The organism is uncultured Ruegeria sp. (assembly GCF_947497005.1).
Classification (GTDB): Bacteria; Pseudomonadota; Alphaproteobacteria; order Rhodobacterales; family Rhodobacteraceae; genus Ruegeria.
In genome coordinates this window covers 115344-170921 of the sequence record NZ_CANMFF010000012.1, presented here as the reverse complement: position 1 = coordinate 170921, position 55578 = coordinate 115344, and the positions used below count along the sequence as shown (strand labels likewise).

The 55578-nt window shown below is 55.8% G+C and carries 43 protein-coding genes and 6 pseudogenes (1 of these 49 cut by a window edge); 27 read left to right on the top strand and 22 right to left on the bottom strand.

Features of this window, described 5'->3' with window-relative positions; genetic code table 11:
* Window positions 1-1181: ISKra4 family transposase (locus Q0816_RS17425; protein WP_298852922.1), on the bottom strand; the 1181-nt coding region annotated here is incomplete at its 3' end.
* Between the two features lie 77 nt (window positions 1182-1258).
* On the opposite strand from Q0816_RS17425, the pseudogene Q0816_RS17420 reads away from it, so the two are divergent.
* A pseudogene (locus Q0816_RS17420) lies at window positions 1259-1390 on the top strand (aldehyde dehydrogenase family protein); the annotation flags it as partial.
* Window positions 1391-1444: 54 nt separating this feature from the next.
* Here the strand turns inward: Q0816_RS17420 and Q0816_RS17415 are convergent.
* The 6 genes from Q0816_RS17415 to Q0816_RS17390 form a co-directional block, all read right to left on the bottom strand.
* The gene (locus Q0816_RS17415; RefSeq protein WP_298852919.1) at window positions 1445-6265 is read right to left on the bottom strand and encodes an NAD-glutamate dehydrogenase; all 4821 of its coding nucleotides are present in this window, start codon (window positions 6263-6265) and stop codon (window positions 1445-1447) included.
* Window positions 6266-6374: 109 nt separating this feature from the next.
* Window positions 6375-7646 carry a diaminopimelate decarboxylase gene (locus Q0816_RS17410; protein ID WP_298852916.1) on the bottom strand — a complete coding sequence of 424 codons (1272 nt, stop codon included), beginning with the start codon at window positions 7644-7646 and terminating at the stop codon, window positions 6375-6377.
* Window positions 7647-7732: 86 nt separating this feature from the next.
* Entirely contained in the window at window positions 7733-9484 is a 1752-nt protein-coding gene (gene ggt / locus Q0816_RS17405) for a gamma-glutamyltransferase (protein WP_298852914.1), read from the bottom strand.
* Between the two features lie 78 nt (window positions 9485-9562).
* Entirely contained in the window at window positions 9563-10012 is a 450-nt protein-coding gene (locus tag Q0816_RS17400) for a universal stress protein (RefSeq protein WP_298852912.1), read from the bottom strand.
* Window positions 10009-12627, bottom strand: a complete 2619-nt coding sequence (locus Q0816_RS17395; RefSeq protein WP_298852910.1) for a TRAP transporter permease — start codon at window positions 12625-12627, stop codon at window positions 10009-10011. Before Q0816_RS17395 ends, Q0816_RS17400 begins: the two co-directional genes overlap by 4 nt.
* A gap of 120 nt (window positions 12628-12747) precedes the next feature.
* Window positions 12748-13710, bottom strand: a complete 963-nt coding sequence (locus Q0816_RS17390; protein WP_298852908.1) for a TAXI family TRAP transporter solute-binding subunit — start codon at window positions 13708-13710, stop codon at window positions 12748-12750.
* A 208-nt stretch (window positions 13711-13918) separates the two neighbouring features.
* Here Q0816_RS17390 and Q0816_RS17385 point away from each other — a divergent pair, with 208 nt between their 5' ends.
* Together Q0816_RS17385 and Q0816_RS17380 are read left to right on the top strand one after the other, a co-directional pair.
* A complete protein-coding gene (locus Q0816_RS17385) occupies window positions 13919-16306 on the top strand; it encodes an ATP-binding protein (RefSeq protein ID WP_298852906.1) in 2388 nt (795 codons plus the stop codon).
* Complete coding sequence (locus tag Q0816_RS17380) at window positions 16303-16917, top strand: response regulator (protein WP_298852904.1); 615 nt, start codon at window positions 16303-16305, stop codon at window positions 16915-16917. The genes Q0816_RS17385 and Q0816_RS17380 overlap by 4 nt, the downstream gene beginning before the upstream one ends.
* A gap of 145 nt (window positions 16918-17062) precedes the next feature.
* Here the strand turns inward: Q0816_RS17380 and Q0816_RS17375 are convergent, their stop codons facing one another.
* Entirely contained in the window at window positions 17063-17740 is a 678-nt protein-coding gene (locus tag Q0816_RS17375; RefSeq protein ID WP_298852943.1) for an IS6 family transposase, read from the bottom strand.
* Window positions 17741-17775: 35 nt separating this feature from the next.
* A protein-coding gene (locus Q0816_RS17370) for an IS3 family transposase (protein ID WP_298852902.1) occupies window positions 17776-18902 on the bottom strand; the annotation gives its coding sequence in 2 pieces (ribosomal slippage) (window positions 17776-18638 and window positions 18638-18902; 1128 coding nt in all).
* A gap of 2 nt (window positions 18903-18904) precedes the next feature.
* Here Q0816_RS17370 and Q0816_RS17365 point away from each other — a divergent pair.
* Window positions 18905-19744, top strand: coding sequence for an IS110 family transposase (locus Q0816_RS17365; protein ID WP_298852900.1), 840 nt, complete (start codon window positions 18905-18907; stop codon window positions 19742-19744).
* Between the two features lie 220 nt (window positions 19745-19964).
* Window positions 19965-20994 (top strand): annotated as a pseudogene (locus Q0816_RS17360) (IS110 family transposase).
* Between the two features lie 586 nt (window positions 20995-21580).
* On the opposite strand, the gene Q0816_RS17355 reads toward Q0816_RS17360, so the two are convergent.
* From Q0816_RS17355 to Q0816_RS26115, 4 genes and pseudogenes are all read right to left on the bottom strand, one after another.
* Complete coding sequence (locus tag Q0816_RS17355) at window positions 21581-24004, bottom strand: arylsulfatase (protein ID WP_298852898.1); 2424 nt, start codon at window positions 24002-24004, stop codon at window positions 21581-21583.
* 153 nt (window positions 24005-24157) lie between these two features.
* Window positions 24158-24820 (bottom strand): annotated as a pseudogene (locus Q0816_RS17350) (transposase).
* A 49-nt stretch (window positions 24821-24869) separates the two neighbouring features.
* Complete coding sequence (locus Q0816_RS17345; RefSeq protein ID WP_298852896.1) at window positions 24870-25850, bottom strand: LysR substrate-binding domain-containing protein; 981 nt, start codon at window positions 25848-25850, stop codon at window positions 24870-24872.
* Between the two features lie 103 nt (window positions 25851-25953).
* Window positions 25954-26244, bottom strand: a complete 291-nt coding sequence (locus Q0816_RS26115; RefSeq protein ID WP_367180528.1) for a class II D-tagatose-bisphosphate aldolase, non-catalytic subunit — start codon at window positions 26242-26244, stop codon at window positions 25954-25956.
* Window positions 26245-26413: 169 nt separating this feature from the next.
* Between Q0816_RS26115 and Q0816_RS17340 the strand changes: the two genes are divergently transcribed.
* Window positions 26414-27076, top strand: coding sequence for a DUF1194 domain-containing protein (locus tag Q0816_RS17340; protein WP_298852941.1), 663 nt, complete (start codon window positions 26414-26416; stop codon window positions 27074-27076).
* A 523-nt stretch (window positions 27077-27599) separates the two neighbouring features.
* Window positions 27600-28299, top strand: a pseudogene (locus Q0816_RS17335) (transposase).
* Window positions 28300-28419: 120 nt separating this feature from the next.
* Here the strand turns inward: Q0816_RS17335 and Q0816_RS17330 are convergent.
* Window positions 28420-29538, bottom strand: a complete 1119-nt coding sequence (locus Q0816_RS17330) for an S-(hydroxymethyl)glutathione dehydrogenase/class III alcohol dehydrogenase (protein WP_367180527.1) — start codon at window positions 29536-29538, stop codon at window positions 28420-28422.
* A 188-nt stretch (window positions 29539-29726) separates the two neighbouring features.
* Here Q0816_RS17330 and Q0816_RS17325 point away from each other — a divergent pair, with 188 nt between their 5' ends.
* Entirely contained in the window at window positions 29727-30632 is a 906-nt protein-coding gene (locus tag Q0816_RS17325; RefSeq protein WP_298852894.1) for a LysR substrate-binding domain-containing protein, read from the top strand.
* Here the strand turns inward: Q0816_RS17325 and Q0816_RS26110 are convergent.
* Complete coding sequence (locus Q0816_RS26110; RefSeq protein WP_367180526.1) at window positions 30577-30894, bottom strand: transposase; 318 nt, start codon at window positions 30892-30894, stop codon at window positions 30577-30579. The two genes, Q0816_RS17325 and Q0816_RS26110, sit on opposite strands and share 56 nt — an antisense overlap.
* Before the next feature lie 369 nt (window positions 30895-31263).
* Between Q0816_RS26110 and Q0816_RS17320 the strand changes: the two are divergent.
* Window positions 31264-32035, top strand: a pseudogene (locus Q0816_RS17320) (IS5 family transposase); the annotation flags it as partial.
* Between the two features lie 15 nt (window positions 32036-32050).
* Here Q0816_RS17320 and Q0816_RS17315 read toward each other — a convergent pair.
* Window positions 32051-33778, bottom strand: coding sequence for a phosphoenolpyruvate hydrolase family protein (locus Q0816_RS17315; RefSeq protein WP_298852891.1), 1728 nt, complete (start codon window positions 33776-33778; stop codon window positions 32051-32053).
* Window positions 33775-34308, bottom strand: a complete 534-nt coding sequence (locus tag Q0816_RS17310) for a phosphoenolpyruvate hydrolase family protein (protein WP_298852937.1) — start codon at window positions 34306-34308, stop codon at window positions 33775-33777. The genes Q0816_RS17315 and Q0816_RS17310 overlap by 4 nt, the downstream gene beginning before the upstream one ends.
* 296 nt (window positions 34309-34604) lie before the next feature.
* Here Q0816_RS17310 and Q0816_RS17305 point away from each other — a divergent pair, with 296 nt between their 5' ends.
* Genes Q0816_RS17305 through Q0816_RS17270 form a run of 8 tightly spaced genes read left to right on the top strand, consistent with a single transcriptional unit; the run spans window position 34605 to window position 41685 of the window.
* On the top strand, window positions 34605-35471 hold the full coding sequence (locus Q0816_RS17305; protein ID WP_298852889.1) for a branched-chain amino acid ABC transporter permease: 867 nt from the start codon (window positions 34605-34607) through the stop codon (window positions 35469-35471).
* Window positions 35468-36430 carry a branched-chain amino acid ABC transporter permease gene (locus Q0816_RS17300; protein ID WP_298852887.1) on the top strand — a complete coding sequence of 321 codons (963 nt, stop codon included), beginning with the start codon at window positions 35468-35470 and terminating at the stop codon, window positions 36428-36430. The genes Q0816_RS17305 and Q0816_RS17300 overlap by 4 nt, the downstream gene beginning before the upstream one ends.
* Before the next feature lie 14 nt (window positions 36431-36444).
* On the top strand, window positions 36445-37692 hold the full coding sequence (locus Q0816_RS17295) for an ABC transporter substrate-binding protein (RefSeq protein ID WP_298852885.1): 1248 nt from the start codon (window positions 36445-36447) through the stop codon (window positions 37690-37692).
* The gene (locus tag Q0816_RS17290; protein ID WP_298852883.1) at window positions 37683-38456 is read left to right on the top strand and encodes an ABC transporter ATP-binding protein; all 774 of its coding nucleotides are present in this window, start codon (window positions 37683-37685) and stop codon (window positions 38454-38456) included. The genes Q0816_RS17295 and Q0816_RS17290 overlap by 10 nt, the downstream gene beginning before the upstream one ends.
* Complete coding sequence (locus tag Q0816_RS17285) at window positions 38446-39183, top strand: ABC transporter ATP-binding protein (RefSeq protein ID WP_298852880.1); 738 nt, start codon at window positions 38446-38448, stop codon at window positions 39181-39183. The genes Q0816_RS17290 and Q0816_RS17285 overlap by 11 nt, the downstream gene beginning before the upstream one ends.
* Window positions 39180-40376, top strand: a complete 1197-nt coding sequence (locus Q0816_RS17280) for a Tm-1-like ATP-binding domain-containing protein (protein WP_298852878.1) — start codon at window positions 39180-39182, stop codon at window positions 40374-40376. Before Q0816_RS17285 ends, Q0816_RS17280 begins: the two co-directional genes overlap by 4 nt.
* A gap of 9 nt (window positions 40377-40385) precedes the next feature.
* Window positions 40386-41249 (top strand): phosphoenolpyruvate hydrolase family protein, encoded by an 864-nt coding sequence (locus tag Q0816_RS17275; protein ID WP_298852876.1) that lies wholly within the window; start codon window positions 40386-40388, stop codon window positions 41247-41249.
* On the top strand, window positions 41242-41685 hold the full coding sequence (locus tag Q0816_RS17270) for an SRPBCC family protein (protein WP_298852873.1): 444 nt from the start codon (window positions 41242-41244) through the stop codon (window positions 41683-41685). Before Q0816_RS17275 ends, Q0816_RS17270 begins: the two co-directional genes overlap by 8 nt.
* Before the next feature lie 137 nt (window positions 41686-41822).
* Here Q0816_RS17270 and Q0816_RS17265 read toward each other — a convergent pair.
* Window positions 41823-42579 (bottom strand): IS5 family transposase gene (locus Q0816_RS17265; protein WP_298852870.1). Its coding sequence is split into 2 segments (ribosomal slippage): window positions 41823-42249 and window positions 42248-42579, totalling 759 coding nucleotides; the frame shifts between segments, so codons are not numbered across the junction.
* 77 nt (window positions 42580-42656) lie between these two features.
* On the opposite strand from Q0816_RS17265, the gene Q0816_RS17260 reads away from it, so the two are divergent.
* The 4 genes from Q0816_RS17260 (at window position 42657) to istB (ending at window position 46781) form a co-directional block, all read left to right on the top strand.
* Complete coding sequence (locus tag Q0816_RS17260) at window positions 42657-43613, top strand: substrate-binding domain-containing protein (RefSeq protein WP_298852868.1); 957 nt, start codon at window positions 42657-42659, stop codon at window positions 43611-43613.
* A gap of 111 nt (window positions 43614-43724) precedes the next feature.
* Complete coding sequence (locus tag Q0816_RS17255) at window positions 43725-44429, top strand: helix-turn-helix domain-containing protein (protein ID WP_298852864.1); 705 nt, start codon at window positions 43725-43727, stop codon at window positions 44427-44429.
* 103 nt (window positions 44430-44532) lie between these two features.
* Window positions 44533-46032, top strand: coding sequence for an IS21 family transposase (gene istA, locus Q0816_RS17250; RefSeq protein ID WP_298852862.1), 1500 nt, complete (start codon window positions 44533-44535; stop codon window positions 46030-46032).
* Window positions 46029-46781, top strand: coding sequence for an IS21-like element helper ATPase IstB (gene istB / locus Q0816_RS17245; protein WP_298852860.1), 753 nt, complete (start codon window positions 46029-46031; stop codon window positions 46779-46781). Before istA ends, istB begins: the two co-directional genes overlap by 4 nt.
* Window positions 46782-47056: 275 nt before the next feature.
* Here the strand turns inward: istB and Q0816_RS17240 are convergent.
* Window positions 47057-47242: pseudogene (locus tag Q0816_RS17240) on the bottom strand (DDE-type integrase/transposase/recombinase); the annotation flags it as partial.
* A gap of 250 nt (window positions 47243-47492) precedes the next feature.
* On the opposite strand from Q0816_RS17240, the gene Q0816_RS17235 reads away from it, so the two are divergent.
* Both Q0816_RS17235 and Q0816_RS17230 read left to right on the top strand, forming a co-directional pair.
* Window positions 47493-48338, top strand: coding sequence for an IS110 family transposase (locus Q0816_RS17235; RefSeq protein WP_298852857.1), 846 nt, complete (start codon window positions 47493-47495; stop codon window positions 48336-48338).
* 102 nt (window positions 48339-48440) lie between these two features.
* On the top strand, window positions 48441-48710 hold the full coding sequence (locus Q0816_RS17230; RefSeq protein ID WP_298852856.1) for a hypothetical protein: 270 nt from the start codon (window positions 48441-48443) through the stop codon (window positions 48708-48710).
* A gap of 1 nt (window position 48711) precedes the next feature.
* Here the strand turns inward: Q0816_RS17230 and Q0816_RS17225 are convergent, their stop codons facing one another.
* From Q0816_RS17225 to Q0816_RS17220, 3 genes are read right to left on the bottom strand one after another with little or no spacing between them, the layout of a single operon-like run.
* On the bottom strand, window positions 48712-49239 hold the full coding sequence (locus tag Q0816_RS17225; protein ID WP_298852934.1) for an IS6 family transposase: 528 nt from the start codon (window positions 49237-49239) through the stop codon (window positions 48712-48714).
* 28 nt (window positions 49240-49267) lie between these two features.
* On the bottom strand, window positions 49268-49441 hold the full coding sequence (locus Q0816_RS26105) for an integrase core domain-containing protein (RefSeq protein ID WP_367180524.1): 174 nt from the start codon (window positions 49439-49441) through the stop codon (window positions 49268-49270).
* A gap of 53 nt (window positions 49442-49494) precedes the next feature.
* Window positions 49495-50424 (bottom strand): GlxA family transcriptional regulator, encoded by a 930-nt coding sequence (locus tag Q0816_RS17220; protein ID WP_298852854.1) that lies wholly within the window; start codon window positions 50422-50424, stop codon window positions 49495-49497.
* A gap of 126 nt (window positions 50425-50550) precedes the next feature.
* On the opposite strand from Q0816_RS17220, the gene Q0816_RS17215 reads away from it, so the two are divergent.
* The 4 genes from Q0816_RS17215 to Q0816_RS17200 all read left to right on the top strand — a co-directional run.
* Window positions 50551-52497 carry an acetoacetate--CoA ligase gene (locus Q0816_RS17215; RefSeq protein ID WP_298852851.1) on the top strand — a complete coding sequence of 649 codons (1947 nt, stop codon included), beginning with the start codon at window positions 50551-50553 and terminating at the stop codon, window positions 52495-52497.
* 16 nt (window positions 52498-52513) lie between these two features.
* Entirely contained in the window at window positions 52514-53443 is a 930-nt protein-coding gene (locus tag Q0816_RS17210; RefSeq protein ID WP_298852848.1) for a 3-keto-5-aminohexanoate cleavage protein, read from the top strand.
* 5 nt (window positions 53444-53448) lie between these two features.
* Complete coding sequence (locus tag Q0816_RS17205; protein WP_298852932.1) at window positions 53449-54870, top strand: carnitine 3-dehydrogenase; 1422 nt, start codon at window positions 53449-53451, stop codon at window positions 54868-54870.
* A 367-nt stretch (window positions 54871-55237) separates the two neighbouring features.
* Window positions 55238-55578 carry the beginning of an extracellular solute-binding protein gene (locus tag Q0816_RS17200; protein WP_298852846.1) on the top strand. It continues 799 nt past the right edge of the window, so only the first 341 of its 1140 coding nucleotides appear in the window; its start codon is at window positions 55238-55240; its stop codon lies off the right edge, out of view.

The following is a 55578-nucleotide window of genomic DNA, read 5'->3' as shown; positions in this document are numbered from 1 at the left end:
TGACGTCTTTGCCCGTAGTTCGTGATAGCTGACAGGTTGTGGCTCAAGTACGTTCTCAGATCCATAGCGCGTGAGGCGACCGAGAGCGCCGCATCGTTTGACTGACCATGGGTGTGTTCGCGCACGCGCATCGCGAAGCGGAACAAGACATCAAGCGTATCGCGCGCTCGGTCTGTCTGGCCATGCCATATGCGCCAGCGAAGTGTCTCAACAAGGGCAGCAATCTCTGCGCTACTTTCGGTTCCAGTGTGTGATGCCAGCGTTTGAAATGTTGTCTCCACATGTCGGTTGCGCGCCGATATATGCCACCAATCTAGTATGTGACGAACATCGGCACCCGTTGCGTTTCTGACCAAGCGAGGCAGCGCGGGATCCCCATCAGAAAGAACAGTGACTGCAACGCCATCCTCCCAACCAGCGGCTTTCAGGCTGGACCGCAGGTGTTCAATCGGGTGATCGGCACCCATCTGGCTCAATCCAAACCGCCGTTTTTCAGCTGTTTCGCTTTCAATCGACCCCACAATGACTTCGAAATTTCGCCTTTGATATTCGAGGCGTGAACGAACATATGCGCTGTCCAGAAAGACCGCCACCTCGGTAGGTTTTGCTTGAATGGCCGTATCCGTCGGTTCTTCGCAACAGCGATCTTCCAGGGCCTTGGCAACCGACGCAAGCCGGTTCCGGATCGTTGCATGGTTCTGGGTGGCGCAAGGTGTGAGCTCGTTCAACAGACGCGCGGCTTCCCGAAAACTATGCCGGGCACCCAGCTCGGCTTGAAGCCTCCTAAATTCGGGTGTGGCATTGTCTTTCAAAATCCGCGTGAGCGGAGAATACGCTGCCTTGAATGCAGGTAAGCCCGGGAAGCCGCACATACACATCCGGTCCCGAGGCGCTTCGACAGTCACACGACCGAAATGAGTATCGACACGTCGCTTACGACAATCATGCACAGGCAAATACGAATGGCAGTGACGGCATACCCGCGCGACTTTGCTGATTTCTTCCACTTGATCCTGGAGAACAGCGCGCTGGACTTCTTTCAAGATCGATTTGCCCTCAGCAAGGCTGATACCAAGGCCGTCTTCCGACGGATCGATAGAACACCGCTCAATGACGCCAATATCATGGGACCGGCACTCGCCCCACCCAAACTCCGTTTCAATCCTGATCCGAACTTTCACACCAAATCCTCCTGCGACAAAGCCATCAGGATAGACCAAGATCAATTTAGGCCCCCAAGGTTTTTCCACTCCCAAAGGCGGTCGACAAGGTCGAGGGACATATCTCGGACGCGGTGTCCAAGTGCGCAACCGTGACGCTGGGCGGCAAACGCTCTGGCCTCGGCGGCACGTTCTTTGAACCGACCGTCCTGACCGGCGTCACCAAGGACCGGGTTTCGCACAAGCCCGGTCCTTTTTTTGTCTGGTCTCGGGCAGGCCCGAACTCAGGTCGCCAGCAACGCGAAATGCGAGGACGCAACCGCCAGCTTGGACACGCTTAACGCGCCACCCGAGCGCAGTTCGGCAATCAGCCGGTCCGTGCGTTGCACCAAATCCCCGTTCTGATCCACCCAATGGGCAACACTTTCCTGGCCGGAATTCGCCCCGGACAGCACCAGCGCAGCGGCAGCAATGTTGGACTGATGCACCCGGATATCCGACATCAGACGGGCAAGCGCGACCCGTTCCCAATGATCGCCAACGGCAACACTTCTGGCACGCGACCGCAACCAGTCGAGGCTGAACCGGGCCCCAGTTGCGAAAAAGCTGGCAGCCACATCGCGTACCTCAAGCTGCAAGCGTTCCGAGACTTCAAAGATGTCCATCGCGCCGCCCAGCAGCTCAAGCGTCGCAACTTTCGAGGCCAGATCGTCCGGAGTGCCCTTTTTAAGCAATTCGTCCGTCCGCTGCTTGAGCCGTTCCAGTGAAAACGCGCTGACCGTCGCCTCGGCCACTGACGCGATTTCGGCGATCCCCGGCTGATAGACTGAGATCGCATCGCCAATCGAACGGGCATTGTTCTTGATCAGCCGCTGGCACTGAGCGGCGAGCATCTCTGACAGCGCGCGATGAATCTCGATCTGCACATCTGCCGCAAGCGTGTTATCCAGCGCATTAACTTCGGCTGCGGTTTCGGCAAGGCCAAAAATCTCGCGGTCAATGATAAAGGCTTTGACGATCTCACCCACGGTCGCGCCGGTATCTTCGCGCAGGCGCGCGCAGAATGTCGGGCCGATTTCGTTGACCAGCATGTTGACGACCACGGTGGCAATGATCTCGCGCCGCAGGCGGTGGTTGCGCAGAACCTCAAGATGCGCGGTACGCAAGGGGGTCGGCATATATTCGATCAGGAACCGTTCCATATACGGGTCGTCAAGAACATCCGACTTCACCAGATCCGAGAAGATGTCGTTCTTGGCATAGGCCACAAGCACGGCGATCTCTGGCCGGGTCAGGCCCCGACCGGCGGCGCGGCGATCGGCGATTTCTTCGTCATCGGGCAGATACTCGACCGCGCGGTCCAGTTTGCCTTCGACCTCCAGCCCCTCCATGAACCGGACATGGTTGTCCAGCAGCGCGGGGGCTGCGGCCTCGTCCAGCGAGATTGCGAGGGTCTGATGGTAATTGGTCTTAAGCACCAGTTCGCTGACCTCGTCGGTCATCTTGGCCAGCAGCGTATTGCGCTGTTTTTCCGTCATGTCGCCCGCATCGACGACTGCGCCAAAGGCAATCTTGATGTTGACCTCGTGGTCTGAACAATCGACCCCTGCCGAGTTGTCGACAGCATCGTTGTTAATTTTGACACCGCCCTGAGCCAGTTGAATACGGCCCATTTGGCTGACGCCAAGATTGGCACCCTCGCCGATCACCCGCACCCGTACTTCGTTGGCGTTGACCCGGATCTGGTCGTTGGCCCGATCGCCGGTATCGGCGTGGGATTCAGCGGCACTTTTGATATAGGTGCCGATCCCGCCGAACCACATCAGGTCGGCCTGCGATTTCAGCAAGGCACGGATCAGTTCAAACGGTGTGACAGTTTTGTCGTCCAGCCCAGTCAGCTTTCTGATCTCGGGCGTCAGCTTGATAGACTTGGACGACCGCGAGAATACACCGCCACCTTTTGAGATCAGCTTAGAATCATAGGATTCCCAGCTAGAACGCGGCAGTTCGAACAACCGCTTGCGCTCGGCAAAGCTGATCGCCGGATCAGGGGTGGGGTCGATGAAAATGTCACGGTGGTCGAATGCGGCAACCAGTTTGATCTGATCCGACAACAGCATCCCGTTGCCGAACACATCCCCCGACATGTCCCCGCAGCCGATGACCGTAAAGGGCTGCGTCTGGGTGTCGTGATCCAACTCGCGGAAATGGCGTTTCACGGCCTCCCACCCGCCCTTGGCGGTGATCCCCATGCCCTTGTGGTCATATCCGTTCGAGCCGCCCGAGGCGAAGGCGTCGCCCAGCCAGAACCCGTATTCCGTGGCCAAAGCGTTGGCATAGTCTGAAAAAGTCGCCGTTCCCTTGTCGGCGGCAACAACCAGATAAGGGTCGTCGGGATCGCGGCGCACAACGGCGTTGGGCGCGATGATATCGGAACCCAAAATATTGTCGGTGATGTCCAGCATGCCGGACAGGAAAATCCGGTAACAGCGCACCGCCTCGGCCATCACCTCTTCCCGGGTGCCACCGGCGGGCAGGGTTTTGGGCAGGAACCCACCTTTCGAGCCGACCGGCACAATAACCGCATTCTTGACCTGCTGCGCCTTTACCAGCCCCAGCACTTCGGTCCGGTAGTCTTCCTTGCGGTCGGACCAGCGCAGGCCACCGCGCGCAACCGAACCATAGCGCAAATGCACCCCTTCGACCGAGGTCGAGTAGACAAAAATCTCGCGCCACGGGCGCGGCAGCGGCAGTTCGTCCAGTTTGGAACAATCGAACTTGAACGACATGTAAGATTTGTCGCGACCATCAGCATCGGGTTGGAAATAGTTGGTGCGCAGCGTCGCCTGAATGGCATTACGGAACCGGCGCAGGATCTGGTCGAAGTCGAGGCTGGCGACTTTCTCCAGCATGGCTTCGATATCCGCCGAGATTTTTTCTGCTGCCTTCTGACGCGCGTCGGCATCCCCTGCGGTGGCCGGGTCGAACAAGGCCTTAAACAGGGCCGCCAGCTTACCCGAGATGCCGGGGTTTGCGATCAGGGAATCCTGCATATAGGGCACCGAATACGGAATTCGCGCCTGACGCAGGTAACCGCCATAGGCCCGCAACAGCGCCGTTTCGCGAATGGACAGGCCAGCAACCAGCACCAGCCGGTTCAGCGGGTCGTCATCCGCCTCTTGCGCCCAGAGGGCAGAAAAAGCGTCTTCAAGATTGCTGCGGACGGCAGTGACGTCGATACCCTGTCCGTCCGACGACTGCATGTGAAAGTCATGAATCCAAATGGTTTCCTCACCTCGGTCAATCCGGAACGGATGCTCGGCCAGAATGCGAAAACCCAGGTTTTCGAGAATTGGAAGACAATCGGACAGCGGCACGGACTGCCCGCGCTTGTACAGTTTGAAACGCACGCTGTGCTCAGGGTCTTCAAGCCTGCGGTAGAATATCAAGACAAGGTCGGTTTCTCTGTCCAACTGCTCCATCTTGTCAATGTCGGATACGGCGGTGACGGCCTGAAACTCGTCCCGATAGGACACGGCAAACCCATCGCTATAGAGCGCATGCAGCCTGTTGCCTTCGGATTCACCCTTGCGTTCAACCAGCGCGTCATGAAGGTGATCGCCCCAGCTGCGCACCGCGTCGATGATCCGCGCCTCCAGAGCGGCAGCCTCTTCCTTCGAGGCAACCTTGCCGCTGAGCGCGATGACATAATGCACCCGTGCCAGAACCTCATCAAAAGCGGGTTCCCATGTGGCCACACGGCCATCGAACTCTTCGGCGAGAATATCACCGATTTTAGTCCGCAACTCGGTATTGTAGCGTTCGCGCGGGACGTAGACGAGGCAGGACGCGAACCGCCCGAAGCGATCGGGGCGCAGCAACAGCCGGGACCTTGGCCGGATGGTCAGATGCAGAGCGTTGATGGCGTTCTCAAACATCTGATCATCAGAACTCTGGAACAGCTCGTCACGCGGATAGGTCCCCAACACATGCGTCAGGGCTTTGCCGTCGTGGCTGTCCGGGGTAAATCCGGAGCGTTCGATGACGCGCTCGACCTTTTGCCGCAAGAGGGGGATCGACTTGGGGCTGCGGTTATAGGCAGCGGCGGTAAAATGTCCGATGAACACATGCTCACCGGTCTGTTTTCCTTTCCCGTCAAACTGCTTGACCCCGATCAGATCAAAATGAGTCGCGCGGTGAACGGTCGAGCGGCGGTTCGCCTTGATGATCATCAGCGGGGAGATGTCGCTGGCAAAGGCATCCATCTCAGGCGAGCGGTCGGTGAAATCGCCCTTTAGGTCGCGCAGCACGGTGAATTCCGGATCGCGCATCAAGCCAAGCGCTGTTTCTTCGACCTGACGCATTGCGCCAGTTTTGCTGTCAGCGGCATATTCGCGGTATCCCAGAAACGTAAAGTGGTTTTGCGCCAGCCAATCAAGGAATTCGACAGCCTCAGCCGTGACCGCTTTTGATTTCTCGGGGGCATTACCCGTGAGCATCTCGGTCACGGTCCCCAGACGTTCCATTATGGGCTGCCAATCCTCGACCGAGACGCGCACATCTTTCATGATCTGGACGATCTCTGCCTCAAGCCGATCAATCTGCGCTTCGCCCCCGATCTGATCAATCTGAACTTGGATCATCGACTCGACCAGACACCCTTCATCGGAAGCGTCGGGTGCAACAATCCGGGTGCCGTCAGTGGCTCGTTTGACCCACAGTAGCGGGTGTATCAGAGAGTGTATCGACAAACCCTGCCCGGCCAGAAAAGACGTGACCGAGTCCACAAGGAACGGCATGTCGTCATTGACGATTTCCAGAACCGTATGGGCGCATTCCCATCCATGTTCCGCCATACGCGGGTTGTACATTCGCACCCGTGCCTCGCCCGACGGCTTGTGTGCCGTAAATTTCCAGAGCGCCAGAGATGCGCCATAAACGTCTTCCGCTGTCCGGCCCTGAAGATCTTCGAACGAGGATCGACCAAACAGTAAATCCAAGGCGGTTAGAAAACTGTTACAATCCGATTTGTCCAACCGCGCCGAAGCGACGGCACGGACATCGTCCATTAATTGATCGAAAGCGGGGTTTTCAGCCTTTGTCATTGCACTCTCCCAGCGGCAGTCGCCCGCCATTCAGTTTCTGTCGGCCGTCGATTCAAAATACAGATACGTCGGCTACCATAATCCTAGTGCGCACAGCCCATCAGGAGCGTTAAGACATATTCGAGACGACCTCGCTGAGCGTTTCCGCCCGGCGGATCAACTCGATCGACAGCTCGCCTGACTTGGTACTGACACCGTAAACGGCGATGCGCGGCAGGCTGTTATAGTCGAAATGGTTGCTGAAATAATACGCGCCCGTATCATAGATCGCTACATAATCATTAGGATCGAGTCGGGGGATCAAAACATCCTTGGCCACCAGATCAGCAGCGAAACAGCACGGTCCGGCCACATCTGTCTGCACTTTATCTTCGGTTTTTAACAATCCGTCAGGCGTATAACCTTCCACCCGGATCGGCCATGCCGCAGGCAGGAACGCTGTGCGCGTCATGATCTGCGCGCCTGCATGCGTGGTCACAATGTGGCGACCTCCGGCATTTTTGGTGTATTCCACGCGAGTTGCCATGAATCCGTTCTTGGCGGCAATCGCGCGGCCAAACTCAGTCTTCACCGAGTATTTCCCGGTGAACAGTAGTGGCACCTTGTCGCGCAGAATGTTCGAATACTCTTGAAAGGTCGGCTTGACTTCGGGCGAAGCGAAGTTGACCGGCAACCCGCCCCCGATATCCAACCGGGTGATCTGCTGTTCCCCCTTGCGGGTATTGATCTCTTCAGCGATTGCGACCAATTCGCCGATACCCTGCGCCATCAGTTCCAGCGGGCAGCCTTGCGATCCAGCATGGGTGTGGATCGAGGTCAGCCGCGGGTATTTCAGATAATACTCGATCAGCTTCTCGCGATTGCCCGCGTCCCCGATGGGATAGCCGAATTTCGACGTGTTGGTCGCGGTACTGGTCGATGAAATAGCACCCGAGCCGATCTGCGGATTGATGCGAAAGCCGATGATGGCCTCGGAATTGGGATAGTCCTCGATCAGCGTGGCGACACGTTCCAGTTCCTGTTCATTGTCCAGATTGAACGCGATGGAATGTTTCAGGCACTGGCGCAGATCATCCATCGTCTTGGCCGGAGAATCGAAGATGATCTTGCGGACATCGAACCCCGCCGCCTGCGCCATGGTCAGCTCTCCGGGGCTGGCCACTTCGGCGCCGATGCCGCAATGCGAGATTTTCATCAGCACATGGCGCAGTGAGTTCGCCTTGACCGCAAAGGTGTGCTGGAAGTTGTCGGGAAAGGCCGCGATCAGATCGTCGATGGATTTGGCCAGACCGTCCAGATCCATGAAACCTACAACCGTGGTCTCGGCCCCCAGAAGCCGGTCCTGAATGGCGCGTTGCAGAATTTGGTGCTCTCGGTTCATGGGGCGGGCTCCGGTTTGGATGAAATTGCTTGGCGTGAAATGAAAGCGGCGGCTCGGTTGAGCCGCCGCGATCTTGTTTGTTTGGGTTACTGACCCAGCGCCACACCTTCGCGGCGGGGATCGGCGGCCCCGATCAGTTGACCATCCTTGATCAGGATCGCATGCAGGCCTGAGTTCAAGTCGACAACCTTGACCTCATGACCCTTGCCAGTCAGCGCCTCGGTAAAGTCTGCCGCAGCAGTTTCCTGCTCTACGTCCATGCTGGACCCATTGCGGTGCACGAAGTGACCGGTTTCGATGGCATCCTGCGGGTCCATGTCCCAGTCTAGGATCGCGATGATGGTCTTGGCCACATAGTTGATGATGCGGCTGCCACCGGGCGAGCCGATCAACAGATAGGGCTCGCCATCCTTCATCACGATGGTCGGCGACATCGAGCTACGCGGACGCTTGCCGCCTTCGACCCGGTTGGCCACCAGACGATCGCCATCCTTGGGGGCGCGGTCAAAGTCGGTCAACTCGTTGTTCAGCAGGAAACCCCGCACGAAGACGCGGCTGCCAAAGAAGGTCTCGATGGTTGTGGTCATCGACAGCGCGTTGCCATACTGGTCGCGGATCACGATATGGCTGGTGCCGGGACGATCCGGGTTCTGCGACGGAGCAAACAGCGCGGTGTGATCACGCGGCGGCTCACCGGCTTTGCGCTTTTCACTTGCGGCGGCCGGGTCGATCATCTCGGACCGCAGTTTCAAGTAGTCCTTGTCCAGCAGGCCCTTGACCGGCACGTCAACGAAATCGCTGTCGGCCATGTAAAGCGCACGGTCGGCATAGGCCAGCTTGGCGGCTTCGGCGTACAGGTGTGCCAGTTCGGCGTTCCAGCCGGTGCCTTTAAGGTCAAAGTTGTTGAGGATACCCAGAATCTGACCGACGGTCAGACCACCCGAAGTCGGCGGACCCATACCGCAGACGTCATAACCGCGATAGTCGGCACAGACAGCGGGGCGGACCTTGACCCGATAGGCGGCCATGTCTTCCAGCGTGATGTTGTTTTCCACCTTGGACGTCGAGTCCACCGCAGCCACGATATCCTCAGCAATCGGGCCGTGATAGAACGCATTCGCACCCTGATCGGCCAGAATACGCAGGGTCTCGGCGAAGGCGGGGTTCTTCAGCAGGGTGCCTTCAGTCAGCGGGCTACCATCTTCATTGAAGAAATATTCCTTGGCACCGGGGAAGACGTTCAGATAACGTTCGCGGTCGATGGTCGACTGGATCGAGTTCGCCATGCGCGGCGAAACCTCAAACCCGTTCTCGGCCTGTTCGATGGTCGATTGGAACAGCGAGGCCCAGCTTTTCTTGCCATAAAGGTTATGGGTCACTTCCATCAGGCGCAGGATGCCGGGCACACCCACAGCCTGACCGCCCGAGATCGCCTCAGCAAACGGGATTTTCTCACCTTCGGCGTTCAGAAAGCGTTCCGGCGTGGCCTTGGCGGGTGCTTTCTCGCGCGCGTCAAAGGTGGTCAGGTTCCCGGATTCCGCGTCCCAGTACAGCATGAAAGCACCACCGCCGATGCCCGACGATTGCGGTTCGACCAGGTTCAGCATCAGCTGCACGGCGATCATCGCATCCGCAGCGGTGCCGCCCGCGGCCAGCACGTCATAGCCCGCCTTGGCCGCAATCGGGTTGGCAGCCGAAACCATGAACTCGGTACCGATGACCGAATTCTTGTCCTCCCACCCATAACCATATTCCGGCGCAGGATCCTGCGCGCTGGCTGCACCCGCGATGACCCCCAGGGCCAGTGCCGCGCTGGTTCTTAGAAATGTCCTCATCATTAAATCCTCCCGGTGATGATTGACGGTGTTCCAGTTTGTTCTGCTCTTGTGATTTTCTTTACCCTAGTCGGTCTTGGGCTAGGCCCCGGCTGTGACTGAGCGCACTACATAGACCGACACATCCGAGTGCCGGACCACGCGGGCCGCATTCGGACCCAGCAGATAGTCTTTGAGATCGGGCCGATGAGCGCCGATGACGATGAGGTCGCTACCGGCCTCTTTCGCGGTATGCAGGATTTCCTGATAGGCGGTGCCGGTGGCCACGACGTGGCGGATTTTGGCGTTGCGTTCTTCGCCCAGGACCGATTTTCCCAGTGCTTCAAGGGCTTCCTGGGCTTTGGCCACAGCCTGTTCGTGATGCCCGGGCTCGAAGAAGCTGCCGACAAAGGATTCGCCATAGTCAGGCAGCACCGTGACCACATCCAGCTGTGCGCCATCCAGATCGGCCAGCACCGCAGCCCGTTCAAGAACGCCCGAATCCAGATCATCATTGCTGATATCCACGGCACAGAGGACGGATTTGATCATGATGTCACCTCTTGTTCGTTGGTGCGGGCTGCGCGGCCCCTTTGCAGGAAGGCAATGAGGCCGAGGAACAGCAGCGCCGGGATGAAGATCAGCTCTTTCGGCGGCTGGCTCTGCGGGGCCTGAATGGCCGTGATGCGAACCGCCTCGTCGGCGTAATAGTCGAACATGTCCAGCTCATCCGCAACCGGCGTGCCAAACAGCGGCTCTTCCAGTTTCATCAGGCCGTCCTCGTCCAGCGGGATCAGGCCCAGAGCTTCGACACGGGTCGCGCCGTCGGCCTCATCCCCGATGGTCAGGACCACGGTGGTCTCGGTCATGTTGCCGGTATCAAAATCCGGCCCCGCCACTTCGATCCGCATGCTGCTGCCCGGCGCGGCCTCACCCACGGCCTGCTCCAGCTGCGCCGGTTCGATCTGCGCGAAGGGCGGCGCGATGCGGTTCATGAAGAAGTCCGGACGGAACAGCGCAAAGGCAATCAGGATCAGCGCCACGCTTTCATAGATGCGGTTCTTGGTCAGGAACCAGCCCATGGTACCGGCGGTGAAGATCAGGATTGCGATCGTCGCTGACACAGCCACCAGAATGCCCTGCACCCAGCCGACATCAATCAGCAGCAGATCGGTGTTGAAGATGAACACAAACGGCAGCGCCACGGTGCGCAAGCTGTAGAAGAAGGCGGTAAAGCCCGTCTTGATCGCATCCCCGCCCGACACGGCAGCAGCGGCAAAGCTGGCCAGACCCACCGGCGGCGTCACATCGGCCATGATGCCGAAGTAGAACACGAACAGATGCACCGCGATCAGCGGCACGATCAGACCGTCCTGCGCCCCCAGCTCGACAACCACACCGGCCATCAGCGAGCTGACGACGATATAGTTCGCCGTGGTCGGCAGGCCCATGCCTAGGATCAGGCTGAGCAAGCCCACCAGCGCCAGCATAGCGATCAGGTTGCCGCCCGACAGGAACTCGACCAGATCGGCCATGACCTGCCCCACACCGGTCAGCGTCACCGTGCCCACGATCACACCCGCGGTGGCGGTGGCCAGCGCGATACCGATCATGTTGCGGGCACCGTCGATCAACCCGTTCCACAGGTCGACAACACCGTCGCGGAACGCATTTGCGGTGTCACTTTCGCCGCGAAAGATCGACTTCATCGGCTTTTGCGTCAGCAGGATCACAAACAGCAGCGAGGTCGCCCAGAACGCCGACAGGCCCGGCGATTTCTGCTCGATCATCAGGAAGTAGACCAGCACGATAATCGGCAGCAGGTAATGCAGACCGGCCTTGTAGATCTCGGCGATCACCGGCAGCTCGACCTCTTTGGCGTTAGGATCATCAGGCACCAGATCCTCGACGCCCGCCGCCAGCTTCAGCAGGAACAGATAGGTAAGCACGATCAGGGACGACAGCACCAGCCCCGACGCATCCGGGATCAGCGCAATGATCGCCTTGATCGGGTACTGGATGCCATAACACAGCCCGGCAAAACCCACGAAGAAGATCGCCATGCCGCCGATCGTGCGCCCCATCGAGACAACGCGGTCGCCCAATGTCGGCATGTTCCGCTTCACCGCCTCCAGGTGCACGATATAGACCAGCGCGATATAGGAAATCGCCGCCGGCAGAAACGCGTGCGTGATCACCTCGACATAGGAAATGCCCACATATTCCACCATCAGGAAGGCCGCAGCCCCCATAACCGGCGGCATGATCTGACCGTTCACCGAACTGGCCACCTCGACCGAACCCGCCTGCTCGCTGGAAAAGCCCACCCGCTTCATCAGCGGAATGGTAAACGTGCCGGTGGTCACCACATTGGCAATCGACGAGCCCGAGATCAGGCCCGTCGCCGCAGACCCCACCACAGCCGCCTTGGCCGGGCCGCCGCGCAGGTGACCCAGCGCGCCAAAGGCCATCTTGATAAAGTAGTTCCCTGCCCCGGCCTTATCCAGCAACGCGCCGAACAGGACAAACAGGAACACGAACTTGGTCGACACACCCAAAGCGATGCCAAACACACCCTCGGACGTGATCCACATATGGCTCATCGCCTTTTTCAGGCTCGCACCCTTCCATTGGATCACCTCTGGCACCCAGTCGGAGGAGCCAAAGAACACATAAGCCAGGAAAATCGTCGCAATGATCGCCATTGCCGGGCCAAGCGCGCGGCGCGCGGCCTCGAACAGCAGCAGCAACCCGCCCAGGGCCACCCATTTGTCGACATCATCGGCCAGCAAGCCGTTATCGACCAGTTTCTCATAGAAAATATAGCCGTAAAGCGCGATGCCCGCACCCACCACGCCCATGATCCAGTCCTGAATGGGGATGTAATCACGCGGGCTGGATTTCAGCGCCGGATAGGCCGAAAAAGCCAGAAAGATCGCAAAGGCCAGATGAATCTGGCGCGAGTTGTTCACCACGCTGCCCGGCAGCAGCACATTCGACAAGGGCGAGGCCAGCACCACCTGGAACACCGACCACAGAACCGCCACAATGGCCAGAAACAGCCCCACATTCCCTGCCGGGTTGCGGGCCCCCGCATCGGACGAGGCCACCAGATCCTGCAGCTCTTCCTCGGATAGCGGGCGATTGGATTGTGTGTCGGAACTCATACAGCGTCTCCCCGTCGCTCTGCGATTAGTTGGGCCCTGTTCTTACGGCCTCTTTCACTCCGGGTTTTCCCGGATGTGCAAACGGGGCGCCCGTCACAGGCGCCCCGCATCAGGTCCGGCTTACTGCAGCCAGCCTTTTTCCTTGTAGTACTTCTCGGCACCCGGATGCAGCGGCGCCGACAGGCCATCCGCGATCATCTCTTCCGGCTGCAGATTGGCAAATGCCGGGTGCAGCTTCTTGAAGTCGTCGAAATTCTCGAAGACCGAGCTGACAACCGCATAAACCGCGTCATCCGACACATCCGCCGAGGTCACAAAGGTCGCGCCCACACCAAAGGTGGTGGTGTCACCGTCCGAGCCGCGGTACATGCCGCCCGGAATGGTCGCGGTGCGATAGTACGAGTTGTCATCGATCAGACCCTGGATCGCATCACCGGTCACATTGACCAGAACCGAGTCACACGCCGTGGTCGCCTCCTGAATCGAGCCCGACGGGTGACCCACGGTGTAGATCATCGCGTCCAGCTGGTTGTCGCACAGAGCCGACGACTGCTCGGCCGCTTTCAGCTCGGAGGCCAATTCGAAATCATCGATGGTCCAGCCCATAGCTTCCAGAACGACATCCATCGTGCCGCGCTGACCGGAACCGGGGTTGCCGATGTTCACACGCTTGCCCTTGAGATCCTCAAAGCTGGAAATGCCCGCATCCGCACGCGCCACAACCGTGAACGGCTCAGGATGCACCGAGAACACCGCGCGCAGGTTCTCGAACGCGCCCGCGTCCTCAAACTTCGACGTGCCGTTATACGCATGGTACTGCCAGTCAGACTGCGCCACACCAAACTCCAACTCACCCTCGCGGATCGTGTTGATGTTGTAAACCGAACCACCCGTCGATTCCACAGAACACCGAACTCCATGCTCCTTACGGCCCTTGTTAACCAAACGACAGATCGCACCACCCGTCGGATAATAAACACCCGTCACACCACCCGTCCCGATCGTAATAAACTCCTCCGCATACGCAGCAGGCGCAAGAAAGGCGGCGGTTACAGCCGCTGTGATTGAAGATTTATTGAGCACTTTGACACTCCTGTTGTCAGTCTTTTTTGATCCTTATGAGAATGCCTGATCGACCCAATACACGGTATTGGAATCAGCCACCCAGATGCAAAATATGAAAGCGAAACCAATCGGCGCGTGTCTATACGGTAGATTACGTATAGGCTTTTGGACCAAGGCGTGGGCATCATAACCCGAGCCTATCCGCAACCGCCATCTGGACAGAAGATTGGACACCACAGCGCAACAGGATTTCCGCCGGGATCAGGCCGAACCCGCCCGCAGGCGCAGGTCGCTGCGCGCGACGCTGGCCCTGTGTCTGGCGGGGCTGCAGTTTGTGGCGGTGCTGTCGGTGACATTATCGACCTTTGTCAGTTCGGAAAACGCGCTGTTGCGGCAATCCCGGATTTCGCTGAACGAGGTCAGCGTCAATGTCATCGGTCAGGTTAAGAACTTTCTGAACCCGGCGCGGCAGGTGCTGGATGCAACGCGGCGGCTGGCGGAAAACGATGTGCTGGACATCAACGATATCGCCGCGCTGGAAAGCCATTTCTTTCAGCAATTACAAGTGGCCCCGCAACTGGCGGGGATTTATCTGGCCGATGACACCGGGCGATTTGTTTATGTCATGCGCACTGAGGAACCCGGTCGTTACCGCACCAAGGTCATCCCACCCTTTGCGCCCGAGATCACCGAACACCCTGCGGATTTTCAGTGGCGCAACGACCGCTTCACCCTGCTGGACACCGCAGAGACACAGACAGACACCTACGAGGCCCGCACCCGTCCGTGGTTCAGACTGGTCGATGCCGCAAAGGCTCCAATCTGGACTCAGCCCTATATCTTCTACACCACCCGACAGCCGGGGATCACCTATGGCGTGCCGGTGTTGGACGACGCAGGCGAAATCCGCGCCATCCTAGGCGTCGACATTCAGATTGACGCGCTTTCGGGTTTTTTGCTGGATATCTGGTCGGAACAACGCGGTGCGGCACTGGTGTTGAACGAGGACGGTTCAGTTCTGGCGCATCCGACGCTGGTTCTGATCGAGAAAGACGCGGATTTCAATAATCCGGAACTGCCCATGGTGGACAAGATTGATGACCCTCTGGCCCAACAGGCCTTTGGTGCGCTTGCTCAAATCGGCAAGACCAAAGTCGAAGGCCCGGTTCATTCAGATTTTGAAGTGGATGGGCAGGACTATGTCGCCATGCTGATCGAAGTTACGGAACCCGGTCTGCGCTGGTTGATCGGGCTCTATGCTGCCGAGGATAATTTCATTGGCGAAATTAAGAAGAACCGGGTGCAAGGTATCTGGATCGCGCTTTCGATTGCCATTCTGACCGGCGCGATCGGCCTGGCGCTGGCCGACCGGATCTATGCCCCGGTGCGCACATTTGCCAGTCAGACGCAGCGCCTTTCCAGTGGCGAAATCACCGCACAGGAAGGTTTGCACAGCCCCTATCGCGAGCTTGAAGATACTGGCGCGGCACTGACGCAGGAAGTGCGTCAAAGGCAACGGTTCGAGACCGCATATGGCCGCACGTTCGATCTCGCTTCGCGCGGGATGGCACAAATCTCGCCGGAAACTGGACGGTTCCAGCGGGTGAACGAACAGCTTTGCGATATCATGGGCTATCAGCCCGGTGAATTGGAGAAGATGACGCTTGCCGATATACTACCCGATGACGGTCAGCAGATCGCGGTAAAGTTCCGCGAAACGCTGCTGCAGGATTCCGAGTTTATTGCGGAGAACCAGTTCAATCGCAAAGACAGATCATCCACCTGGCTGCGGGTGAATGCAATTTTAATCCGTGATGAAAACGGCGTGCCCGACCACGCCGTTGCCATTGTCGATGACGTCAGCGAACAGAAACAGGCCGAAGCCGAAGCCAGCCGCCTGAATCGCGATTTGTCCCATGTCGCACGGGTCAATCTGATGGGCGAGATGGCCTCGGGGCTTGCGCATGAGTTGAACCAGCCACTCAGCGCGATCTCCTACAATGTTGACGCGGCTAAGATCACACTGGAGGAGATCGGCAATCCCGAACCTGAATTGACCGAAATCCTTTCGGATATCGACCGGCAGTCGCGTCGAGCAGGTGATATCATCCGCGCATTGCGCGAAGTGGTGCGCAAGGATCGAGGGCGGCAGACTCCGTTCGAATTGGGTGGCCTTATCGGTCAGACTGTCAGTCTTATGGAATCCGAGGCCAAGGTGCATAACATCCGGCTGGTCTATAACGAGGCCACCCAGCCCCCCGTTATCGGCAACCGGACGCAGATCGCGCAGGTGCTGGTCAATCTACTGCGCAACGCCATTGACGCGCTTGCCCGCGATTCAGATGAGATTGGCCAGATCACAATCACAACGCAGGTCGCTGAAGGCCATATAGAGGTTCAGGTCAAAGACAATGGGCCGGGCGTCAGCGCGGATGTAACTTTGTTTAATACATTCGACACCCAGAAATCGGACGGGATGGGGCTGGGCCTGTCGATCTGCCGGACCATCGTCAAAGCCAATGGTGGCCGCATCTGGCATGACCCGACCGAAGCCATCGGCGCGTGTTTCTGCTTCACCTTGCGCCGCAGCGACCAAGCGGAGAACAATACATGACACCAGAGCCGCTGACCGTCTTCATCGTCGATGATGATGATGATGTGCGCGTCGCCTTGTCCCGATCGCTCAGCAAGCGCGGAATGCGGGTCGAACATTTCGCCGCTGCGCTGGCCTTTCTGGAACAAGTCGGTGAGGATGCCATTGGCTGTTTGATCCTCGACTATGGCATGCCCGTCATGGACGGGTTGGATTTACAGGATTACCTGGTCCGGCACGATTCGACCCTACCAATCATCTTTATCTCGGGTCACGGAGGCATCCCTGAGTCGGTGCGGGCGACCAAGGCCGGAGCCATCGACTTTCTGGAGAAACCATTTGACTTAACAGTGCTGATAGAGCGGATCGATGCCGCCATGCACGTAGGCGAGCAACTGCGCAATGAAAAGTCGCGGCGACAGAAACTGGCGGACAAGCGTGGCTTGCTGACCGAGCGCGAGGAGCAGGTATTGCAGTATATCCTGACCCATCCAGCCCGTACGTCGAGTAAGGAGATCGCCGCCCAGTTGGGGATCAGTCCCCGCACGGTTGAAATCCATCGTGGACGCATTCAACAGAAGGTCGGAGTAAAAACCACGATCGAACTTTTTGAACTATTTGCCCACCCATAGTGACTCTTGGTCGGCTTTGTTGCGAAGTTTTTGGCCGACCGTAGAGATCACTCCTGCCGCGCGTCTTCGGCGGCAACCGCTAGTCGTGGACGGTTCTGTTGCAGAGTTTAGAGGGCGACGAGCTATCTCAGTGATCGCTTCGAAGTTAGGTGGCCAACTCGGCGAATTGTTTGAAAGGACAGAGTCCGGGCGTGAGTTGACCCTTGCGGATCATGTGCGACACTTCGATCCCGTCGAGCGTTGCCGCCGCTGAAGCGAAGGCCTTGAACTCCAGCATTGGCCGAGTGCGTCTCTTGATGAACCGATGATCCTGTTCCACGATGTTGTTCAAGTATTTCCGCCTGACCATCTCTATTGGAATCGTACAACCAAAGCCCTTGAGCATCTTGTTGATGGCCTTGATACCAGCTGAGTTGGCGCCGCTTTTGTCGATCACAATCTTTCTCGGAAGGCCATTGGTCTCCAGCGTCAGGGCGAAGAACTCTGTCGCAGCGGGTTTGTTTCGGCGCTGCGAGAGCATAATATCAAGTGTCTTGCCGTGTTTGTCGACCGCTCGGTAGAGATAGACCCAATGGCCTTTCACTTTTATGTAAGTCTCATCCATTCGCCAGGAGCGGTCGCATGGTCCTTTGCGTCTGCGCGCTGCATCAACAATAGCGCCGCAATATCGTGTGACCCACCGGTTCAGCGTGGTGTGGTCCACTGAAACGCCACGCTCGAGCATGATTTCTTCAAGATCACGATATGAGACACCGTAGCGGACGTAAATGAACACTGCGAACAGGATTACATCCTTCGGATATTGCGCGCCTTTAAAGGAAATCTGATCAGCCCCACCTAAGTGGTCCAGTTTGAATGTTAGTGCATGATCGTCCTGGGTTCCATCGGGATGATGGTTTCAGGGGCCGGCGGACGGTAGCCCAAAGCACTGTGTGGTCGTTTGGTGTTGTAGTGTTTCCTCCACTTTTCGATCAAGATTTGTGCCTCTCTTAGCGAGTAGAAGACCTCGCCATTCAGCAGTTCATCCCGAAGCATTGCGTTGAAGCTTTCGCAGTATCCGTTTTCCCAAGGCGAGCCGGGCTCGATGTAAGCCGTCCTGGCTCCGACCGCCGCAATCCAATCCCGAACGGCCTGAGCTATGAACTCCGGGCCGTTGTCCGACCTGATGTAGGCTGGAACGCCGCGCAAGATGAACAGATCCGTCAAGGCATCGATGACCTCGGTCGAGTTCAGCTTGCGTTTCACCCGGATCGCAAGACACTCCCGGCTGTGTTCATCCAAGATGTTCAAGGTTCGGAATGCCCTTCCATCATCAGTTCTGTGATGAACGAAGTCATATGACCAGACGTGATCACGATACTCCGGCCGCAGTCGTACACACGAGCCATCGTTGAGCCAGAGCCGTCCTTTCTTCGGCTGTTTCATGGGCACTTTGAGCCCCTCACGTCGCCACAGGCGCTCGACACGCTTGTCGTTCACCAACCAACCTGCATCCCTCAGCATTGCTGCAATCCGGCGATACCCGTATCGACCATATCGGCGCGTCAGCTCGATCATGTCGGCAACCAGGCGGTCTTCGTCAGCACGTCCAACTGGCAACCGCCTCTGCGTGGATCGATGCTGACCCAGAACACGGCAGACCCGCCGCTCAGACACCCGCATCTCGTTGCGAATGTGAACAATGCAAGCCCGGCGACGTGACGGGCTTAGTAGTTTCCCCGTGCGGCCTCAGACAGGATCAACTTGTCCAACGTCAGGTCTGACACGGCTCGACGCAGCCGATCGTTCTCCTTCTGAAGCCGTTTGAGCTCCTTCAGTTGGTCGGTCCCCATGCCGCCATATTGTTTGCGCCAGCGGTAGAAGGTCTGTTCCGTGATCTGAACCTGTCTGATTGCATCCACACGCGGCATCCCTTGGCCGCATAGCACCTCAACCTGCCGTAACTTCGTGACAATCTCTTCTGGCTTGTGTCGTTTGATTCCCATGTTTGATCCTCCGTTTCCTAACTATAGGGGCGGACCACTTCAGTGGGGGAGGATCAGTTAAACCCTACGTGAAGCGCGGAAAGACGGACGCAGCCGACGCGGAAGCGATCTGCGAAGCAGTTCGGCGACCAACCATGCGCTTTGTCGAAATCAAGACCGAAGACCAACAGGCAGTACTGGCCATCCATCGAGCGCGGGATCTGGTCGTTAGGCAGCGAACCCAGGTCGTCAATATGATCCGCAGCATCCTCTGGGAATTTGGACACATCCTGCCGACGGGTATCGACGCTGTTTCTAAGTTCGCTCGGGAACACGGCACCGAAGATCAGTTGGAAATGCCCGAGATCGCGGACGGCATCCTCGGCGTGATGTGCCATCAACTGAATGGGCTCAATGCGCGGGTTGATGGGCTTACCAAACTGATCGAACAACACGCATGGCTGGATGCCGATGCGCTACGTCTGATGAGAATGCCGGGCGTGGGACCGATCACCGCTTCGGCCGTTGTCGCCACCATTGGCGATGCAAAACAGTTCGAGACCGGACGCGATTTGGCGGCTTGGCTGGGGCTGACACCGCTGAACAAATCCAGCGGCGGTCGAGAGCGCCTCGGGCGGATCACAAAGAAGGGTGACCGGTACATCCGAAAACTTCTGATCATCGGAATGACGTCGCGCGCGCTCATGGCCAGGAACAGCCCAGAGAAAGCCGACACCTGGACTGCGAAGCTTCTAGACGAAAAGCCTTTCCGACTGGCGACAGTCGCGATGGCGAATAAATCCGCCTGGATCATTTGGGCGTTATTGACGAAACAAGAGGAATACCGGCAGCCGATCTGTTGATCCTTCCCAGAGATGCAAGACGTTTGATGTGATGATGCGAACCGAAGTCACCCAAGAGTAAGGACACTCCGACCAATGTCGCGGCTTTCAGAGGTCGTATTCCCGATAGGAACCTTACTTGCGGAACTCATCAGATGGGGTGGTTGCCGCCCTCCCTCGACGGCATCGCAATGTGCCAAATTAGTGGTGTTACAGCCACTGAGACGAAAGGACGGCAACCATGACAAAAGATATGATGATTGGAGTGGACTTGGCAAAGAGTGTTTTTCAGCTCCATGGAGCATCTATGGACGGTACCGTGAAGTTCAGAAAAAGCTCAGCCGACCTCAGTTCCTGCAGTTCATGTCCAAACAAGCCCCTTCTGTCGTTGCAATGGAAGCGTGCGGCAGTGCCAATTTTGGGCCCGCGAGTTAACTCACCTTGGTCACGATGTGAAACTGATCTCGCCGCGATACGTTAAACCGTTCGTCAAACGGCAGAAGTATGATGCCGCTGATGCCGAAGCGATTGTCGAGGCAGCGCAGCGTCCGGAAATGCGTTTTGTTGACCCCAAAACAGAAGATCAGCAAGCTCGGGCCATGTTGTACAGAGTCCGGGAGAGATTGGTCTGTCAGCGGACAGAGCTGGTGAACGCACTCAGGTCTTATCTATACGAGTTCGGGCATGCATTCCCACAGGGCATTGCGCATCTGAAACGGATTGAAACCCTTGTCGATGATCCAAACAGCAAATTGCCCGAGCTCGTTTGCAATGAGTGTCGCGATCTTCTCATCCAAATATCTGAGATATCGGAACGCATCGACATCAAGACGCGGCGTATCCAGGACCTGGCGGCCGAAACCGACACCGCCCGGCGATTGCAAACAATGCCCGGGGTCGGCCCAATAACGGCGCTGGCAGTAGAGGCGTTTGCACCATGCATGACGAGCTTCAAACGCGGAAGAGACTTCGCAGCCTGGTTGGGGCTCGTTCCGCGCCAGCATTCGTCAGGTGGAAAAGAACGATTGGGACGTGTCTCAAAGGCCGGGCAGGCTGATATCCGCAAACTCTTAATCATGGGGGCAATGTCACGGCTGAACTGGCTGGGGCGGAAAGCTATCCCCGATGGGGTCTGGCTGGCGAAACTGATGGAAAGAAAGCCCAAGATGCTGGTCGCAATTGCTTTGGCCAACAAAATGGCACGCGCTATCTGGGCAATGTTGACAAGAAACGAAGACTACCGGGAACCGGCTTGCGCAGTCGCAGCGTAAATGGACTGCTGCGCACGCGACAAAAGCCGGTGAAAGGGAGGTGAGAAGTCGACGACTGCATGGGCAAAATGATCGTTTGGATCTGGGACAGGGAAACCAGCGCTGGCCTTCGAGCGAACAAGCTCGGTCATCAGATTTGGACCTGTTCCGCGGATCACCATACCGGCCAGCGGCTTCTGACAGACCGCACTGCAATGGCCTTACAGAAGACCGCGCTCGATCACCAGCACACGCGCCAGAAACTTCTTGCATAATCGGCGGCAACCACAGAAGGGCCAGTGGCAACTGCCACGCAAACAGGCCGGACACACATGCCGTTGGCGTACAATTGGTAATGTTGCGCTGCAGCCCCGTCGAACCTGCCGTTCGCTGCGGACGCGAATTCGAAAGCCAGCCGAAATCACAAGTAAGAGAATAGGCTGCCATTTCTTCAGTCATAGGGAATGATCGCTGGCCGCCGAATGTAATCATATGAAATGTTGTAACAATTCAATTGGCTGGGTACTTTCTTGTCAAGAATTTCGATTTCAGCATCCAGTGAGTAGGAGTGCGCCAGTAGCGCACTCCTTGCATTTGGTGGTCTCCGTTACTGCCGCTTCAGCATCCGCTTCGCAGCAGCTTCCATGCTTTCATAGCTGTCTCCGGACACAGACACGGCCACTTTCTGGATCGTGCCACCGGTAAACTCCCCCGGGGTGCTGTACAGCTGGCTGACGGCGTCACCGCTGTCATATCCGATACACAAACCATCCCCAGACAGCGTGAACTTGCCAGATTGCGTGCGCATATCGCCTGAAGCCACCTCCTGATCATCGATGTAAAGCTTCATCGAGCCTAGAACCTCGCCATTGTCACCTGTGCCAGTGGCATCGAATTCCATTCCCAACGTATACACGCCCGGTTCCAGCTCAACGTTTGATTCAAATGTCTGCTCCGGTTGGATGCCCAGGAAGTTGTAGACGTAGTAAAGCTTCTTGTCCTTGACCAATAGCGAATGGCCACCGAACCGCGAGCCATGGGCGAATATGACGCCATTGGTGTCTTCATCCTGAATCTCAACATTGGCAAGGATCTTATAATCCCGTCCACGTACATTGACGGCTACACCTTCCGGCACACAGGTCGTGTTCGGATAGTAGACATAGGTATCACGCGAAGGCTCGGCAGTCGGACGCTCGATTCCAAGGATTTCAACTGCGCTTCGGTCATCAAGGGGCAGTACATTGTTCTTTGCGGCCTCATCAAACCAAACCTGGATCAGCTCTTGCAGCTTTTCAGACTCCTGTTCGGCGAGGTTGTTTGCTTCAGAACGGTCCACATCGACGTGGTAAAGTTCCCAAGCATCCTTGTCGAAATTGCTTGCCCCGGTCAGTGGCGCATGAACGGCGACGGCTTTCCAGCCATCTTTCCAGATGCCGCGCGTACCAAGCATCGTGTAGTATTGGACCTCTTTCTGGGTGGGATCGTCCGGTTCCGCGTCAAAGGTGTATGCCATCGACACTCCGGATAGTGGGTATTGTTCGACGCCATTGTTTGTCGTGGGCATCTCCAGTCCGGTGATCTCCAGAATGGTCGGAACGATGTCCACCGAATGGTGATACTGGTGCCGGATTTCACCTCCCTCGCTGATGCCGTTTGGCCATGACATGACAAGCGGATCATTGGTTCCACCTGCATAATTCGAATAGCGCTTGAACATCTTGAACGGAGCCGAGAAGGCAGCGGCCCAACCTGTTGGATAGTGGTTGTAGGTTTCAGGGCCACCCAGCGTGTCGAGATATTTCATATTCTCCGCGAGCTCATCCGGGAAGCCGTTGAAAAACTTATTCTCGTTCACGGACCCGTTCGGTGACCCTTCGCCAGAGGCTCCGTTGTCAGCAGCATAGATGATCAGAGTGTTCTCATACTGCCCAGTTTCTTTCAGGTAATCGACAATTCGTCCAACCTGGCTGTCAGTATATTCCGAGAAACCCGCATAAACCTCGGCCATGCGAGCAAACAGTTTCTTTTCGTCGTCATTAAGACTGTCCCAAGGGCGAATGGTATCATCGGGGTTGGCGATCCCTTCAGGCAGAAAGTTCAATTCCGTATTGACCGTGCCCTCAGGTACAATTCCCCGTTCGATCATGGCTTTGGTGATTTCCTCACGATAGACGTCATAACCCTCATCAAAGACGCCTTTGTATTTGTCCGACCATTCCGTCGATGCGTGGTGAGGGGCGTGATTGGCCCCGGGATTGAACCACATGTACCAGGGTTTTGACGGGTTGGTTGCTTTCTGGTCGCGCAGAATCGAGATGGCTTTGTCTGCCAAATCCTTGGACAGGTGATAGCCTTCTTCCGGACCATAGGGTTGCTCTATGAATTGATTGTCTTCGACTAGGTCAGGATACCATTGATTGGTTTCACCACCCAGGAAACCATAGAACCTGTCGAAGCCCTGGTTCAAAGGCCAGTCGGTGCGGCTTGCGCCCGAAGCGACGTCCTGCTCCGGGACGTTGTGGTTCTTTCCAATCCAGAATGTACTATAGCCGTTGGCCTGCAAAACATCTGCGATCGTTGTTACTTGCGGAGGTAACCGTCCGCTGGCCCCTGGAAAGCCGTCGGCGGTTTCCGTGATCGCAGCCATCCCGTTGAGATGATGATTGCGGCCTGTCAGCAGAGTTGAGCGCGTCGGTGAACACAGCGCCGTAGTATGCCATTGAGTGAACGTCAGCCCCTGCTCAGCAAGGTCATCCATTGTTGGCATATTGATTTTTCCACCGTAAGGTGACCACGCACCCAATCCGGTGTCGTCATAAAGGACAAACAGGATATTAGGTGAACCTTCTGGTGCTGCCTTTGGTGTGAACGGCGTCCAGTCTGACTGGGAGTCTCTGACATCTAACTCGATCTTCCCGTTGAAACCCGGATAGCCAAGAGGCTCTTTCATAACAGGGGCATCCTGTGCCAATACTGCAATCGGGCTTAGGGCAATAATCATCCCCAAAGTGGCTGTGCGTCTCACCATCAATCAAACCTCCAAAAAAATGTGAAACAGAATAGCAAATGCATTTCGTTCTTTGCATTCATCTTATCGATGCAAAGTTCTCTATCAACAGTTAGGTTTAAAGGTATTGCCAAGTTGTTGGCGTTAGAATGTGATTCATTGACTATGGTTGGATCATACGGCCATTTCTGCGGTGGACTCGACCCAGAGGCTGAACGCGTCGTTGCGGACGTGGCGGTAAGAAGTCTCGGTGAATTGATAGCGGCGAGGACGGAAAATCAGGTTGATCTGGTCATGCGCGGATAGTCACCTCTGAGCGTGCCTATGAGATTAATACTGGTCAAATAATTTCTCTCGCTTTCTGCGCGGCCACCAACGGGTTGTCTGTGACCTTGACCGGTTTTATATAGCTACGTAAATTGTCGGTTATGACCAACCTCGGCTCGTCAAACCTGACAACCAGCCTTCTGAAAAAGCGTTCTGCCGCATTGGTATTTCCGTGAAGCTGCACTAGAATATCGAGAACTTCTCCATTGGCGTTGATCGCATGCCACAGCCAGTGATTCATGCACAGATCATGATAACGACTTCACCCATGTGCCATTTGTCGTACGGCCGTGGGCGATCCCGCCTGATGCAATCTGCAAAATGTTTGCCATAGCGATTGGTCCACAGCCGGAGCGGATTCCGGCCGACAATCACGCACTGCGCTGCCAACAGGTCTTCAACATCAGCCGTACTCAGTGCTAACTAGTGGTGCGCCCAGACATCGTACGCAATGGTCTCACGAGGATAGCGGAAGCCCTTCAGGCGTGACATGTGGCTCGGGATATTCATGGCATCGAAAAGTTTGCTCAACTCGGGCAAACAACTTGGCAATACCAAGTCACGCATAACGTTTGCGTCCTGCGCTGAGCCCCAACAACCAGTCTTCTACGATACGTTGTTCTGGAAACGCCTTATGTGTCGGACTTTTAAGCAAGTAATACCCTGATTGCGTTCGTAGTGACGCATTCTGAATCGGCCGGACCAATGCGCCGCTTTCAAGCAATGGGTCGACTAGATGGGCCCAACCCAATGCTATTCCCAAGCCATCGACGGCTGCCTGCACGGACAACGGATAGGTGTTGAAGGCAACTGAACGTTCCATCAATGATGATGAAACGCCATTGCCGCTGAGCCATGTGCGCCAGGTCATCCATTCCGCATGACTGCTGGTCACTTCAATCAGGTCCAGTTCTGGCAGTGCGGTCAATTCTGCCGCTTGCGGGTTGCTCTTGAGATATTCTGGGCTGCACACTGGAAAAACGGTTTCCCCGAACAGAAGTTGAGCCTCATATCCGGGCCAATCCCCATCGCCACGCAATATTGCCAAGTCCATGTAATCCGACAAACATTCTGCATCACTATCAGAAGACACAAGTGAGATACGAATACGGTCGTTGGACCTGTTGAATTTGCGAAGCTGTGGCATAAGCCATAGGGACGCGACAGAGTTTGTCGCAGAGACCGAAACCGTGTTGGATTGATGTTTTGCCAACATGTCACGGCTGACATCCCGCATCAGATCCAGCGATTTTTCTACGGTTGCCAACAAAATGGCACCCTGCTGCGTCAAGGACACAGACCGGTGACCTCTTACAAACAGCGGCACATCATAATGTTGTTCCAGCAACCGGACTTTGCGGCTGATTGCGGTTTCCGAGATATTAAGCACCTTACTGGCCTGGGTGAAACTCTGCGCCTTTGCGGCGGCCTCAAAGGCCAAAAGATAGTCGAGCGGCGGAAGAATTTTCCCGGTGATTGGCGCTTTCTTTGGCATTTCAGGGTGGATTCCCGCGCTGGACGTGTTCGCTATCAAATTCATTGCCCGCATCAGTTGATATCCGATCGAACAGCTACCTGTTAAGATATCGAAAATCCGGATTAGCCTCAAGATTTTATGGCCAAAGCCTCTCAAATCTTTGTTCTCAGACTTGCTTAATTTTCGGCAGAACGCTGAAAGGTCGGCGGATAAGATCTGGGTAGACCGAAAGGTGATGATAGTCTGTTGAGCGCGCCTCAAAGTAGAAATGCTGAATTCCAAACAGCGCCTCAGACAAATGGTCCGGGCCGGCTTGATCGAAGTGGTTGATTTGGGTGTGGGTAAATTCCAGACTAGGTTGAGCATCCAGTCCGTTAACACGCGACCACTCCCGCGTAATGTCTGCCGCTTTGAAAGCGTCAAAATGTGCTTTCAGCGTTGAGTGTGTATGTCTGATCGGCTGACGTAATTTCCTACCCTCGTCGTCGTTGCGCGCCTCCGGGGGTTGTACTTAGGTTCTCAAGGAAGAGCGCAGCTTATTTGGATCAGGTGCCGCACGTTCACGTATCAATGAATTGAATTGCCGATCACTGAGAGGGGAGTTAGTCTCCCCTACTGTGAAAGCTATGGTTCTATTGCTAATCCTTGCGCTCCCTCCGCCAGGTTCCCGCGCCTGCGAAATTGCGCTGGTCATTGCCCTCGACGTGTCGCGCTCGGTCGACAAATCCGAGTATGCGCTGATGCGAAACGGTATTGGCCATGCACTTCTTGATGATGAAATTACAAATTTGATTGCCTGGATGCCTGGTGGTATGAAAGTCACCGTAACCCAATGGGGCGGCACTGGTCAGCAGCGACAGCCGATTTTCTGGCGTCGCCTGTCGAAGCGGCAAAGCGTTGTTGAATTCGTAGAACAGCTGATCATGGTCAATCGAGGATTTTGGTATGCAGATACCTCAGTCTCAGAGGCATTGCTTCATGCCGAACTAATGTTCCATCAACTTGATCACCCCTGTCGCCGTCAGGTGATTGATGTGTCGGGGGATGGGATTTCGAATGCGGGGCCTGAGGTCTATCCGATCTCGGATACTATTGCCGCGAGGGGGATCACTATCAATGGTTTGGTGGTAGCGGGTGCTCGCCCCGATCCGGTCGCCTATTACCTTTCCGAAGTGATCCGCGGGCCCCTTGCCTTTTTAGAAGTAACGCGCAGCTATGAAAATTACGAACATGCAATGAAGCGGAAGCTTCTGCGCGAACTGGCACCAAACCTCTCCCTCCTTGACTGAGCGCCCCACTTACCGCGTTTGTATCAGAAATACACTACTTATCCTGCGTGCTGCTGCCGAAGGCCGGTGTCAGTTAAAAGTTTGGAAACGCGATCGACCGCTGATGCGGCTCGCCGGCAGGATGACGCAATAAGATATAGCAGAATTTCAGAGTGCTTTTGAACGTCGAAGCTACAAAGATACTAAAAATTGCTCCATCAGCCATATTGCGCCACTGCAAAATGTGATCGGAAAACCGGTGGGTTGAGCTCAATTTGCTCATTCGCTGTGTGATCCACGAATGGCTGGTTTAGGGATATTGTACCTTTCGCTGCACCCCGCATTAACTGGTTAGATGTGGACGAAGCGGGTATTCATTTCGCTTCAAGCAATGTCCAATTTCAACGGATTACTTGTAGAAATCCTGACGGCGGTCACCTCACAGCACTCGACGGATGCAGTGCTGCTTTCATTGCCCCCTCGATATGAACTTCGAGGGTATTGCCAAGTTGTTCCGACGTGGAGATCTCGCGAAGTCGCGCTTATGCACATCCCAACGACTATGTCGCGCCTCAAAGGTTTTCGCTTTCCTCGTGAGATCATTGCCTACGCGGTTTGGGTTTACCGTCGCTTTGCGCTGAGCACAGCTGACGTCGACGATCTGTTGGTTGCTAGGGGCGTGATCGTCAGCCAGGAAACAGTCCGGCTTTGGGCCAATCGCTTCGGTCAACACTCTGCAGGTTGCATCCGCCGTGATCGTCCGTTGCCACGCGACAAGTGGCACATGGGCGAGGCAGTGATCATAATTCGAGGCAAGAACCACCGGGTGTGGCGCGCGCGCCGCAAATGGCGATGTGTTCGACCTTCTCGTGCAAGCGCGCCGAAGCCTCAAAGCGCTACTTCAAAGGACTGGTTGCCCAACCTAGCGAACCCAGGTTCGTCATCACCGACAGATTGCGAGCTATATCAAGCCGATCAAAACACTGGTACCGGGCGCTGACCACAGTGCCCCTTAGGGCCTCAGCGCCGCAATCGAAGTGTCGCCCGACCGACCCTAATTCGAGAGCTGGTAATGGGCCGGTTAAAGTCTCATCGGCAGTCTCAGAGGTTTCTGTCTGCGCACGACCAGATCAACTTGAACTTCCGTCTCCGCCGATACCAACTCACTGCAACCTCATACCGCCACGCTCGCTCTGATGCGTTTATACTTTTGGGGAGACTACACCGCCGAATTGGCGGCCTGAACCTGCCTTTGCCATTGCCCCACAAGCTCACGTCAACGACTTGGGAATACCCATATCTGGCTTCCAAGTCGTGGTAGTTGGCTGCGCCGTTGCCAGCGCAGCCTTTTGATCGCAATCGCGTTACTTGTCGAAGTGAATGACGGTGCGGATGCTTTTGCCTTCGTGCATCAGGTCGAATGCCTCGTTGATGTCATCAAGGCCCATGGTGTGGGTGATGAATTCGTTCAGCTTGAATTCGCCTTGCATGTAGCGTTCAACGTAATCCGGCAGTTCCGACCGGCCCTTGACGCCGCCAAAGGCGGACCCGCGCCAAACACGGCCCGTCACAAGCTGGAACGGACGGGTGGAGATTTCCTGCCCTGCCCCGGCGACACCAATCACCACAGATTCACCCCAGCCCTTGTGGCAACATTCCAGCGCTGAGCGCATAACATTGACATTGCCGATGCATTCGAATGAGTAATCGACGCCGCCATCGGTCAGTTCGACAATCGCATCCTGAATCGGCTGTTCATAGTCCTTGGGGTTGATGAAATCCGTCGCACCCAACTTGCGGGCGAGGTCGAATTTGCTTTCGTTGATGTCAATCACGATGATCCGGCTGGCCTTAGCGATGGTCGCGCCGATCACGGCCGAAAGGCCTATGCCACCCATACCAAAAATGGCGACTGTTGCGCCTTCCTCGACCTTGGCAGTATTAATTACCGCGCCCATGCCGGTGGTGACACCGCACCCCAGCAGGCAGACTTCTTCCAGCGGTGCCTCAGGGTTCACCTTTGCCAGCGAGATTTCAGGCAGAACGGTGTATTCCGAGAAGGTCGAACAGCCCATGTAGTGCAGGATCGGTTTGCCGTCCTTAAAAAACCGAGTGGTGCCGTCGGGCATCAAGCCCTTTCCTTGTGTTTCGCGGATCTTCTGACACAGGTTGGTCTTACCGGATTTGCAGAATTTGCACTCGCCACATTCTGGCGTGTAAAGCGGGATGACGTGGTCGCCCACCGCGACGCTAGTCACGCCTTCGCCGATGGATTCCACAATGCCGCCGCCTTCGTGGCCCAGCACAACGGGAAAGAGACCCTCTGGGTCATCGCCGGACAGGGTGAAGGCGTCAGTGTGGCAGACGCCGGTGGCAATGATGCGAACGCGGACTTCACCGGCTTGCGGTGGCATCACGTCGATTTCTTCAATGGAGAGCGATTGTTTCGGCCCCCAGGCAATGGCCGCCTTGGATTTGATGATGTCGGTCATTAAAGACTCGCTTTGCTGTTGGAACGGTTGGTTTCCCCGACCTGCCGCCGGGCTCGACTGCGATGAAGGGGATTTATACTATTCCACCTAGGGGTTAATTGGCGCATTCTGCAAATCACTATTACAGATCTGCAATAACGCGAGCGAGTGCGCAGAACTGACTTGTGAAAGGATACCAGGTGTTCAGTTGGGAAGGTGTCAATGAATTCGTGGCGGTTGCCGAGGCTGAGAGCTTTACCGCCGCCGCCAACCGTCTGGGGATTTCCATAGCACAGGTCAGTCGCCAGATTAGCGCACTGGAAACCAGGCTCACGGTCAAGCTGTTTTACCGCACCACACGCAAGGTCACGATCACCGAAACCGGACAGATATATTACAATCATTGCCGACAAGTACTCGACGGATTGGCCGAGGCTGAACGCGCTATCACCGACCTGCATCAGACGCCCAAGGGCCGATTGAACCTAACCGCGCCAGTGACTTATGGCGAAAATCGGATCGCGCCACTGATCAATGATTTTGTTGCCCGTTATCCCGATTTGGAGGTCAACCTGACCCTGACAAACCAGATGCTAGACCTCGTGGCCGAAAGCTTTGATCTGGCAATCCGGCTCGGGCAGCTTGAAGACAGCACCATGATAGCAAAGCGGCTGGCGTCGAGAACGCACCATGTCTGTGCCGCGCCCTGCTATCTCGCGGCGCACGGCATACCGCATACGCTGTCTGAGTTGGACCAGCACAATTGTCTGCAAGGAACGCTAGATTTCTGGCGGTTTCAGGAGCGGGGAAAGCCCCGACATATTCGCGTCTCGGGCAGTATCCGGTGCAACAGCGGATGGTCACTGGTGGATGCAGCGCTAAAGGGCATCGGTATCATCCAATTGCCGGACTACTACGTTCAGGATCGGCTTGAAGTGGCAGAATTGGTTCCGGTACTGGACCGTTACCGTGCGCCCGACGACGGCATCTGGGCAATCTACCCACACAACCGCCATCTGTCTCCCAAGGTGCGCCTGTTGCTGGATCATCTCAATACAGGCCTGAGTTCGTCAGTTTCAACAGCAAGCGCCCCGAAACGTGCCTAGAGCATCTACCGCAGTGGCTTGGCCTAGTTGTCGGCATTTCTTCACACCAGCCGTTGCCGTCATGCATTTTCAAACCTGTGCTGTCCACAATGAGGGTAATCGGCTTATCTAAAGCGCACCGGTGTTGGGTGATCTTCAACCTCTTGCTCCGCCGCGACAGCGTCGAGAAATCCGGCACCACAAGATCCAAACCCAAAAGCTTCGCAATCGACCGTATGAAGCCCTGAGTTTGTCTCAACGCAAGCCGGAACACGACCCGCATCGTGACGCAAATCTCGATCGCCAAATCAGAGTAGACCGCTGGCTGCCGCGGGTCGTACGGCGCGGTGATGCCTATTTCCGTGCCACATCATCTGAAACCAAAATGGTCAATTTACCGCGACCATCCGATCCATGTAACACGCCCACTGTCCTCCAAGGCTGAAGGCAAAAGGGACGGCAATGCGCTTTCCGGTTGGGCATGCACCGAGTCCAATGTGCCAACAATCAAGAGTGCCGTTCCGGTTGCAGCAGGTAGAACCCGCGCGGGCAAGGAAGCCAGTGAACCCGTCCTTCCTGCCATCTCGGCTAAGTCGTGTTGACAAAAGGGATTCACAGCGACCTCTGATCGTGATTCAAGCCGGTATCTGCGATGGAGACCGGCTTGGCACGAAACCTAATGTTGGACGAGGAGTGGTTGTTTTTTGAACTGGTCATCCTTTTGGTCCGCGCCCCGAACGGGCGCAAACCTGCGAACCACCGCCTTGTTCTTGGTGGCGTTTTCTGAATTACACGCACAGGCGCGCCGTGGCGAGACCTACCTGAAGAGTTCGGGAAATGGTCGAGTGTCTATCGACAGTTCCGGCGCTGGACCCTTTCAGGGCTATGGGAACAGATCCTGGAGGCGCTGACCGAAAGCAGGATCGTTCCCGACACCCTTCAAATGGTCGACAGCACCGTGGTTAGCGCCCATCATCAGGCAGCGGGCGCAAAAGGGGACTCCGCGACAGGGTTTTGGCTACTCAAAAGGTGGCTTCACGACCAAGATCCACCTTCGGGTAAATGCCGCAGGACTGCCGATGAGAACTGATATTACACCCGGCCAGACATCGGACTATCTCGGCTTTGATCGGGTCATGGACGACAACGTGCCAGAGCCGATCGTGCTGCTAGCCGACAAAGGTTACGATGCAGACCGTATTCGCGCCAAACTGCACAGCCGGGGCATTCGACCGGTGATCCCAATGCGAAAGTCCCGAAAGAGGCGCGTTGGGTTGGATTGGCCTCTCTACCGGCTGAGAAACCTGGTCGAGAGATGCTTCAACAAATTGAAGAACGCGCGGCGGGTGGCAACCCGCTATGACAAAACAGCCGAAAGCTTCCTCGGCTTCGTAGATATCACTTCGATCCGCCGCTGGATCCGCATTTGTCAACATGACCTAATCCAATTGAAATTTTTTCATTTTATTATACAGCGTGCGAGGAGATATGCCCAGATATCGGGCCGTTGTGCCCTTGCGAAAATTGTGTTGTTTCAATGCCGCCGCGATCCACTCTTTCTCGTTGGCTGGTTCGGCGGGGTCTTCGGAATAGGCTGACTTTTCTTGTTCTGCAACCTTTCTTGAGCTTAGAAAGCTAACGTCTCGTGCGGTAACACGCCCGGAAGAATTCAGCGTCAAAACCCGTTGGATCACATTCTTTAATTCTCGGACATTTCCTGGCCAATCATGCTCAAGAAGAACCCTGAGCGCGGCGTTGGTAAATTGTACGTCGTCGCGGCGTGTGAGGCTTCGTGCAAAAAAGGCAGCAAGCTCTGCAATGTCATCTCGTCTTTCGCGCAGGGGTGGCACCGCAATTTGAAACGCGTTTATGCGGTGGTATAGATCGCGTCGAAACACATTAGTCTCTACGAGATCATCTATGTCCCGATTACTGGTGCTGATCAAACGGGCATTCACCGCCCGACCTTCAAGCGCACCAATGCGCTGAACGAAGCCCGTTTCGGCGAACCTTAGGATTAAGCCCTGTAGTTCCGGATTTAGCGCTGAAACCTCTTCAAGGATGATGCTATTGCCGTGCGCTGTTTCCAACGCACCGCGTGTCAAAGGGACATCGCGGCGATTAAGCCCGGCCACTTGCCCCATTAACTGAACTGACCCGATTTCGTGTGAAAGGCTCGTGCAATCCACAACAACCGGGCCGCGCTTTGATGTGTTATGTTGGCTGTGAATATCTGCTGCCAGCAGGCTCTTGCCTGTGCCGGTTTCGCCCGTGATCAACACTGGCAAGTCGCTTGGCGCTATGTCTTCCACCAGTTTTCGTAAAGTCTGCATCGCATGTGAACTGCCGCTGAACGCCGAAGGTTGGGCAATGTCGCCTTTGTTCCCGCGACCCATTTTGGAAATAACTTTGTACGATCGTGCCACTTCTTCGATTGCCTGCTCCAAAGGCAAACGATCAATCGTTGATCCCGCGATGTAACCATTTACTCTGCTCAGCCGTGTGACGGTCAGCGCATCTTCGGGTGACGTTATGGGGCCACCTTCGATCAAAGTTTCGACACTGGCAGGGATGCCTTCAAGCACCTGATTGGCCAAATCTGCCGCCGCCTCCAGAGTTAGGCTGGTCGAAACACCGGTGCCGCCACCTGTAAAGCCTACAACAACGCAGATACGTTCGGCACCAGCCTCTAGCATCATGCGCGCTTCACGGTTTGTGCAAACATACGCCAAGGTCTTCATGCCGCGCTCAGATGCGGCACGTATCAGTTCACATTCTTTGCCAAACCCAATCCCTTCTGCCTCCATCAAGTGGCGCAGTTGTCCTTCAAGCATCGCCGCAGAAGGAAAATTACACACGCCCGCGAAACCGAGCTCTTTTGCTTTTTCGACAATTTCTATTGGGTCAATGGCGGGGTCACGTACGTTCAGCCCCGCCAAAACTGGTGAAACGCAACGATGCAGAATTTCCTCTTCTGCTATTTCAAAGACCCATTCATTTGCTGGACGTAGCGGTAGGTATGACGCTAAGGATGAGGCCCCCCGCATCCGAAGTCTGCCCGCATTTAGGACCAGCAAGAAATCCGCCCCTGCGCGATCTACAGCAAGCGCGGTCAGGCCCGATCCAACAGCGGCACCAAAGATGAAAGGATTATTCTGATCAGTCATGGGGTGGCCATGAAGGTCACGGCGCCGTCAGCACCCACATCGGTTGCCTGAACAGCTTCGTTTAACCCGACGTGTTCATAAAGAAGAATATCGACGTCGCCGACTTGATGCCGCAGTTTCTCGATCAGGTCGCGCAGCGAGGCAATCAACAAATCTGGGGGCCCACCCGTGGTTTGCGGGATCAGTCCAGGGTGCAACACCAATTGCCGTAATCCCGCGCTCAACGCCGCACGTCCCTGTTCCAAGGAACGGAAAAAGGCAAGAGATTGAAAGCCATGACGTTGTGCTCCGGCAAGCCAGGCGTATTCAAGCTCTGGTGTTGCAGGCATTGAGGCCATCATCCTTTTTGTATGGCCCTGAAATAATATCGCTGAAGGCCAATTACTTACCCCGACATATCCATGATCAGCAAGGCGGCGGAGGAAACTGTCAGCAGTCCCAAAGGGGTCACAGGTCAGAACGCCTGCATAGCTGGACCCCTCAGTAGGACGGGTATCAAAAAGAGCCCTATTGTTGTCCAGTCGTGGCATCACCATAGCCAGATCCGCCTGACGACCATTTAGCCCGTGCAAAGTCGGGCAATAGATATGCGTTGCATGTTCAGAAATCAGATTCGGAAAGCCGGATAGTTCGAAATGCTTCATCGGCAAAGTGTATCAGCAAAAATCGGCAATAACAGGCAATAATTGCCGATTTTCTGTTTTTTAGGCGGCGCGCGAAATTTAACATATTGTTTTTATTAAAAATTTAATTTTCGCTTGGTCGACCAATCACTTGTGATGCCGTTACCCATTGCTGAAAATGCTCGAAACACTGGGGAGGTTTCATGACGTTCTTTCTGATCGTCACGCTAAATGGTCTGACACTCGCGGCACTGTATTTCTTGGCCGCCAGTGGGTTCACTCTGATTTTTGGCCTGATGCGCACCGTAAATATGGCTCATGGAGCCCTGCTATTGCTGGGTGGATATGTCGGCTTTGAGGTGGCAAAAACCACGGGTTTCTGGCCGCTGGGCATTCTCGGTGGCGGACTGGCCGCGGCCTTTGCGGGCGCGCTTATTCAGTTCGGAATCCTTGGTAGATTTCAGGGGGACGAACTGCGCCAGACTCTGGCCTCCATTGCCCTTTCAATCATCATGGCTGACCTGATGCTCTGGTATTGGGGTGGCATCACTTATCAGGTGGCTTTACCAGATGCGTTGGCTGGTGGTTTCAAGCTGCCGTTATTGGGCGTCGGCTATGCCTCGATACGCCTGGTGCTTATTATTTTTGCTGTTGTCGTCGGAATTACGCTGTGGCTTGTCATCGCCAAGACCCGACTGGGCGCAATCATTCGCGCAGGTGTTGACGACCGCGAAATGCTGCGCGCACTTGGCTTTGATGTGGCGAAGATCTTCATCATCGTCTTTGCGCTTGGCGGATTGCTGGCCGGGATGGCCGGCGTTGTCGCCGCAAGTGCTCTTTCGATTGCACCTGGGACCGACCTTCAATTCCTTCTGTCATCCCTTGTGGTGGTCATTGTCGGTGGCATGGGAAGTGTTGGCGGAGCGGCACTTGGTGCCCTTCTAATAGGTCTGGCCGAACAATACGGGCTGGCATATGCGCCCACATATGGTGTGGTCTTTACCTTCGCAATCATGGTGTTCGTGCTGGCGGTCCGTCCACAAGGCTTGCTTGGAAGGTCAGAAACATGAAATCTGCGCTCTTCCTTCTTCCATTCGCTCTGGTTCCATTTTTCGCAAACGATTTTTGGCTGGTGCAGATATTCGGACGTGCATTGATCCTTGGTATCATTGCGCTGAGCCTGACATTTCTTGCCGCCTACCTTGGCGTTGTGTCCTTTGCTCAGGCCACTATGGCAGGTGTTGCCGGATATACTGTCGCCTATTTCGGACCCAACACGGTCGATGTTGGACGAGAAATGCCGTTCTTCGTCGTTCTTCCACTGGCTATGATTATGGCCACCCTCTCAGGGGCGATCATCGGGCTGATCGCACGGCGCAGTCAGGGCATCTATGCCATCATGATCACACTGGCCATTGGCGTCGCGTTCTTTTACTTCACCCGCCAGAACTACAACTACTTCAATGGCTGGACTGGTTTTTCAGGGATACGTGCGCCCGAGATTGCAGGTACGAGCTTGCGTGAACCCTTGCCGTTCTATCTGTTGATTATCCTGGTCTCCGCATTGTGTTTGTTATTTGTTAATGGGTTCATCAAATCACCACTTGGGCTGACCATTCAAGCAGTTCGCGACGCGCCCAAGCGTGTGCTGGCGATTGGCATCCCGACAACCCCTGTCATTGTTTCAGCTTATGCTTTTGCTGGGTTCATCGCGGGTTCCGGCGGTATTCTGAATGTCTGGTACCAGGAGCGGATTTCATCCTTCTCGGTTGGTCTTGGCCCAATTGTCGACATTCTCGTCATCGCCGTGATCGGCGGGCTAAAGAACCCGATCGGGGCGTTTATCGGCGCGCTAGCATTCGTTCTGCTCGATACGTTCGCCGTCGATTTCATTGATCGTGAGCGGTTCAACACGCTCATCGGTCTCGTACTTCTCGCCATCATAATGGGGGCCCCCGACGGCCTGCATGGATTGGCGAAATCTTGGCTGTCTCGTTTCAAAAAACGACCATCCGAAAACCAGGTGTAAACAGGGAGGAAACTATGTTTACCAATCTAAAGACTATTACGATGACTTCGGCTCTGGCGCTTGGTGCATTCGCAGCACCAGCGTCAGCTGAAGATATCAAAATCGGCGTTATTTCGATCTTGGAAGGGGCATTCGCTGCCCTTGGGCAGGACGGCATTCGAGGGGTTGAGCTTGCGGTTGCTGAAGCAGGTGGCGAAGTAGCGGGCAATGAAATCGAAGTCATCGTGATGTCCTCTGACGCAAGCCCCGACAGCGCTGTGAACGCTGCACGAAAGCTGATCGAGCAAGACGGCGTCGACATCATTGTTGGTCCATTGTCCGGCTCTGAAGGTCTTGCATTGCGCGACCTTTCCAAATCATTCCCTGCCGTGACGTTCCTGAATGGTTCATCCGCAGCACAGGACACCACATTGCGTGACGCATCCGACAACTTCTTCCGATTTGGCGGCGACGGTGCGCAATGGATGGTAGGTGTCGGCAGTTTTGCACATGATGATTTGGGATACGAAAAAGTCGCCGTTGTGGCCGAAGACTACTCTTTCCCATATACACAAGTTCTTGGCTTCATGACTGAGTTCTGTGCAGCAGGCGGTACGGTACCAGAAAAATTCTGGACCCCGATCGGCGCTAAAGACTATTCATCGATCGTTTATTCAATCCCGTCGGATGTCGATGCTGTTTTTGTAGCCCTTGGTGGTGCAGATGCCGTTAACTTCCTGACCCAATACAATCAGGCAGGTGGCGACAAACCAATCATCGGCGGTTCGATCACCATTGATCAATCCATTCTTGATAGCGAAGGCCCGTTCAAACAACAACTGATCGGTGCACCAGCGGGCACACCAACCGTCAGCGACTACGATGGAGCTGAATGGAAAGAGTTCACCGCCAGCTACACAGGGCAGTTTCCCGACGGATTTTCTGCTCCCTCCATCTTCGCGCATCACTACTACATGAGCGCGCACGCGGCCATTTTGGCTTTGGAAGAGGTTAATGGAGACTTGTCAGGTGATCAGGCGGCGTTCCGCGCTGCTCTGACTGATCTGGAGTTTGTAACGCCAACTGGTGGCACCATGCGGCTTGACGAAAACCGTAACGGTATCGTTGATAACTTTGTCACTGAAGTGTTCGAACGTGAAGATGGTACACTTGGCAACCGCGTTGTCAAAGTTGTGCGTGACGTTGATCAATCCCTTGGTCAGGATCCAGCGGCCTTCTTGGCACAGGGCCCCGTCAGTCGGGACAATCCTTCGTGCCCATAAACCACGATCATAAAACAGCCAATGCCCTGGAAATCCAGGGCGTTGGACGCCGTTTCGGCGGGTTTTGGGCCGTCAAGGATGTATCCTTGTCTGTCCGGCCCGGCGAACGCCGTGCGGTTTTGGGGCCAAATGGCGCCGGAAAAACCACCCTTTTTAATGTTTTGACGGGCGATTTGGCGGCCTCTGCGGGCACTATCCGCATGGATGGAGCCGATGTAACCCAAACACCCATGCATAAACGCATCAAAGGCGGGCTGCGTCGCACCTATCAACACGCCCATCTATTTGATGGGCTGACAGTTCGAGAAACACTGTTTCTGGCCGTAAGCAGTGTCGCAGGTGGATGGCAGCGGTTTATGCCACTGAAACCATCCGATGGCGCGATTGGTAAAGCTGAAAGCCTTGCCCAGATGTCAGGTCTATGTTCTGATCTGGGTCGGGAAGTAGCCAATCTGTCTCATGGCCAGCGACGCCAACTGGAAATTGGCATGGCGCTTGCCGAAAATCCAAAAATGTTATTGTTGGATGAACCGGCTGCGGGGCTATCCCCCAGCGAACGGCCGCGTTTGGCTGAGCTTTTGTTGTCGCTTCCCAAAGACATCACAATTGTTCTGATCGAACATGATATGGACATCGCTCTTCGAACTTCAGACAGCGTATCCGTCTTGCACAATGGTCGCCTATTGGCGGAAGGCTCGCCCGAGAACATCATGTCCAACGAAGCCGTGCACGATGTCTATATGGGAGGCGCACATGGGCATTGAACCTTTGCTGAGCATCCGTGACTTGCAAGTTCACTACGGCACAAGCCATGTTTTGCATGGCGTAAATCTTGATGTTGACCAAACTTCACTGGGGATGCTGGGCCGCAACGGAATGGGCAAGACGACGTTGTGCGCTGCAATCATGGGATTGGTCCCCATATCAGGTGGATCAATCCATTTTGACGGCCATGACATTACCAGCTCAACCCCCGAGAAACGGGCGCGATTGGGGATTGGTTATGTCCCGCAAGGGCGACGGGTTTTCCGGTCCCTCACGGTCGAAGAACATTTGCGCATGATGCAGCGCAAAGGCAGTGAGTGGACCATTGAACGTGTGTTTGACACCTTTGTGCGCCTCAAAGAAAGGCGCCGTAATCTGGGTGATCAGTTGTCCGGAGGTGAGCAGCAAATGCTGGCGATTTCGCGCGCACTGATGCTTGATCCCAAGTTGCTGGTTCTGGATGAACCGACCGAAGGTCTAGCCCCTGCAATCGTATCGGACGTCATCGATCTTGTCGTCCGCCTATCCACCGAAGGTATGGGGATCATGCTAGTGGAGCAGAACATTCATGCCGCCTTTGCCGCCGCGCAAAACGTTGCAATTATGGTCAATGGTTTGATCGTTGAAAAGCTGCCAACCGCCGTGCTTGAAGGCGATATTGAACTTCAGAAACGTCACTTGGGTATTGAACCGGGCCAGATCACAGCAGAGGAAGACCTCGTATGAGCAAAGTATATGTCATTGGAACCTGTGACACCAAAGCGCCCGAATTGTGTTTCGTGCGAGATCTTATTCGTGCCACCGGTGTTGAGACAGTTCTTGTCAATGTTGGCACCAAGGGCGGCGAAGAGGTGGCAGATGTACCCGCATCTGAAGTGGCGATGTGCCACCCGGATGGGCCTGCGTCCGTCTTTGTAGATGATCGTGGGCAAGCTGTTGTCGAGATGTCCCGCGCGTTGCGGACCTTTATTCTGGAGCAGGCAGATGTTGGGGGCGTGATTGGCCTTGGCGGATCTGGTGGATCAGGCATCATTGCGCCTGCGTTGCAGGCCTTGCCGATTGGCGTGCCCAAGGTGCTGGTCTCAACGCTCGCATCGGGCGATGTGTCGGCTTATGTTGGTCCGTCCGATGTAAACATGTTCCATCCGGTCACAGATGTGTCGGGTCTCAATCGTGTGTCGCGCAAAGTTCTGGGCAATGCGGCCCATTCCATAGCTGGTATGATGACCTGGCAGCCGCCTGTTGTGATTGATACGCGTCCACCCATTGCTCTGTCCATGTTTGGTGTGACCACGCCTGCCGTTCAAGCCATCACCGACACGTTGCAAAAGGACTACGACTGCCTCGTCTTCCACGCCACCGGAAGCGGTGGACGTTCCATGGAGCAGCTTATCAGCCAGAGCGACATCTCAGGCGTTCTGGACATCACCACAACGGAAATCTGCGATCTGCTTGTTGGCGGCGTGTTAAGTGCCGGTGAAGAGCGTTTGGACAGTATTGCCCAAACCGGTGTGCCGTATGTCGGCTCTTGTGGTGCTTTGGACATGGTGAATTTCTGGGGTCCGGACTCTGTGCCGGACAGGTTTTCGGATCGGCTGTTTTACTACCACAATGCCCAAGTTACTTTGATGCGCACAACAGAAGCAGAGTGCGCCCAAATTGGAGAATGGATTGGGCGAAAACTGAATGCGTGCGACGGGGCCGTTCGATTTCTTGTACCACTAAAAGGTGTGTCAACACTGGATACCGAGGGTGCGCCATTCTGGGATCCGAAAGCTAACGCCGCACTATTCAGAGCACTCGAAGACACAGTTCAGCAGACGGAAAATCGCCAACTGATCAAGCTAGATCATCACATAAATGACCCGGAATTTGCGGCAGCAGCGGTGGCTCATTTTCAAGAAATTACTGCAGCTTAAGAGGATATCATGCCACATCTTACCCGAACCGAAATCCTCAAACGATTGCGTGCCAAGATAGCCCGCGGTGAAACGCTTGTTGGCGGTGGGGCCGGAACTGGCTTGTCCGCAAAGTGTGAAGAAGCAGGTGGCGCCGATCTGATTGTTATCTACAATTCTGGCCGTTACCGGATGGCGGGCCGTGGGTCGTTGGCGGGCTACATGTCTTATGGCAATGCAAATGAAATTGTGATGGAAATGGCATCCGAGGTCTTGCCTGTTGTGCAGGACACGCCAGTCCTTGCGGGTGTGAATGCGACCGATCCGTTTTGTCTGATGGATAAGTTTCTGGATGATTTGAAGACATCTGGTTTTACCGGCGTGCAAAACTTTCCCACGGTCGGCCTTATTGACGGAAAGTTCCGCCGTGAACTAGAAGAAACTGGCATGTCTTACACAATGGAAGTCGATATGATTGCGCGTGCTCATGCCAAAGACATGCTCACATCGCCATATGTGTTCAACAAAGACGAGACTGTTGCGATGGCCAAGGCAGGTGCAGACATTATCGTGGCGCATTTTGGGTTGACTTCGGGTGGAGCGATTGGCGCGACGGATACGCCAGCGATCGACGCCTGTGCAGCGCAATTCAACGACTGGGTCAAAGCTGCCAAAGCGGTGCGCGATGATCTGATTTTCATCTGCCACGGCGGGCCGCTTGCCGAGCCGGCAGATGCTCAGGCGTTCTTGTCCCTTTGCCCTGATTGCCACGGATTCTATGGCGCGTCTTCAATGGAACGCTTGCCCACCGAACGCGCAATTCGCGAACAAACGGCAGCCTTTGGTAATCTAAAACGCGCCATTCATCCGCAAAAGGAGCTGCAGAATGATTAAGGTTTTTTCGTCCACCATAGTTGATGTCCCCGTTGATCAAGTCTGGGAGCGCGTCAAGGACTTCAATGGCTTGCCCAATTGGCACCCTGCCGCAACCGACAGTCGAATCGAAGACACCCATGCGCCGGGGGCTGTTGGCTGTATCCGCAATTTTGCCCTGACCGATGGTTCTGGTCGTATTCGCGAAACCCTGTTGGCGATCTCTGAAATCGAGCGGACTCTGACCTATAACATGCTACCTGGCGGGCCGTTGCCATTTGTCGACTATGTCGCCGTTATGCAATTCGCACCGATTACGGATCGCAACCAAACATTCGCAACATGGTCTGCTGAGTTCATCGCAGGCGACGGCCAGACAGATCATTGGCGAAACTTCGTCGCTGATGATGTGTTCATTGGTGGGTTCAGGGCGCTCGAACAAAGCTTCCAAACTTGAATGAGGTACCGAGATTACGATAATTTAGACTGGTTGAACTGTACCCACCTCGGTTTTGATAATCTTGAAACCTTACATGAGGTTAATAATGGGATTGTAATCCCTACCGAGGCGGGGCTGTTTTCTAGGGTCAGAATTCATAACCAATAGATGACGATAGCCGTGAGCGCGATGGCAGATAGGAACACCTTGGGACAGCGGTCATAGCGGGTTGCGACGCGTCTCCAGTCTTTGAGCCTGCCGAACATGATCTCGATCCGGTTGCGGCATTTGTACCTGCACTTATCGTATTTGACTGGAGCCTTGCGCTTCTTCCGGCCAGGGATGCAGACGCGTATCCCTTTGTCTTTTAACGCATCCCTGAACCAGTCGGCGTCATAGCCGCGGTCTCCGAGCAGCCAGTCGACTTTTGGGAGGCTGCTGAGCAACGCCCGTGCGCCGGTGTAATCGCTGACCTGCCCGGCAGTGACGATTAGATTAAGCGGTCGCCCCTGGCTGTCGCAGATGGCGTGCAGCTTCGTGTTCATGCCACCCTTGGTTCGACCAATCAGACGTCCACGTCCCCTTTTTCGCGGCCATGCTGGTCGCGGTGCGGTGGGCCTTTAGATACGTCGCGTCGATCATCACGGTCTTTTCCTCGCCATGTTCGGCGGCCAAGCCTACCATCATCCGCGCGAAGATGCCTTTCTCGCTCCATCGTTTCCATCGGCTGTATAGCGTCTTATGCGGTCCGTATTCCTTGGGAGCGTCGCGCCAGCGCAACCCATTGCGATTGATGAAGATAATCCCGCTCAGTACTCTCTTGTCATCAACCCGAGGCTTGCCATGCGAATTCGGGAAAAAGGGTTTGAGACGCGCAATCTGCGCGTCAGTCAACCAGAAAAGATCGCTCATGTCACCGCTCCATTTTCGGAGCCGTGAATCACGTGGCGCGGCGGAAATCAATGCATCATGACCCTAAGGAGTAGACTATGAAAAGAAGAGTATTTGGCAAGGGCCTGATGGCTGCCACCGCGCTCGCAACCTCGTTTTCAGCCTCGATGGTGCTGGCTGCTGACAACTATGTGATCGGTTTTTTGCAGGTCACCACAGTTGAGCCCTGGCGTGTCCAGTTCAACAAAGACCTGCGTGCCGAAGCTGACCTGCACGACAATGTCGAACTGATCATCGCGGACGCGAACGACCGCACTGAAAAGCAGGTGGCCGACGTCGAGAACTTTATCCGCCAGGAAGTTGACGCGATCCTGATCTCGCCCAAGGAGTCCGCTGGTTTGACCGGTGTGGTCGAGCAGGCAACCGACGCGGGCATCCCTGTTTTTGTCCTGGACCGAATCGTAGACACCGACAAGTTCGTTCAGTGGGTCGGCGGCGACAACGAACTGATCGGCCGCGAAGCCGGTAAGTTCGCGCTGGAGCAACTCGGCGGTGCGGGTGCAGCCAAAGGCACTATTGTCGAGATCTGGGGTGGTCTGGGCACGCAAGCCGCGCATGACCGCGCCAATGGTTTCCACGAGGCCTTTGACGGCGAAGAAGGCGTGACCTTCCTGCTCGATCAGCAGTCTGGGGATTGGAAACAGGATCAGGCTTACGACATCACGTCGACCGCCCTGCGCAACTATGAAGACATCACCATGGTTTATGGCCACAACGACCCGATGGCCTATGGCGCTTATCTGGCTGCCAAAGACGCGGGCCGCGCAGATGACATCATCTTCATTGGTGTTGACGCTCTGCCAGGTGAGGGTGTGACCTGGGTTGCCAATGGTGAACTGTCGGCCACCTTCCTCTACCCAACCCCGGGTGCCGAAGGTCTGCGTCAGGCTCTGAAGCACCTGAAAGGTGAAGAGGTGCCAAAGTCGGTCGTTATGGGCACCGAGACAATCACTGCCGATAACGCAGGTGAAGTCCTGAAGAAGAACGGTTTGTAAAGACCGATCAGGCCGGTTTTCTTTCTCCTCCCTGTCGGGGTGGCCGGCCGGACACGCAGGGGCTTGCGCCCCTGCTGTGTTTTTTAGAAAGCTTCAAAAAAGGTGCCGCCAATGTCCGAGCAAAAAACGAAACTCCAAAAGTACTCCGCTCCCGCTTTCGAAAAGGGTCTGGATATTCTTGAGTTTCTGTCTCTGTCGGATACAGCCCCTACCCTGTCTCAGCTCGCGCAGGGTATTGGCCGTTCGAAGAACGAAATCTTTCGCATGATGATCGTGCTGGAGGAACGCGGCTACATCGATCGTCAGGAACGTGACCTGTTCAAACTGACCGGAAAGCTTTCCCTGTTAGGCGGAGACCGGACAGATAACAACAAACTGGCCGAGTTGGCCGAGCCTTACATGAACCGCTTGGCCGAAGAGATCGAACTGTCCAATCACCTCTGGGTGCCAAATGGCAAGGACGAACTGATTGTGATCAACAGCGTCTCGTCGTCTCAAAACTACGGTGTCACTGTGCAGGTCGGCTACACAACGCCTGTGTATCCGACATCGGCCGGGGCGTGTTTTCTTTCGGAAATTGCCTCACACGAAGATCGGCTGGCATATCTTCGCAAAATAGCATCGGAGGAAAACCCGGATTCTCTGCAAGAGTTTTCTGATCTGGCGGCAATCTGTGCCGACCAGAACTACATCTCTCTCGTCAGCCCGGAGAGCAACGCCATAGGTGAGATTTCGGCACCTATCCGGCATGGCATGGGTCAATCCGTGATCGCGTCACTGACGATTCCGCATTTCGCTTCCGCTCTAATCGTGTGAATCCCGGAGACAAAATGGCCACTGAATCGGTTGGATGATCTGACCGTCGCGGAGCAAAATTCCGCAGTCTGACACCTGAGGCGAACGAGCTGAGGGTGGGGAGATGTATTCAGTGGAACTTTATAGCCGGGTGCGGCGGGCGTGCCATGTTGACGGGATGAGTAACAGCGCTGCGGCGCGTCTGTTTGGTATTGATCGCAAGACCGTTGCGAAGATCCTGAAGCACTCAGTTCCGCCTGGTTACCGGCGTGAAAGCCCACCAATTCGCCCCAAGCTTGATCCGTTCGTTGCGATCATCGACCAGATCCTCGCGGACGATATGAGCCGGATCAAAAAGCAGCGTCACACGGCGAAGCGTATCCATGAGCGCCTGCGGGATGAACATGGCTTCACGGGCGGGATCACCATTGTCACGGATTATGTGCGGGAGAAGAAGCGTCGGGCCCGAGAGGTGTTTGTGCCACTGTCGCATGCGCCGGGCCATGCCCAGGTGGATTTTGGGGAATCTCTTGGCGTGATCGGCGGCATTGAATGCAAGTTGCATTATTTTGCGATGGCCCTGCCACACTCGGATGCATTCTTTATCAAGGCGTATCCGGCCGAGACGACCGAAGCTTTTTGTGATGGCCATAATGCAGCGTTTGGCTTCTTTGGCGGCGTGCCACTGACGATCCTCTACGACAACACCACGATTGCTGTTGCGAAGATTTGCGGCGACGGGAAACGGGAACGGACCAGAACCTTTGCCGAGTTGCAGTCGCATTACCTGTTTGATGACAAGTTTGGCAGGCCAGGAAAGGGGAATGATAAAGGAACCGTTGAAGGTGTGATCGGCTATGGGCGACGTAACTTTCTTGTTTCCGCGCCCCGGTTCGACAGCTTTGGTGCCCTGAATGCCTGGCTCGAAGAGCAATGCCTGAAGCGCCGGGGCGATACCGTGCGAGGTCATGCCGAGCCCATCGGCGACCGCCTGATGCGCGACCTGGATGCGCTGATGGTGATGCCGCCCACACCCTATGATGCCTGCGAGAAGGTCAGCACGCGGGCGACATCGATCTCCATGGTCCGCTATCGCAACAACGATTACTCGGTGCCCGTCGCTTATGCCCATCACGAGGTTCAGGTTCGAGCCTATGTCCATGAGGTTATTATTGGCTGCGGCGCTGATGTGATTGCGTGTCACCGTCGGTCTTATGAAAAGGCCGATATGGTGTTTGACCCGATGCACTACCTGCCTCTGCTGGAGCAAAAGGTTGGGGCCCTGGATCAGGCTGCGCCGCTCAAAGACTGGGACCTGCCAGACGAGTTTGCGACCTTGCACCGGCTGCTGGAAGCGCGAATGGGCAAGACCGGCAAACGGGAGTATGTGCAGATCCTGCGCTTGCTGGAGACCTTCGAGATCGGCCATGTCCATGCGGCGGTCAAACAGGCCCTAAGTCTCGGTGCCATTGGTTATGATGCCGTCAAACATCTGGTCCTTTGCCGGATCGAGAAGCGTCCACCACGATTGGACCTCGACATCTATCCCTATCTGCCAAAAGCACTGGTCGAAACGACAAACCCGGCCAGCTACAAGGTGCTGATGCCTGGAACGGTGACATGAGCGACACCCCACAGGTGCTGTTGCAGCATCATCTCAAAAAGCTCCGCCTGCCAACCTTCCACAGCGAGTATGACAAGCTGGCCCGGCAATGTGCGACCGAGAACAAGGATCACATCCAGTATCTGCTGCGGCTGTGTGAACTGGAGCTGATCGAACGTGAACGTCGGATGATCGAACGGCGGATCAAGGCTGCAAAGTTCCCGGCGACCAAAAGCCTGGACAGCTTCGACTACAAGGTCATCCCGTCGCTGAACAAGGTTCTGACCATGCAACTGGCGCGTTGCGAGTTCGTGGATCACCGCCAGAATGTCATCGCCCTTGGGCCGAGCGGAACCGGCAAAACCCATGTCGCACTGGGGCTGGGACTGGCGGCATGCCAAAAAGGTCTCAAGGTCCGCTTCACAACGGCCGCTGCACTGGTTCACGTACTGATCGAGGCGGTTGGCGAGCGGCGCTTACAACGCCTGCAAAAACAACTGACCAGCCAGGACCTGTTGATCATTGATGAACTCGGCTTCGTTCCTCTCAGCAAATCCGGCGCCGAGTTGCTCTTCGAGATCATATCGCAACGCTACGAGCGTGGGTCCATCATCATAACGTCCAACTTGCCATTCGACGAGTGGACCGAGATCTTCGGATCAGAACGCCTGACCGGCGCCATTCTCGACCGACTGACCCATCACGTGCATATCCTGGAAATGAACGGAGAAAGCTTCCGGTTACGCCAGAGCCGCAAAGCCCAAAGCTGAAATCCAGCTGAAGAAGGAGAAATGCTGGCCTGCGGCCAGCGCGCCCTGGCACGCGTCAGCTATATGACAAGCACACGTGCCAAGGCGCCGACAACTCCTAAGCAAACTGTTCAATATTACGCCGGGAAACTGACCCTTTTTGTGCCGGGATTGACAAACATTGCCAAAACTCGATTGATTGATCTCTCGAACTGCGAATCTATCGTGTTTCAGGTTCGAATGGTAGTGTCGCAAATCTTTTGGAGCGACCATAGCCAGCGATATGCTAGACGCAGTTATCCTGCTATCTCCGCTAACATTCGAAAGCCGGAAGTCGTATCACTAGAGAATTGCTTCTTCCGGATCATGTTGGCGACCTCGATGCCGTCCAAAGTGGCTGAAGCGGATTCGAACGACTTAAACCCACACATGTGCCGAACACGCCGCTTTATGAACCGATGATCCTGTTCGATCATGTTGTTATCCGGCATGAATAGGCCTGACGCTCCGATCGGAGGTCCCGAAGACCTCAATGTGGAATACTATTGTTCTACCGAGATTGGGGTGTTGGGAGCACGAATGGCGGGCAGGCCGAAGTATTTGATGAGCTGCGAGCTCGAGTTGTTATCTGGCCGCCCCTTCGACTTGCCCGGTTGTGCTGCGAGCGCGAATCCGTAGTTGTCGTGTGGCCCGCTAGCTCCCTTGGTTACTGACCTTGGAAAGGAGCCAGTCATGAAAATCATTGCCCTTGATGTGCATCGAACCTTCGCTCAGGTGGCGATCCTGGAGAATGGCAAGATACGGGACGCAGGTCGCCTTGAGCTTGAGAATGAACACATCCTGAGTTTTGCAGAACGGCTGAATGTCGAGGACGAGATCGTCCTGGAAGCGACGGTCAACACAAAGGCCATATTGTGGCTGCTGTCGCCTTTTGTAAGCCGTGTCGTCATCTCAAACCCACTGCTCGTTCGTGCTGTCGCCTGGGCCAAAGTCAAAACCGACAAGATCGATGCAAGTGTTCTGGCGAAGCTTCACGCCAGCGGCTTTCTGCCAGAAGTCTGGATGCCGGACGAAGAAACGGAACGGCTGCGTCGGGTCGTTGCTGAGCGGGTGCAGCTGGTTTCCCAGATGACCCGTCTCAAGAACAGGATCCATTCGGTGCTGCATGCCAATCTAATCCCGCCGTACAATGCGTCTCTATTTACAAAGCGTGGGAGGAAGTGGTTGGAGGACCAACCCGTCGCGCAAGACCAGCGCCGCGTCATCCTCCGCCATGCTGGCGAGCTGGACCGCCTCGGTCTCGAGCTCAAACAGATCGATGAAGATCTCGCACAAACGGCGCTTCAGGAGCCGCGCGTGAGGCCGCTGATGACAATCACCGGCGTAAACATGATCGTCGCGCTAAGTGTTCTGGCCGCAATTGGTGATATCGAGCGTTTCTCCTCCCCAGAAAAACTCGTCAGCTATTTCGGTCTCAATCCCCGCGTTCGGCAGTCCGGTGACAAAGCAGCCTATCATGGCCGCATCACAAAGCAGGGCCGGTCGCACGCGCGAGCGATGCTGGTGGAGGCGGCTTAGTCGGTCTCTCGTATGCCCGGACCGCTCAGAGCTTTCTTTCGGCGGGTCAGGGAAAAGCGCGGCAGTCAGATCGCTGCAGTTGCGACAGCAAGGAAACTGGCAGTGGTCATCTGGCACATGCTTTCCAAAGGTGAGGAATACATCTGGAGCCGTCCCGCTTTGTTGGACTGGAAGCTGAGAAAGCTGGAACTGACTGCGGGCTATCCCTCACACCGTGGTGGCAGGATCAAGGGACCCGCTGCTGACTACAGCCTCAAATCAGTAAGAGATCAGGAAAGGGAAGCGGTTGGTCACGCCGAAGAGGTTTACCGGCGTTTCGTAACCAAGTGGAAACAGCCGTCACCAAAGGCAAAGCCGATTTCACCTCAGTAGATCACCCAAAGCTAAGGGTGCGGCACCTGAAAAAGTTCTTGTCAAATACATCCGTCAAATATTTGGACCTGATCGTCTGTACTTTGGCTGGGCATCCGAACCGCTTCAGAATCCTGTTCACTTCTCGAATGCCAGCTGCATTTGCGCCACTCTTGTCTTTGACGATTTTATTTGGGATCCCGTTTGACGACAGTGCTTTGGCAAAGAAACTGGTGGCTTCTGGACGATTTCGTCGCTCAGACAGCATGAAATCAAGGGTATTTAAAGCTTTGTCGACTGCTCGATAAAGATACATCCACTTGCCGCGCACACGGAGAAAGGTTTCGTCCATGCGCCAGAAACTCAGCGTTGGTCGCTTCTTCGATTGCGCGCTCACGGCGATCATCGACGAATACTTAACAACCCACCTGTTGAGAGTAGCGTGGTCCACCTGCACGCCGCGTTCGTCCATGATCTCTTCCAAATCACGATCCGACACTGTGTAACGCAAATAGAAAGAGGTGGTCCTAGTTTTTCGACCAGTTTGCAGCGTTGTTAAGGTGGATCAGGGTTTCATTTCAGGCTGCTGATCTCATCGGTTCTGTTTTGTTGGCACAGGCCTCATCGGGGGTCAAGATGCCGTGGGTCGAGTGCGGTCGTTCGGCGTTGTAGTAGGCCAGCCACTTTCCGATGCCGATCTTTGCCGACAAGCTCCAAGTCCGCCATTTTTCTAATCTCCTGATGGTTTCCATCTCCAAAACCTAACAGATGAGAGATCAGGGGATGTCCATTCCATCAGAACCATTTACAATCTAAAAGCATTAATCGGTTTGCCAAACACTCTTGTGAAAGAGCGTCTAAGTGCAGAAGCACAGGAAAATCCGCATCTGTGCGCAATTTGCTCGGTGCTTGATCGGGTTTCCTGTACGAGGTACCGGGCATGTTGAAGACGGTACAGCTTGTAGTACTTTCCTGGCGTCATACCCAGTTCATCGGAGAAGGCGCGGCACAGTGTTCGTTCCGATAAAGAAACGCGCTCAGCCAGTTCGAATGTCGTCAGCGGGGTTTCGACATTTTCCGCAATGATGTTGAGCGCTTGTAGCAATTTGGGTGATCCGCGGTCACGCAGTCTCGCGGCACCACGATTTCCGCTTTTCTGTCGCGCAGGATCAAAGATGAACATGCTTGAGGCATCAAATGCAGCAGCCGGGCCAAATATTTCCTCTATGAGTTCGAGGATCATTTCCAACACCGTGCTGGCACCTCCACAGGTCATGAATGGCCCCGAGCTAACGTAACGCGCGTTTGAGGTGTCGACGTTAGGAAAGGCCTCTGTGAACGCATCCAGCTCCTGCCAGTGAATGGTTGCTCTGTGGCCGTCCAGAACCCCGGCCTCGGCTAACAGCCAAGAGGCAGTATCCAGGGCCAGCACCCGTCGGGCATTGCGGGACGCCAGCCGGACCATCGAAACCAGCTCTCTGGTGACCTGTTCGCGTACGCTGTAACCGGCCACGATGACAAGTGTGCTTTTGGTCTGCTCCGGGTCGAACCGCCTGTTTGGCGACAGTCCAAGCTTGCTGGAACTGGTGACAGTTGCGCCGTCTAGCGTTGTTACTTCCCAGTCCAAATCTGCGAAGATCGAACGCATTTTGACATCGCGCAGGGGTTCCAGCGCGCTGGCCAAAACCATGTTCGAGAACCCGTCCAGCAGCAGGAATTCGAAACTTTCGTGCAAATTTGACGACCTTTATCACTATCCTGCCGATTTATGTATCGTGTTCGTTTGGATATTGAAAGTACCTTCTTGTCACTTCGCAGTTCAAAGACTCTCAACACCTGCCATTCGGAGGCCTATTTCACCATGTTGGTTTCTGACCTTCTCTGGACACCCAGTGCCGAAAAAATCTCACAGACACGGCTTGCCGCGTTTCGGAGCGGCGCAGGTGATCGGGCTGGGAGGTTATTCGACACCCACGCCGATCTGCACCGTTGGTCTGTGGATCAGGCGGATACATTCTGGCGACTGGCGTGGGAATTTTGCGGTCTTGTCGGCGACGCCGGAGACACAACACTGATCCCCGATCAAGATCCGCTGAATGTCAGATTCTTTCCGAACGCTCGGCTGAACGTCGTCGAGACCTTTCTGAAGAATCCAGACGACCGCGATGCCATCATCTTCCACGGCGAAGATGGCCGCCGCCTGCGTTGGAGCCGTGCCGAACTGAAGCATGAGGTCGAGCGTCTGGCCGCTGCGCTGAAAGTTGCGGGTATTGCCGCAGGGGATCACGTCGTGGGATATGTGCCGAACATGCCGCAGACCGTTGCGGTCATGCTGGCTACGGCGTCCTTGGGGGCCGTTTGGTCCTCTTGCGCACCGGAAAGTGGGCCAGACGTGGTGGTGGACCGTTTCGGTCAGATTGCGCCGAAACTGATGTTCGCGGCAGACGGCTATTTCTACAACGGCAAGCGCTTTGACACGCGTGAAGCCATCGCCACCGTTGCGGCCCGCGTGCCGACCATCGAACAGGTCATCGTCTGGCCATACGCGCAGGACGGCACTGGCCTGCCCGAGGGAATGACGGAATATGACAGCTTCAAACTGACCGCCACGCCAACGCTGGACTGTCGCCCGATGGGGTTCCGCGATCCGCTTTATGTAATGTTTTCGTCCGGAACGACCGGCAAACCGAAATGCATCGAGCACTCGGGCGGCGGCACATTGCTGCGCATGATGGTCGAGCAGCAGTTGCATTGCGATCTGCGCGCCGGTGACCGGATGTTTTATTACACAACCTGCAACTGGATGATGTGGAACTGGCAGGTTGCTGCACTGGCCTCTGAGGCCGCGATCGTTCTGTTCGACGGAAACCCGACCTATCCGGGCATCACCCGCCTGTTCGATCTGGTCGAAGCAGAACAGGTCACGCATTTCGGAATCTCCGCAAAATTCATTGATGCCGCGCTCAAACGCAGTGTTCGGCCGGTCGACAGTCACTCCCTTTCATACCTCCGCGTGGTGCTGTCGACCGGTTCGCCCTTGTCTCCGGACGGGTTTGACCACGTGTATCAAGACTGGAAAGCGGACGTGCAGTTGGCCTCGATCTGCGGCGGCACGGATATTCTGGGTTGTTTCATTGGCGGCTGCCCGACGTTGCCGGTGCATAAGGGAGAGATTCAGGCCCCAATGCTGGGGCTGGACGTAGCCACGCTGGATACAGATGGCAATCCGGTGGCAAGAGTGGCCGGAGAGCTGGTGTGCCGCAATGCCCATCCGTCGATGCCGACCCGCTTCCTGAACGATCCGGGGCAGGCACGCTATCGGTCCAGCTATTTCGAGACCTACCCGAATATCTGGCGGCAGGGCGACTTTACCATTCAGACGAACAATGGAGGTTATGTCGTGCTGGGCCGATCGGATGCGACGTTGAACCCAGGCGGCATCCGGATCGGCACCGCCGAGATTTACCGGCAGCTTGACAAGATCGAACAGGTCGAGGACTCGGTCGTTGTCGGGCAGAACATCAACAACGATGTGCGTGTCGTTCTGTTCGTGACCACCCCCGACGGCTTGTCTCTGGATGGCGAGCTGGTCTCGCGGATAAAAACCGAGATTCGCACCAACGCGTCACCGCGCCACGTTCCCGCGAAAATCATCAAAGTCGCGGATATCCCGCGCACGAAATCCGGCAAAACCGCCGAACTGGCCGTTCGGGATGCCGTGAACAATCAACCCATCCGTGACCTGACCGGCCTGATCAATCCCGGCGCGCTGGCCCAGTTCACGGACCATCCTGACCTAAAATGCTGACAGAAGGACGCCAGCCATGCCTCTCACAATGAACCGTGACGTTTTCATCACCTGCGCCGTGACCGGTTCGGGCGGTACTCAGGACAAATCTCCGCATGTGCCGCGTAGCCCTGAGCAGATTGCCAACTCGGCCATTGATGCGGCCAAGGCGGGTGCCGCCGTGGTCCACTGTCACGTGCGTGACCCTGAAACCGGAGCGCCGTCGCGCGATCTGGGCTTGTATCGCGAACTGACCGACCGTGTACGCGAAGCCGAGGTAGACGTGGTTCTGAACCTGACTGCTGGCATGGGCGGCGATATCGTGTTCGGCTCGACCGAAAGCCCGTTCCCTGTCAACGAAGCGACCACCGACATGATCGGCGCGACCGAACGGATGGCGCATATCGCGGAGTGCCTGCCGGAAATCTGCACTCTGGATTGCGGCACCATGAATTTTGCCGAAGCCGACTATGTGATGACCAACACCCCCGGCATGCTGCGGGCGATGGGTCAGATGATGACCGATCTGGGCGTGAAGCCCGAGATCGAGGCGTTTGATACCGGACACCTGTGGTTCGCCAAGCAATTGGTGAAAGAGGGCATCCTGGAACCCAACGCGCTGGTTCAGCTATGCATGGGTGTGCCGTGGGGCGCCCCGAACGACATCAACACCTTCATGGCGATGGTCAACAACGTACCGTCCGACTGGACATGGTCGGCGTTCTCTCTTGGCCGCGATCAGATGCCCTATGCTGCGCAGTCGGTTCTGGCAGGCGGCAACGTCCGTGTTGGCCTGGAAGACAACCTGTTCCTGGACAAAGGCGTTCTGGCTACCAACGCACAACTGGTTGAGCGCGCCGCGACGGTGATCGAGAACATGGGGGCCAAGATCATCGGCCCCGATGCCGTGCGCAAGAAGTTGGGCCTGACCAAGCGCGCACCCGTCGCAAAGTGTGCCGCAGCATGAGCGCCTTGCAAAAGGCAACCATCGTCGGCGGCGGCGTGATCGGCGGCGGCTGGGTTGCCCGGTTCCTGCTGAACGGTTGGGACGTTTCTGTTTTTGACCCGGACACCGAAGCGGAACGCAAGATAGGCGAAGTGCTGGCCAACGCCCGCCGCGCGTTACCCGCGCTTTATGACAAGGCGATGCCCGCCGAGGGTACTTTGACCTTTCATGACGACATGCGCGAAGCGCTGGCTGGCGCGGCTTGGGTTCAGGAAAGCGTGCCTGAGCGTCTGGACCTCAAGCACAAGATCCACGCGCAGATTGACGAACTGTCACCCGCGGATGCGGTGATCGGCTCCTCGACCTCGGGGTTCAAACCGTCCGAACTGAACGAGCGTGGGGGCCGCGTCGTCGTCGCACACCCGTTCAACCCGGTCTACCTGCTTCCTCTCGTCGAACTGGTCGGCGCCGCTGACACCTGCGCAAGAGCGTCGGACATTCTGCGTTCGATCGGGATGTACCCGTTGACAGTCCGCAAAGAGATCGACGCCCATATTGGTGACCGTCTGCTGGAGGCGGTTTGGCGCGAAGGCCTGTGGTTGATCAAAGACGGGATCTGCACCACCGAAGAGCTGGACGAAGTCATCCGCATGGGTTTCGGCCTGCGTTGGGCGCAGATGGGCCTGTTCGAAACCTACCGGATCGCCGGTGGCGAGGCGGGCATGAAACACTTCATGGCACAGTTCGGCCCCGCCCTTCAGTGGCCCTGGACCAAGCTGATGGACGTGCCAGAATTCACCGAAGAATTGGTTGACTTAATCGCAGGTCAGTCAGACGCACAATCCGGCCATACATCGATCCGCGAGCTGGAACGTCTGCGCGACAACAATCTGATCGGCATGATGCGTGCGCTGAAGAAAACTGGCAGCGGCGCGGGTGGTGTTCTGAACGCTCATGAAGACACCATGCCGGAACCTTCGGTTGAGGATTTGCCGTTTACCGTGGACCGCGCCATCCCACAAAGCTGGACGGATTATAACGGCCACATGAACGAGGCCCACTACCTTGAGGCTTCAGCGCAGGCAACCGACCGTTTCATGGAGATGATCGGAGCGGACGCGGACTATGTCAACGCGGGCAACAGCTATTTCACCGTCGAAAACCACATGCAGTTCCTGGCCGAACTTCACGCGGGTGCCCGGCTGAAAATCACCACCCATGTTTTGCGTGGCGACGGCAAGAAAATGCAGCTGTTCCACCGCCTCTATGGCGAAAACGACCAACTGGCTGCGACGGTCGAAACCCTGCTGATCCACATGGACTTGAATGCACGCAAAACGTCGCTCCCGTCCGAGGCCGTGGCCTTAAAACTCGCGGCCTTTGCTCAGGATCATGCCCGGTTGCCGCTACCCAAGGGCGTTGGCCGCCACGTCGGTCAAAGGGATTGAGTATATGATGCGCCGTCATTTTTTCCCCTCCGTTAAAGAGACGGCACAAACTGGCGGGTCGGGTCAGTCTTACCCGATCCGTCCTTTTGTCACTCCGAATTTAACAGCCGACGACATTCGTTGTCAGAAAAGGAAGACCCAATGAACAGGCGATACGCTGAATTACCAGAACCGGATGGCGCAAGTTGCAAAGTCGGTCACGTGTAATCCGACGGAATTGAAGTAACGAACAACAACTTTTTGCCCCCGTCAATGGAGGGCACTGTCTCTGGAGGTTGGAAGGGTGTCTGTTAGCTGTTTCTAGAGCGCCGGGTAGTGTCTTAACTCAGATCATTTCCGGAAATCAAACCCAAACTTGGAGGAAATTATGACCAAAGAACTTGTACCAAAAAAGGGGCTCGTTTCAGCTATTGCACTTATGTGCGTGGCTTCGGCGCAGCCAACATGGGCGCAGGACAACGTAGTCAACCCAAATACTGAGATTACGTTTGTAAGTTGGACAGGTCCTTACATGCGAAGCCAGATGTTGGGTTTCGTGCGACCATTTGAGGACCAATACAATTCGCGGGTTAACGTCGAACACTATGCCGGCGGCATCGAAGAAATTCGCGACCAAGTTGAATCTGCAAACGTAGTTTGGGATGTTGTTGACCTGACGCAGGCGGATTCACTGCGCGCCTGTGAGGAGGGATTGCTTGAAGATCTTTC

Bases quoted from the DNA above. Each gene is read 5' to 3' on its own strand.
- Q0816_RS17415 (WP_298852919.1), bottom strand. From the start codon at position 6,265: ATGACAAAGGCTGAAAACCCCGCTTTCGATCAATTAATGGACGATGTC.
- Q0816_RS17410 (WP_298852916.1), bottom strand. From the start codon at position 7,646: ATGAACCGAGAGCACCAAATTCTGCAACGCGCCATTCAGGACCGGCTT.
- ggt (WP_298852914.1), bottom strand. From the start codon at position 9,484: ATGATGAGGACATTTCTAAGAACCAGCGCGGCACTGGCCCTGGGGGTC.
- Q0816_RS17400 (WP_298852912.1), bottom strand. From the start codon at position 10,012: ATGATCAAATCCGTCCTCTGTGCCGTGGATATCAGCAATGATGATCTG.
- Q0816_RS17395 (WP_298852910.1), bottom strand. From the start codon at position 12,627: ATGAGTTCCGACACACAATCCAATCGCCCGCTATCCGAGGAAGAGCTG.
- Q0816_RS17380 (WP_298852904.1), top strand. From the start codon at position 16,303: ATGACACCAGAGCCGCTGACCGTCTTCATCGTCGATGATGATGATGAT.
- Q0816_RS17355 (WP_298852898.1), bottom strand. From the start codon at position 24,004: ATGGTGAGACGCACAGCCACTTTGGGGATGATTATTGCCCTAAGCCCG.
- Q0816_RS17345 (WP_298852896.1), bottom strand. From the start codon at position 25,850: ATGAATTTGATAGCGAACACGTCCAGCGCGGGAATCCACCCTGAAATG.
- Q0816_RS17340 (WP_298852941.1), top strand. From the start codon at position 26,414: ATGGTTCTATTGCTAATCCTTGCGCTCCCTCCGCCAGGTTCCCGCGCC.
- Q0816_RS26110 (WP_367180526.1), bottom strand. From the start codon at position 30,894: ATGCGGGTCGTGTTCCGGCTTGCGTTGAGACAAACTCAGGGCTTCATA.
- Q0816_RS17315 (WP_298852891.1), bottom strand. From the start codon at position 33,778: ATGACTGATCAGAATAATCCTTTCATCTTTGGTGCCGCTGTTGGATCG.
- Q0816_RS17310 (WP_298852937.1), bottom strand. From the start codon at position 34,308: ATGCCACGACTGGACAACAATAGGGCTCTTTTTGATACCCGTCCTACT.
- Q0816_RS17305 (WP_298852889.1), top strand. From the start codon at position 34,605: ATGACGTTCTTTCTGATCGTCACGCTAAATGGTCTGACACTCGCGGCA.
- Q0816_RS17300 (WP_298852887.1), top strand. From the start codon at position 35,468: ATGAAATCTGCGCTCTTCCTTCTTCCATTCGCTCTGGTTCCATTTTTC.
- Q0816_RS17295 (WP_298852885.1), top strand. From the start codon at position 36,445: ATGTTTACCAATCTAAAGACTATTACGATGACTTCGGCTCTGGCGCTT.
- Q0816_RS17285 (WP_298852880.1), top strand. From the start codon at position 38,446: ATGGGCATTGAACCTTTGCTGAGCATCCGTGACTTGCAAGTTCACTAC.
- Q0816_RS17280 (WP_298852878.1), top strand. From the start codon at position 39,180: ATGAGCAAAGTATATGTCATTGGAACCTGTGACACCAAAGCGCCCGAA.
- Q0816_RS17275 (WP_298852876.1), top strand. From the start codon at position 40,386: ATGCCACATCTTACCCGAACCGAAATCCTCAAACGATTGCGTGCCAAG.
- Q0816_RS17270 (WP_298852873.1), top strand. From the start codon at position 41,242: ATGATTAAGGTTTTTTCGTCCACCATAGTTGATGTCCCCGTTGATCAA.
- Q0816_RS17260 (WP_298852868.1), top strand. From the start codon at position 42,657: ATGAAAAGAAGAGTATTTGGCAAGGGCCTGATGGCTGCCACCGCGCTC.
- Q0816_RS17255 (WP_298852864.1), top strand. From the start codon at position 43,725: ATGTCCGAGCAAAAAACGAAACTCCAAAAGTACTCCGCTCCCGCTTTC.
- istA (WP_298852862.1), top strand. From the start codon at position 44,533: ATGTATTCAGTGGAACTTTATAGCCGGGTGCGGCGGGCGTGCCATGTT.
- istB (WP_298852860.1), top strand. From the start codon at position 46,029: ATGAGCGACACCCCACAGGTGCTGTTGCAGCATCATCTCAAAAAGCTC.
- Q0816_RS17235 (WP_298852857.1), top strand. From the start codon at position 47,493: ATGAAAATCATTGCCCTTGATGTGCATCGAACCTTCGCTCAGGTGGCG.
- Q0816_RS26105 (WP_367180524.1), bottom strand. From the start codon at position 49,441: ATGGAAACCATCAGGAGATTAGAAAAATGGCGGACTTGGAGCTTGTCG.
- Q0816_RS17215 (WP_298852851.1), top strand. From the start codon at position 50,551: ATGTTGGTTTCTGACCTTCTCTGGACACCCAGTGCCGAAAAAATCTCA.
- Q0816_RS17210 (WP_298852848.1), top strand. From the start codon at position 52,514: ATGCCTCTCACAATGAACCGTGACGTTTTCATCACCTGCGCCGTGACC.